Origin of the sequence: Streptomyces sp. NPDC008092 (genome assembly GCF_042957285.1) — a bacterium.
Lineage (GTDB): Bacteria > Actinomycetota > Actinomycetes > Streptomycetales > Streptomycetaceae > Streptomyces.
In genome coordinates, this window is the sequence record NZ_JBIBHY010000001.1 from 689,321 (window position 1) to 746,991 (window position 57,671).

Genomic DNA, 57,671 nt, shown 5'->3' on the forward strand with positions numbered 1-57,671 from the left:
AAGGCCGGTCCCTGGCGTTGTTCGAAGATCGCTGCGAACAGGTCGACGCCGCCGCTGGAGTACCCGCTGACGTGCACCGGGCGGAAGCCCTGGCCGACGAGGTCGTTGAACCTCTGCTGGTACTGGCTCGACGTCAGACCGTGCATTGCGTGGAACGTGGATCCGGGGGACTGCTCCCAGATTGCGGCAAAGCGTTGCGTGTCGATCGCCTCCAGCACACCCGCCACCGTGGCGTCGCGGTCCTCTTCGCTGATTTCACGGAGGCCGTCGCGTAGCTCGAATATCACGTTCGAGGCGTCGCCGTCGTCCTGGATCCGTAGCACCGTGGAGCCGAGCTCGGTTTCCACCACGGCCGCGGGGGCGGCGACCCCGCTCTGGGCGTTCGGATCGGCGGAGGAGTTGCCCCAGTGAACGCGTACTTCACCCGCGGGTGAACCGTCGGGGTCCTCCAGTCGGTAGATGACCTGCCCCCCGGCACCAGCCGCGAGTTCGTCGGTCTGGAACTCCCAGTCCCCCCTGTCGCTGATGAGTTGCGGCGGACTCGTGGTCCACTCACCGCTATCCAGGTGCATCGCGGTACGCCTGAGCTTCAGGTTCTGGTGGGCTGACCCTCTTGTCAGCGTGGCGTGGTTGTTGAGCGTGACATGCGTTGATCTGGTGGTCATCGCACTCCCCTTCCGGTGAATTGTCCGAAAAATGCCATCATCTCCACGCTACGCGTCGGTGTCTGCCTGCGCGCGGTGGCGCCAGGCGTGCTCGAACACCCTCTGCAGTCATCGCCGAACACTTCAGGCGAGGCCGGCCACCGCCTGGCGGTCCGCACCGGCCGCCATCGGTCCCGCACCGTGGCCACCGCCGCGGGGCCGGTCGACGTCGTCGTCCATGTGCGGGCGGACGGGGTGCATCGGCAGGCGGGGCTCCGGCAGGTGTACTCGTGCGTGCCGGTCCTTCCCGGGGTGTGGCTGGACGGCAACAAGGAGTTGATCGCGCTGTCGGAGGCCTGCGGGAGTCCGCCGGGCCCTGGGCCGACCTGCTGCGCGACCGTTGTCGACGCGGCATGTGCGACCCGGAGCTGGTGATCGGGTACGAGGTGATGGAGCCGTGAAAGGCGCCTGGGGAGGTGATCCCTGCCGCCCGGCATGTGAGGTGCTGGGCTCACAAGGTCCGGAATGTCTCGAACGCTCGGCCGAAGTCTGCGCTGCGGGGCGCGACATGGGCGATTCGGCCGCCGGACGATACGGGTGTGGCCGGGAGCGACCCGGCCGAGCGACCCGGGGGCGCGGGCGCGGTGATCAGCCGGTGTTGTTCCTCTCCGGCTCTGCGGCAGGTGTCCGCGTCGAGGGTGAGGTGTGCTTCGCGGAGCGACTCGCTCAGGGGCAGGGGTTACTGGACCTCGGCCGGCCGCCACCGTACGAACCGTTTCGGGGCCCACGCGTCCAGTTGGCCGGTGTGGTTTTGACTTGCAGGGAGCCGGCTGCGCCCCCCACTTGACGTGCACCTGTTGGCTGGCCGTCCTACGCTGGGAAGGGGAGTCTTTACTGGAGGCCGGGATGACCAGCGGTAAAGCCTTCACGGGTTCAGAAAGCGCGAAAAAGCCCAGAGGGAGCGTCGCTGTTTTCATACTCCTGTGGATCGCTTCGCTCATGCTCAGGCGCACGCTGACGCCAGATGAATCGAAGGGCGATCACCCCTGCGAGCCGACCCGGCGAAAGAACGTGGCTCAGCTCCCCAAAATGCCCACGGAGCTGTCCAGGACTCACAGAACAGCCTGGCGCGAGCGAGCTGCCGCACGCGTTCTCTTTCTGGAACAGCAGGCAGATCGTGAGAGGTGCCGAGCGGTCGGGGACCGGGCTGATCAATGTCAGCGAGAAAGGACACTGGAGGGGATCGCGCGGCAACTGGAGGAGGCGAGGAACGCCATCTCCGCGCGGCGCCGCCCCTTCTCCGGGGCCGCAGCACTCGAGAGGACCTGGGCCAATGTGCGCGCGACCGACGTGATGCTGCTCACGCTGTGTGCGGAAGAAGACCTGCCCGGCCGAAGTGCCGACGTACTGAGCCACGTTGAACAGCATCTTCTCCCCGCCGACCCGCTTCGGATCAAGGTGAGTGCGGTCGCGGAGCGCATGGGGACGAAAGGACCGCTGCCGGGGGACCGCGTGCTTCTCGCCCTCGCTCTGAGTGCCTCGTACGACGGGCTGGACGCCGAATTCAGCAGAGTTCGCAGCCTCAGCCTCATTCTGCGGGTGGCCACCTTCTTCGTTCTGATCGGTGTGTGCGGGCTCGCAGCCTGGGGCTGGTACTGTCCTGATTCGCTCAACATGTGCTTCCTCCCTGAGGGGAAGAAGTTCGCCGCATGCCCTTCCGGGGAGGTTCCCCTGAACCCGGAAAGCGTTCCGAGTGACTACGCCCAGCGAGTCGACGTTCTTGTCACCGAGGCAGCAGGACTGGCTGGTGCGGCTCTCATGGTCATTGCGTCCCTACGCCGGATCCAGGGGACAAGTAGTCCTTACATGCTGCCGCTTTCGGCAGCCCTGTTGAAATTCCCCACCGGGGCTCTGACCGCGTTCATAGGAGTCCTGCTCATCAGGGGTGCGTTCGTTCCGGGTCTGAGCGATCTGGATTCCAGCCCGCAAATAGTGGCCTGGGCCGTCATTTTCGGCGCTGCCCAGCAGCTCGTGACCCGCTTCGTCGACGAACGGGCCCGCGAGACGCTGTCGGACGTGGGACGCCCGTCCCCTGACCCGGAACCGGACGGCCTGAAGCCCCCGAAGCCGTGAAGCCGCCTCATTCGCCGAGATGACTGCCGATCGATCGGGCAACCTCGGCGTGGGCCAGGTACTCGACAATGCTGTGCGCCCGTTCGCGGGCGTTGACGACAGCGAGGTCGGACAGTCCGTCCGCCCAGTCGTCGCCCAGCGGGCATCCGATGGCCACCGCGTCGGTCGGGCACCAGGCGTTGAGCCAGTCCGCCACGATGTTCGGACGCTTCGGCCCGCCGACGAGCAGCCTGCTGTACACATTGTCCAGGCCGAGGGGGCTGCCGGCCGTGGTCAGATGGACGAGGTCCACTCCGGGGGACAGCCGGGTGGTGAGATCCAGGCCGACGACCGTGCCGAGGCTGTGGCTGACGAGCACCACTTCCCCGGCGTCCGGCATCGTCTCCAGTACGCAGTCCAGGACCTCGTCGCGGATGCGCCGGTCGTCGAGGTACGCGGCCACGTCACGGAAGACCAGGGCGATGGCCCAGGCATCGAGGTCGCTCCTGGCGGCCAGCCACCCCAGCTGATTGTGCAGGGCCCCGACCAGGTCGTCCAGGCCGATGCTTTCGGTGGCGAGCTGGCCCTCCTGAGGCATGGCCCACTTCGTGGCCGCCTCGCCGATGATCTCCTCGTACACCGCGCGGGCAGTGGGGCCGGCGGGCGCGACCGCCTCCGCCGCCCTGGCGGTCGGCGCCTCGGTGAGGTGGGGGACGGCCTCGTGCGCGGTCAGGGCTTGCACCAACCGGTCGCCGTAATAAGGGAACCAGACGTCCGCCGGGTCGACCGGAGGGAGCCCCGCGCGGACGAGCCCCTGGTTGAGTCCGGCCGCCCATTCGCGGCGCAGTTTCTCGGGTTCCTTGCCTTCCTGGGAGCGACCGTGCAGGAAGACCAGATGCCGTGTGCCGCCGAACGCTCCGTCCCGGGCACGCAGGCCCGCACGCACGGTGGCCTTCTCGGCGGCCGGGCGCGCCGCCGCGACGGCGGGAGCCGGGGCCGTCACCGGGCCGGCGGCGGGAGCCGGAGCCGCAACCGGGCCGGCGGCGGCCTCCGCGAGGTGCAGTCCCGACTCCGGGCCCATCGCGGCCAGCAGCTCCCGCTGCCGGGAGGCGAGGGGCACGGCGGCGAGGTGTTTCAGGATGGAGCTGACGCGTACGCCCTCGTTGGACACCCAGTCGATGGCGTCGTCGCCGTCGCCGGGCTGCCAGACCTGGCCGTCACGGCGCAGGACCCGGCCCTGCCCGTCGGTCCTGGGCACACCGCTGTGGTGGAGCGCGACGACCTCCCACTGGTCGTTGAAGACGGGAGAGCCCGAGTTGCCCGGCTCGGTGTCCGTCTTGTAGTGGAGGAAGTCGTCGAGGCGCACCTGGAGCATGTTGTCGCGGACGGCGATCTCCTTGAGCCGCCCCATCGGATGGCCGATGACATTGACCGGTTCGCCGATCACCAGTTTTCCCGGCTGCGCGCTGAGCCGGTTCCAGCCGAACGTCTCCCCTGCGGGCCGCGGGTCCGGGCCCGGGGCGACCAGCACCAGGGCGAAGTCGAGGCGTTGGTCCGTGACGAAGAACCCGGCCGGGTCGAGTTCCAACCGCGTCGCCGGCTGGGCCGTGTTGTCGACGGTGACCTGGGCGTCGAACTCCACGAAGCACTGCCGGGCGGCCTCCGCGTCGGTGAGCACGTGATGGTTGGTCATCAGCAGGTTCGGCGACACCAGGAAGCCGGTGCCGAGAGGCAGTTCACGGCCGTTCTCGCGCACCGAGATCCGGGCGACGGTGCGTGCCGCCCGGGCGCCTCGCGGCAGGAAGCTCCAAGCCTGCAGTTCCTTGGACACCCCGAGGATGCGTTCGTAGGCGGCGGTCGCGGCCAGCGGTTCTGCCCGGACGGCTTCCACCACCATGGCGGCGGGCACCGCCTGCCGGTCCAGCAGCCGGGCCGCGCGCGCCGCGAGTGCCTCCTCGGAATCCGGGAAGGCGACCCCGGCGTCCTGCTGCTCCTCGACGGCCCGCCGCTCGTCGCCGCTCTCGTCGTACCGCGTGGCGGCCGCCGTGACCTGGCGCTCCCGTTCCTCGCGGGACCTGTCCGTCGTTGCCATGTCAGGTCACCGGCATTCCGGCGGTGTGCCACGGCACGAAGGCGTTCGTCAGCCCGGCGAGAGCCGCGCGCAGTTCCGGGTGGTGGCGCAGGAGCACCGTTCTCATGCTGTTGTCGTCGATCCAGGCCATACCGGCCTTGGAGTACACCTCGGGGGTGTAGTACTCGGTGAAGAAGCGGTCGCTGTTCAGCCGGCGTGAGGCCATCAGGATGAAGATGCGGAACGCCGTGTCGCTGAAGGCGAATCCGGCCGGCAGCTTCTCCGCGTACAGCCCGACCATGAGGTCGACCTTCTCGATGTCGCCGTCGTAGAGCCACTGGATCTGTTCGGCCCACGCCCGGTTCTCCGTCAGCTCCAGGAAGTTCGCCGCCGGCTTCAGCCGCAGCAGCCGCCGGAACTCGTTGTAGCGGGGGACGCCCAGTTCCCGGGAGCGCAGGATGTCGGTGGCGGCGAGGTCCTGCAGTTGCCCGTCGGGGCGCTCGAACTCCTGCAGGAACCTGGGGAAGTTGTGCAGAGTGACCAGTCCGGGGTGGAGTGTGCCGAAGCTGTAGAGCAGATCGGCCATCGCGGTGGTCTCCAGGACCTTCAGCGCCCCGGGGCCCGCGATGTCGCGGAGGGAGCAGTGGCGCAGGCTCGTGTCGTCGGCGGCGGAGCGCAGATGCCACTCGTCGCGGATGAGTGGGTGCATGCGGTAGACGGCCACGAATTCCTCGGTGAGGGAGTACGGGACGCCGTAGTGGTCCGTTTCGCCGCCGGGGATACCGCTGACGACCTCGCTGTCGCTGATCCGGCCGAAGAGGTCGTGGACGCGCTCGCCCGCGATCCCCCACCAGTTGGCGCGCAGTGCCTTGACGGTGGTGGGGTGGCTGATCACGGCCGGTGTCCACTCCACCGTGTGGATCTTGGCGAGGAGCGCGGCGTTGACGAGCCGGGCGCGCTGGAAGAGCTCCTCGTCGTTCCAGGACGGGTAAGCGCTGTGCAGGTGATCGCAGATCGCGTTGTGCTCACGGGCGAACAGGTCGTGCATCATGGCGAGGCCCAGCCAGAAGCCGGGGACGTGCGAAGGGTCCCGGGAGGGGTCCGAAGGGACCGGGGGCTGCTCGTCGTCCCACAAACGCAGCTTGCCCCGCTCACAGGTGCGCATCAGATGCTGCTCGGTCTCGTTCGCCCCGTAGATCTGCGACGCGTCCCACCAGTGGGAGGACACGTTGACGCGGGTGTCGGGCGTCCCGGCCGGTGCCTGCGGGTCGCGGGTCGGGTCGTCCGGTGTCCGCATGATCCGCATGGGGTGTTCCGGCCACGGGTCGTCGTCCATGAGGGGTACTTCCCAGGGCCGTTCCGTGGGGCTGGTCCCGTGGCTGAACCAGTCACGGACCATGAACTGAAGCCAGGCGGCGACCAGCGAGTTGACCGATTCGGCGGGGATGAGCTCGTCGCGGGTGAGCACGGCGCGGCTGACCTCGCGCGGGTTCGGCGTGGACAGTACGTCCTCGGGTGCGGTCGGCGCGATCCGGTCCAGCGGGATGTTCCGGCCGAAGCGGGTGCCCGCCATACCCATACGAGGCTCGGCGAGGTCGTTGTGGCTGCCGTCGGCGGTCCGGTTGACCTTGTGGGTCTCGGAGGGGGGCGCGGGATCCGGCAGATTGACCGAGGGCAGCCGATCGGCGTCGTAGAGGTTCTTCTGCCGGAGCCTGACGCGCAGTCCGAGGAGCGCCAGCAGGCCCGCCACGACGGGCAGTCGGTCCCAGCCGATGCGCCGGTCCACGTATTCGGCGCCGGCGGTGACGATCCGCCAGGGCAGTGACGTACGGTATCCGGCGTCGGAACGGCCGGCGGCACCTGGTTGCTTGCTCATCGAGGTCCTCCTCGGGCGGTTGCGAGAATCGCGTCGCTCGCCTTCTCGCTGATCATGTAGATGGGGGCGGCGACGAAGAATCCGGGAATGCGGGGGAAGACCGAGGCGTCGACGATCCGTAGGCGGTCCACTCCGCGCACCCGGAACTCGCTGTCGACGACGGCCGAAGGGTCGTCCGCCCGTCCCATCCGGCAGGTGCAGGACGCGTGGTGTCCCCAGGCCTCGTCCTGCACGAAACGGCGGATGCCGTCACGTCCGGCGAACTCCTCGCCGGGCCACAACTCCTCGGAGATCACGGAGCCGGCCCTGCGGTTCATCTCGCGCACGAACTCGACTGCACCGGCCATGGCGTCGAGATCCACGGCGCCCTTGTCCGTGCCCTCGCCGAAGTAGTGGAAGTTCACCAGCGGGGTGTCACGGGGGTCGGTGGAGCGCAGCCGCACCCGGCCCCCGGTGTTGTGGGTACGGCTCTTGAGGATGGCCCAGGTGAAGCGGTCCTTGTGGAGTGTCAGGTCGTGGGAGTAGCCGGGCCGGTAGCCCCGGAAGTCGAAGGGGCCGCCGAAGATGAACAGGTCGGGTTCGTCCAGCTCCGGACGGGACATGCGGGTGATACCGACGACGGCACCGTTCGTCGTGTACAGACCTTCGCCACGCCGCCAGGCCCGGTAGCAGCGATCCGGTTCGGTCCCGGGCCGTGGCGTGTGGAAGTCGCAGTCCCCGAGGACCGGGAACTCGCGGTCCATCCGGCTGACCACGCCGACCTCGTACCGGTCCTGGAGATTCCCGCCCACGCCTTGGAGGTCGACCTTTACGGGGATGCCGTGCCGCCGCAGCTCCTCACGCGGTCCGATGCCCGAAAGCATCAGCAGCTGGGGCGTGTTGAAGGCACCCGCGGCCAGGATCACCTCGTGGGAGGCGAGGACCCTGCGCAGTCCGGGTGGCCCGGCGCCCGGCCGGCTCGCGGGGTCGGCCCGGTAGGCGTGCGCCCCGTCCAGATAGTCGACGCCGGTCGCGGTGCCGTTCCCGCCCAGTACGATCCGGGCTGCCAGCGCGTTCGTACGGACCACCAGATCGCCCGGATGGCTTCGCTGTACGCCCTGGATCCGCTCGCGTACGGCGCTGCGCCGTCCGTTCGCGGTGGAGAGGGGGATCTGCCACAGCCCCTGCAAGGCACGCGTCTGCGCCCGCCAGTCGTTGGGGTCGACGAAGGAGCCGAACCCCTCCAGCGGGGACAGCGGCCGGTCGAGGAAGTCGGCCAGCGTGTCCTCCGCCGCCGAGAGGACGACCTTCAGCAACTGCTCGTCCTGGACAACCAGTTCGGGGTCGGCGAGGGTGGTCGGCAGCCAGCCGTCGAATCCGTGGCGAGCGTCGTTGCGGTACCGGGCGCCCGTGACGGGCAGGATCTTCAGCAGCGCCGCCAGCAGCGGGTTGGCGGGCGGCTCCTTGGGCCTCGGCCGGTAGGTGCAGCGTTCCAGCCGCTCGAAGTACCCTCGCATGGCCGTGCTGTGCCACGTCACGTCGCCGGTCTCCTCCGCGATCGCGTCCCAGTCGCGGTTGTACGGATAGACGGTGATGAGCGCGTGGTGCGCGGTACAGCCGCCGACCGTCCCGGCACGCGGGTAGAGGATGCCCCGTTCGGGGACGAGTTTGCTGTCGCGCTGTTGCTGCCGATCGTCGGCGTAGTGCCGTACGAAGTAGTTCCAGCACTGGACGGGGTCCTCGGAGGCGTCCGCGTGGAAGGCGGGCACCAGGTAGTTGTCGTTCTCCGGGGCTCCGCCCGCGTCGAGCAGCAGGGTGCGCATGCCCGCGGCGGCGAGGTTGGCCGCGAGCGGTCCGCCGCCCGCCCCGGCGCCGACGACGACGTAGTCGAAACCCGTCTCGGCCGAGGCGACGGCGCCGGGCCCATTCGTCACTTTCGCCTCCCCTGCACCGGGTTGGCGAGCGAGGTGGCGGCCAGGACTGTGTTGACGGCCGAGATGAGTGTGGTCAGCGCCGCGGTACGCGGGGGAAGTCGGCCGCTCAGGCCCAGTGTGGCCGCCGTCGCGGTGTCACTGCCGTGGATCAGGACGCCGTCGCGGAGGTCCTCTCGCAACCGCTCGTCGCGGTTGGTCAGCAGATCGATGCCGAGCAGGATCGTACGGATCCCGAAGAGCCGGAAGGCGTACACGGCCGCCGGACTGGGGGGCTCACGATCGGGGTCGAGGCGCCGGATGAGCAGGCCGGGTGCGAGCAGTCCGGTGACTCCGTTGAAGAGCCGGATGCCGGCGAGTGCGTAGACCGAGACAGCGCGAGGCCCGGGTTTTTGGGTGGCCATCATGTCTCCTGACGGTGCTGTGATTCTTGCGGTGACGGGAACCACCGCCGAACCCCCGACGAGGGAGAAGACACCCCGGAAGCACTCCAATTACCACATTATGGGAATCGCGGCTCCCCTGCACCTTGAGTCCCAGGGCTTCAGCAGGGTCTCCGACGTGCATGCGTGTCCTTACGGCTCAGGTCGGCAGTCCGGTTGCGGGCCATTCGTGGGGGCGTAGCGTGGAGTTGATCTGTCCTGCTCCGACTCTGGAGGCGGCGATGTTTCTTCGATTGCTGCGGCGCCGTAGGCCGCGTCAGCTGGTTCTTCTCGGCAACGGCCGTCTGATCCGGGGTTTCAGCGGCGGACTCTACGACGGTCACGGATATCAGTCCTGACACCGTTCACGGCGAGACCCTGGAGGATGTGCGGTGGCAGAGGACACCGATGCCCTGGCAGCCATGGCAAGGATCCTGTCATCGCATTGCCGTGTCAGCCGGCTGTCCGATGGAGTGCTGATCGCCGACTGGAAACGGACGCGCTTTCTCGGGATGGCGGCGGCGGACGTCCGGAAGTTCGCCGAGGGAAACCCTGAGGAACGCGCCGAGCTCGTCACCGTTCTTGTGCGGGCCGGATGCGCCACGGGTCGCCGAAAGAAGCACGAGCACGCGGACGGCGGCGCCGTCGGGCTGTGGCTACGTGGAGTGCACCTGCTCATCCGGACCCTGGGATTCGGGCGTGTCCTGCGACTGCTGTCCTTGGCCGCCCCGGGTTACGCCCGTGCCGACCTCCCCTCCGTCCAGGAACTCGGACGCCTGAAACGAGCGGTGCAGACACACAGCCGCAGCAGCTGGTTCGTCAACGGCGACTGCAAGTCCGAGGCCGTGACCGCCTTCCTCCTGCTACGGCGGCGCGGCCTGAAGGCCGTACTCCACGTCGGTGTCCGCGAACACCCCTTCGCCCTGCACGCCTGGACGGACTCGGCCGGCGTGTGCATCCCGGACGCCGATCCGCGAGGGCACGCCTACACACCGGTGCTGTCGATCGACTGCGGGGGACGGTGACATGGATGCGCTCCGCCTCGATTGGGCCGACGGAGCACCGAGGCTCCGGACCTCCGACGCCATGAAGCGCCAGGGACTCGTGACGACAGTCTCCTCGCCCGCCGGCACCGCGGCCGTCGTCGGCTGGGTCGGCGCGGCCCGCGACCGGTCGGCGGGCGCACACGGCCTCCTCGACGCCTACGCCACGAAGGGAGCCGCCCCGCCGCTGCCGACGGGCGACTACGCGGCCGTTCTGGTCTGCCGCGACCGCATCCTTCTGTTGCGCGACGAACAGGCACGCATCCCGCTGTTCTTCCGGGCGTCGGATGGCCTCGTGCATGCCGTGAGCACCTCCGCCCGGAGTCTGGGGAACGCCACAGAGCTGGATCCCCGCTACTTCTGCCGCTACCTCACCGGGAACTCGGCGCAACCGCACACGGACCTCACGCCGTTCGCCGGGGTACACCGCGTGCTCGGCGGAGAGGTGGTGGAACTTTCCCTCACCGGGCAGTTGCGCCGTCGTACGCTGCGACCCGTGCGTCGGGCCACCGACCCGCCCGCGCCGACGGCTGACCTCCACCTGGGTGAGGCCGCGCAGGAGCTGCGCCTGGCTCTTGAGAACGCCGTCGCACGCCGTCTGGGCACGACGACGGCATGCCATGTATCCGGCGGCACCGACTCCACCAGCGTTGCGCTGCTCGCCGTGCGTCTGCTGGCCGAGAGGCGAGTCGGCCCTGGGAACCTGGTCCTGCTCGGCGGGCGTTTCTCCCGCGGAGAGCTGGCGGCGGAGCAGCCGTACCTCGACATCGCGCTGGAGGAGATCCGCCGTCACGCACCAGCGGCGTGCCCGGTCATCGTCGATGCCGACGACGTGGCCGACTTCGACGACTTCCGGCACCACGCGGGAGACGCGGACGAGCCTCATGCGCACGCGTTCCGCGCCCCGTTCTGGAGCAGACTCCACGGCGCGGCCGCGGAACTGGGCTGTGACACCCTTCTGACCGGCTGCGGGGCCGATCCCGTCGCCGACGCCAACCCGTTCCACCTGCACAGGCTCGCCCGTACGGGCCGGCTGCGGCAGATGACCCAGCAGGCACGCGCCTGGGCCGCGGGAAGCGAGCGGGGCCTGCGGGACGTCGTCCACGCCTACGTGGTCCAGCCGGCTTTTCCGCTCACCACCGAACGGATCACCGCATGGGTCCGCGGCGGGACGGTGCTGGGCGGTCTCGGCACCTTCAACCGCCCCCGATGGCTGCGGCCCGGATTCGCCCGGGCTCATGGCTACCGGGAGGCCGGTATCGCGGAGAGCCGCTTCGTGTTCGGGCGCAGGCCGGAACAGTCGCTGTACGACGCCGCCAACTACGTAGCCGCTCCCGACCTGCTGTCCTGGCATCGCGTGCGAGAGGACGGGTTCTTCCTCTCGCACCCTTTCCTCGACCGGGGGGTCGTCGCCACGATGAGCCGTCTCCCCGTCACGGCCACGTTCCGGGCGGGCCGTCCGAAGGCGGTTCTGCGTGAGGCCATGGCGGACCTGCTCCCGGCCTCGATCAGCGGCAGGGCGGTCAAGGTCCCGTTCGACGACCTCTATGCGCGCGGCCTGCGGGCACACGGCGACGAACTCATCGCCCTGTGCCGCTCCGCCGGGCATCCGCTGGTCGCGGAGATGTTCGACGTCGAGACGCTGTGTCATGCGGTACGGGAGGCTCGGCTCGGCATCGGTGACGCGTACTCCTGGGACCGGATGAACAGCTCGCTCGCGCTGGTGGCCTGGCTGGAACGTCTGCCCGTCAGCGCTGGCTCTTGATGTCCCACAGGTTCCGCACGTAAGGGCCCGTGCGGAGTTCGACGAGGCCGTACCGGCTTGTCACATCACGTTGTTCCGCAGAGCCGGCGACGCGGCCCTCCTCGCCGTGGCGCGTGATGGACGTCACCACTGTCGCGCCGTGCTCGCCGAACCTCCAGTAGACGGTCGCCCAACGCGCATCCCGCGTGTACTCGTCGACCGCGTTGTTCTCGTGCACCCTGGCACGGTAGACGAGGAAGTCGATGCCCTTTGTCCGTTGTTTCTTCACCCATTCGGGGACCTTTTTCGCGTTCCAGGAATTCGTCAGAAAATGGAGCGGTGGCTGCAGCTCGATCCGGTCCTTGCGCGCGAGGTTCGCGGTGGCGTAGAACGTCACCTGGTCGTACGGCGTGTTGATGGGCAGTTGTACCACCAACCGGGTGGCGAAGGTGTCATTCGACTCGATCCAATAACCAAAGGGCATCCACGGTTTCGCCTCCAGCAGATCGCCGGCCTCGTGGATCTCCTTGCGAGAGAGCGGGTTCATTTCCGAGGATTTGCTCCACTGGTCGGCATCGGTTCGCCACTGCTGTTGCAGCCGGTCCTTGGGGCTGAGCTGCACCCGTTGCGCCATCGCGTGGAATTCGGAGCCGAGCACATAGAAACTCCTCTCACCGCGGTTCTGGAAGGTGATGTCGACCGGTACGGCGAAGGCCTTGCGGTCATTGCTCAGCACCGCTTTCCCCATGGACAAGGTGATGACGGGCCTGGTGTCACGCTCGTTCGGCTGATAAAGGTTCTGGTAGCCGAAATTGGCGACCGCGATGACTGAGGGAACGATCACCGCGACGGCCACCCGCTTGGGAGTGGGGACCATGACCGACGTCCGCCACACCGTGAACGCAGCCGCCGCCGAACCCACCGAGAGCACGGCGAACACCGACTTGTAGTACGTGGAGTCGCCGTCCTCCCACGTAGAGGCCAGCATCATGACGTTGGCCAGCAGGGCCGTGAACGCGCCGACCAGCGCGACCAGGCCGGAATAGGGGAAGCAATGCTGGATCCAGTGGTCGGGCACGGCGGCGGCGCCCAGCAACGTGGTGAACGAGACCACGAGAAGAACGGCACCGGTGAACCGACCGGGGAAGGTCAGGGCATGAAGGACGTCCGCGAGGCCGAACCGGGCCAGCAGCACCGTCGTCGTGAGAAGGACCAGCTCGATCAGCGCCAGGGCCACCCTTGACCGCCAGGTTCTCAGCGAGGGCCGTCGCACCTTGGGGCGCAAGCCGCCATGAGGCTTGGGGGGAGTTGGCACCTGATCATCTCCTTGGGCCGCCGGTCATGCCGTTGCGCAGACGCACGTCTGCGGCGCGTCCGCAGAGGAGATCCGCCGCCGCGCCGGAGGTTTCGAGCATCATCGTCCCTGGTGAGCAAGCGTCTCTCCATCGGGACGCGCCCGGGCGTGGGCATCGGGTTTTGGACGGCTCGAAGCGCAGATGCCGTCCTGCGGCGTTGCCCGTGGCTCCGACCCTGGAGAGCTGCTGACCGGCGGCGGCCTTCTGGTCGGCGAGCTCGTGCATACGGCGGTCGACCTAGGACAGGCCTTCTCCGCGAGGTTCGCTCGGTGCGGGAGCGGCGGGCGCAGCCACACCGGGGGTGAGCTGGTCGATCACACGCGCTGTCCTCCCAGGTCCCTCGACGCCGACCTGGTCAGCACCTGTCCGGGCCAGGAGATCCACCCGCCCAAGGACTTCTGCGGGGTATGGGGCCCGATCTTCCATCGCGGCCGACTCGAAGGCAGCGCCCTCGTCCTCGTCCCGTGAGGAGCCGGCGTGTCTCACGCGCTGCAGCTTGACGAGACACGCCGGCGGGCCGCCTGGTCAGTCCCAGTGGATGTCGGCCAGGTCATCCAATGGCGTCCGCTCAGCCACCGTCTCGGGCACGAGCAGGTGGTCGCCCTTGTGAAGGGCGGTGGGGAAGCGGATATGGGCTCGTTCCTCGACCTCGTCGAGGGTGATCTGGAAGACGCGGAACTCGCCGAGGTCCAGGGTTTCGAGCTGGTCCAGGTTCTGCGTGAGCAAGAACGCCTTGGCTTTCAACTCGCCTCGCTCGACGAAGGCGATGACCTTCCAGAACTCACGGGGGATCTTCACGTCCCGGTAGACGCGGTCGTCGTCCTGGAGGACCGGCCCACCGAAGACGCTCACCTTGAGGTCGTCGACGTCGACGTCGGCGAAGACGGCATCCTCCAGCTCGCCCCACAGGCCGTTCTTGGCGCTCTGGTTGAAGTCGTCCATCTGCGGGGTGATGTTGGTGTAGAAGAACGAGTCGGTGTTCGCCTTCTGTGCCTCGGGCATGCTGCCCCAAATCAGGTCCGCGCGGCGGGCGATGTGGCCGCGGTCGAGCCGGTTGGCCTCGTACAGTTCGTTCCCGACCTGTGTGTTCGCGGGAAGTCGCGGGTCCTTGGTGAAGGGTATGCCGGACCGGCTGAGCTTCTTGAGGCTCCCGCCGTCGATGTTCCAGCCCACCCAGAAGGGGAAATGCCGCTTCTTGCTGAGGGCCAGCGAGTAGTGCGTGTACGGAATGACCTCGGAGCCACTGAGGCGTATGGTGTCCCCGCTGATCTCTGCGGTCAGCTGCGGTATGTCGATCCGCTCGCTGAGGAAGTCCGGGTTGTAGCCCTGCAGGGGCTGTACCTCCTCGGGAGAGGGCTGCTGCAGGGTGATGTCGAGCTTCTCGAAGACGGAGCTGGAGAGGCAGGCCAGCGCGTGGTCGTCGGGGTCGCCGGCGCTTTCACCGCCGAAGTGCAGGCCGGCGACGACCTTGCTCGGTCGGCCGTTCTGCTTGAACAGCCAGACCGCACCCGAGTCGCCGCCGCTGCTGATCTGCTTGTCTGCCGCCGGGTGCTCGTTGTCGGGCCCGATCTCGAAGCAGCCGATGGTTTTCTCACCGACGTCGCCACCGTAGTCGATCTTGGCCATCGTGTGGATACGGCGGACGATCCCGTGGGTGACGCCCGTGGTCCGTCCGCTCTTGACGACCTTGTCTCCCAGAGCCGGCTCACCCAACTCCTGGGGTGCCACGTCAAGTCCCAAGATCTTGGGATCGACGCTCCGACCCTCTTCGATGGTGGCCACGGCGCAGTCGCCGGCCGGGCCGAGGTGGGACCGCCTCAAGTCGCCGAGGCGGTTGCTGGAGATCTGGTTGTCGTCGAACCGGCCGGGTTGGACGACTTCCTCGCCCAGCTGACCGTCCGGGCCCTGCAGTACGTGCCAGTTGCTGAGCACGTACGGGGTGCCGTCAGCCCTGTCGAACACGATGCAGCCGATGGTGCCGGCCGTGACCGTCACACCGCCGACACTGGCCCCCGGGGCTATGGGGTTGAGACGGGTCTTTCGGGGAGGCTTCTCAGCCTCCGCCACCACCCGGAAGTGGGGCTGGTAGCTGCGTTCGATGACGTCGGTCGGCACCTCCACCCCGTCCACCGCGATCGTCTCCGGGATCCGGGTCGTGCCCAGCGCCTCGAGGGCTTCCGGCTCGGCCTTCCTGTTGACCGTGAACTGCAGTGCAATCTGTTTCCCTCGGGTGCCGTTCCTGAGCTTGTGACCGATCCCGACGGACGACACGTTGGGGTCTGCGAGCAGGTCCGGACCCCGCGTGCGGATGTACTGCTTCAGGGACTCGATCAGCTTGTCCTGGGAGGGCGCCGATTTCCTCGGCGCCGACGCAGTGCGGGTCTTGTTGTTGGTGGGCATGAAAAGGAGACGTCCCTTCGCGGAGGAGGGGGAACGGCTCGCGCAATGCACCACGGACCAGTCAGAGCAGGTGCGGTGTCGCTGCGAGCGTCCGCCGGCCACCACTCATCGAAACAGGGATGCGCGGCATATGTATTAATATAATGACCCAAAAGGGGCATGGCTTTGAGGCCCCTAGTAGGGCAGGTCCTCAAGGGATCGGGAAGTGAGTACCCCGCCTATCCGCCGGCCCGTATCGTTCGAAGGCACAGGCGCCCTGTGGGATGACCGGGCGCCATAACCTGGCTCTGACGCGCCGGCGGCGGGTTGGGTGCCTTGGGGAGCGCATGGGGATTCCGGCTCCGGGGTCTCCGCGGTGCCGAGGTCCGGCAGTGGGCTCAACCCCCTCTCCGCCTTGTAGGAAGTTCCCTCGTCGACGCGTAACGTGAAGCCCCATGAAGATCCTCATCAGCGCCGACATGGAGGGCGCCACCGGGGTGACCTGGCCCGGCGACGTGCTGCCCGGCGCGCCGCAGTGGGAGCGGTGCCGGCCGATGTTCACCTCCGACGTCAACGCCGCCGTCCTCGGCTTCTACGACGGCGGCGCCGACGAGGTCCTCATCAACGAGGCCCACTGGAGCATGCGCAACCTGCTCCTGGAGCAGCTCGACGACCGCGCCCAGATGATCACCGGCCGCCACAAGACGCTCTCCATGGTCGAGGGCGTCCAGCACGGCGACGTCGACGGCATCGCCTTCATCGGCTACCACACCGGCGCCGGCATGGAGGGCGTCCTCGCCCACACCTACCTCCCCAACTCCGTCACCGGCGTCTGGCTCAACGACGTGCGCGCCAGCGAGGGGCTGCTCAACGCGCACGTCGTCGCCGAGTACGGCGTCCCGGTCGTCCTCGTCACCGGCGACGACCTGGCCTGCGAGGACGCCCTCGGCTACGCGCCCGAGGCCCGCAAGGTCGCCGTCAAGGACCACGTCTCGCGGTATGCGGCCGTGTGCCGGACGCCCGCCCGGACCGCCGCCGACATCCGCGCCGCCGCCAAGGACGCGGTCCAGCTCGCGGTGCGGCACGAACCCGTCACCGGTGGGCCCTTCACGATCGCCCTGGAGTTCGACGCCGAGCACCTCGCCCTCGCCGCCACCGTCGTCCCCGGCGTGGACCAGGTCGGCGAGCGGAAGGTGGCGTACACCGAGGGGACCATGTACGACGGCATCCGCACCTTCAAGGCGGTCACCACGATCGTCTCGGCCGCGGTGGAGGAGCAGTATGGCTGACCAGCAGGCACTCGACGAGGTCGTCCGGTTCACCGCCGAGCTGATCCGGATCGACACCAGCAACTTCGGCGGCGGCGACTGCCGGGAGCGGCCGGCCGCCGAGTACGCGGCCGAGCGGCTCGCGGAGGCGGGCCTGGAGCCGATCCTCCTGGAACGGACCGCGGGGCGCACCAACGTCGTCGCCCGCATCGAGGGCACGGACCCGACCGCGGACGCGCTCCTGGTCCACGGTCACCTCGACGTCGTACCCGCCCAGGCCGCCGACTGGAGCGTCGACCCGTTCTCCGGGGAGGTCCGCGACGGGGTGGTGTGGGGGCGGGGCGCCGTCGACATGAAGAACATGGACGCGATGATCCTGGCCGTGGTGCGGGCCTGGGCCCGGGAGGGGGTACGGCCGCGCCGGGACGTCGTCGTCGCGTTCACCGCCGACGAGGAGGCCAGCGCCGAGGACGGCTCCGGGTTCCTCGCCGACCACCACCCCGAACTGTTCGAGGGCTGCACCGAAGGCGTCTCCGAGTCCGGCGCCTTCACCTTCCACGACGGCACCGGACGGCAGCTCTACCCCGTCGCCGCCGGGGAGCGCGGCACCGCCTGGCTCAAGCTCACCGCGCGCGGGCGGGCCGGGCACGGCTCCAAGGTCAACTCCGAGAACGCGGTCACCCGGCTCGCCGCCGCCGTCACCCGCATCGGCGAGCACCGGTGGCCGCTCCGGCTCACCCCGACGGTCTCCGCCGCCCTCACCGAACTCGCCACGCTGTACGGCATCGAGCCCGACCTGCACGATGTCGACCTGCTCCTCGACAAGCTCGGCCCGGCCGCCAAGCTGGTCGAGGCCACCGTCCGCAACAGCGCCAACCCGACCATGCTGAACGCCGGTTACAAGGTCAACGTCATCCCGGGCGAGGCCGTCGCCTTCGTCGACGGACGCTATCTGTACGGCACCGAGGACGAGTTCCGTGCCACCCTCGACCTCCTCACCGGCCCCGACGTCGACTGGGAGTTCCACCACCGCGAGGTCGCCCTCCAGGCACCGCTGGACTCACCGACGTACGCCCGGATGCGCGCCGCCGTCGAGGAGTTCGCCCCCGACGGCCACGTGGTGCCGTACTGCATGTCGGGCGGCACCGACGCCAAGCAGTTCTCCCGGCTCGGCATCACCGGCTACGGCTTCGCCCCGCTCAAGCTGCCCGAGGACCTCGACTACCAGGCCCTGTTCCACGGCGTCGACGAACGCGTCCCCGTCGAGGCCCTGCACTTCGGCGTCCAGGTCCTGGACCGCTTCCTGCGCACGGCGTAGCACGGCACAGCGCGGCGCGGCGCTGCTCGGCGCGGCTCGGCACGGACGAGGAGGAGAGAACGTGGAGACGAAGGCGTACGGCTCGTGGCCCTCACCCGTCGACGCGGCCCTGGCCGCGGCGCACGACGGCTTCGCCGAGTGGGTGGGCTTCGTCGGCGACGAGCCCTGGTGGACCGAACCCCGGCCCGCGGAGGGCGGCCGCAGGACCCTCGTCAGCGGCTCCACCGGGGAGTCCGTGCTGCCCGCACCCTGGAACGTCCGCAGCCGGGTCATCGAGTACGGCGGACACCCGTGGGCCGGTGCCGTACCCGACGGCGACGGACAGCCGCTGCTGGTCTTCGTCCACTTCGACGACCAGCGGCTGTACCTGTACCGGCCCGGCGGGACACCCCGGCCGCTGACCCCGCCCGGACCCCGCTGGGCCGAGCCGCAGTTGCTGCTCGACCGGGGTGAAGTCTGGTGCGTCCTTGAGGAGTTCACCGGAGCCGCAGCCACCGACGTCCGGCGGGTGCTCGCCGCCGTACCGCTGGACGGCTCGGCCGCCGACGACCGGGCCGCCGTACGCGAACTCACCGGCGAACGGCACCGGTTCGTCACCGGGCCGCGTCTGACGCACGACGGACGCCGGGCCGCCTGGCTCGCCTGGGACCATCCGCGGATGCCGTGGGACGGCACGGAACTGCTGGTCGGCGAGGTCGGCGCGGACGGAACCCTGCACACGGTCCGCACCGTGGCCGGCGGTCCCGGCGAAGCGGTGGCGCAGGTGGCGTGGTCCGCGGACGACCGGCTGCTGTACGCGAGCGACCGCGGCGGCTGGTGGAACCTGTACCGCGACGACATCGCCCTGTGCCCGCGCGAGGAGGAGTTCGCGGGGCCGCTCTGGCGGCTCGGCCAGAACTGGTTCGCACCGCTGGACAACGGGCTGGTCGCGGTCCTCCACGGCCGCGGGGCGATGACACTCGGGGTACTCGATCCGGAGACCGGCGAGATCGCCGACGCGGCCGGGCCGTGGACCGAGTTCTCCGCCACCCTCGCCGTGCACGGCACCCGCGTCCTCGCGGTCGGCGCCGGCCCGCGCACCGCCCACGAGGTCGTCGAACTCGACACCGCCTCCGGCCGGGCCCGGGTCGTCGGCACCCCGCACCGGGACGCGGTCGACCCCGCCTACTACCCCGACCCGCAGATCCGCACCTTCGCGGGACCCGGCGGCCGCGAGGTGCACGCCCACATCCACCCGCCCCACCACCCCGGCCACCGCGCCCCCGACGGCGAGCTGCCGCCCTACGTCGTCTGGGCGCACGGCGGCCCCACCAGCAGGACACCGCTCGTCCTCGACCTTGCGATCGCCTACTTCACCTCCCGGGGCATCGGGGTCGCCGAGGTCAACTACGGCGGGTCCACCGGATACGGGCGGGCGTACCGGGAGCGGCTGCGCGAGCAGTGGGGCGTGGTCGACGTCGAGGACTGCGCGGCCGTCGCGCTCGCCCTCGCCGAGGAGGGCACCGCCGACCGGGCCCGGCTCGCGATCCGCGGCGGCAGCGCCGGCGGCTGGACCGCCGCCGCCTCCCTGACCGGCACCGACGTCTACGCCTGCGGCACCATCGCCTACCCCGTCCTGGACCTCACCGGCTGGGGCGCGGGGGAGACCCACGACTTCGAGTCCCAGTACCTGGAATCCCTGATCGGCCCGCTCGCCGAGGTGCCCGAGCGGTACGTCGAGCGGTCGCCCGCCGAGCACGCCGACCGGCTCACCGCGCCCTTCCTGCTGCTCCAGGGCCTGGACGACGTGATCTGCCCGCCCGCGCAGTGCGAGCGCTTCCTCGCCCGGCTCGACGGGCGTCCGGTGCCGCACGCGTACCTCACCTTCGCGGGCGAGGGCCACGGCTTCCGGCGTGCGGAGACCATGGTCCGCGCGCTGGAGGCGGAGCTCGCCCTCTACGCTCAGGTGTTCGGGCTGGACGTGCCCGGAATCCCCGAGCTGGAACTGGTGAAGTGACCGAAGTGCCGGAACAGACCGAAGTGACCGAACTGAGGAGACCCGCCAGGCTCTCCGCCGGTGCCCGGGTCGCCGTCGTGGCGCCGAGCGGGCCGGTGCTGGAGGAGCGGCTCCAGGCCGGCCTCGACGTCCTGCGCGGCTGGGACCTCGACCCGGTGACCGCTCCCCACGTGCTCGCCACCGACGGCGGGCTCGGGTACCTCGCGGGCTCCGACGCCGAGCGCGCGGCCGACCTCCAGCAGGCCTGGTGCGACCCGTCCGTCTCCGCCGTGCTCTGCGCGCGCGGCGGCTACGGCGCCCAGCGCCTCGTCGACCTGCTGGACTGGGAGGCGATGCGGGCGGGCGGCCCGAAGGTGTTCGTCGGCTTCAGCGACGCGACCGTGCTGCACGAGGCGTTCGCGACCCGGCTCGGCCTCGCCACCCTGTACGGGCCGGTGGCCGCCGGCGCCGACTTCGTCAAGAGCACCGAGGCGCAGGAACACCTGCGGGCCACCCTCTTCGCCCCGGAGACGGTCCGCACCATCCCCTCCCGGGGCGCCGCGCTGGTGGGCGGCCGGGCCACGGGTGTCACCGTCGGCGGCTGCCTGCGGCTGCTCGCCACGGGCGTCGGCACCCCGCACACCCACCCCGGCTTGCGGGGCGGTCTGCTCCTGCTGGAGGACGTCGGCGAGGCACCGTACAGCCTCGACCGGAGCATCACCCAGCTGCTGCGGTCCGGTCTGCTCGACGGTGTCGCCGGGATCCTGCTCGGTTCCTGGGACCGGTGCGGGCCCTACGAGCAGGCGCGGCCGATGCTCCTCGACCGGCTCGGCGGCCTGGGCGTGCCGGTGCTGGAGGAGTTCGGCTTCGGGCACTGCGAGGCGGCCCTGACGATGCCGCTCGGAGTCGCCGCCGAGCTGGACGCGGACGCGGGCACGCTGACCCTGCGGGAGCCGGCCCTGCGCTGAGAGGCCACCCGCGCCGGAGGCGGCTCCGCGTAGGGTGTCGGGATGCCGCACACCGCTTCCCGATATCTCGCCGAGGGTCCCCGCGTGGGCATCCGTCCGTACACCTACGAGGACGGTGCCGAGTTCATCGCCCGCGCCCGGGAGAGCAAGGACCTCCACCAGCCCTGGCTGTTCCCGCCCACCACGGACGCGGCCTACGCCGGCTATGCGGGACGGCTGATCGAGGACCGCAGCAAGGCGGGTTTCCTGGTGTGCGAGAAGGCGGGGGAGCCCGAGGGCGCGATCGCCGGGTTCATCAACATCAACAACATCGTCGAGGGCGGCTTCCAGTGCGGTGCGCTCGGCTACGGCGCGTTCGCGCACGCGGCCGGGCGCGGCCTGATGCGGGAGGCGATGGGCCTGGTCGTGGACCACGCCTTCGGGCCGATGCGGCTGCACCGGCTGGAGATCAACGTACAGCCCGGCAACACCGCGTCCATCGCGCTCGCGCGCGGCGCCGGGTTCCGGCTGGAGGGCTTCTCACCGGACATGATCTACATCGACGGGGCCTGGCGGGACCACGAACGCTGGGCGATCACGGCGGAGATGCGGACCGCCCGCTGACCTCGCCCCGCCGGCCCTGCCCGGATGACCTCGGCCCGCCGCCCCTGCGCCGATGACCTCGGCCCGCCCGCCTTTGCGCAATCCTGACCGGCAGCTCCCCTGGCCAGCTCACCCGGCGGCGGGTTCCATGGTGATCGTGACGAGGATCCGACGTGAGGTACTGACCCTGCCCGCGGCGGAGTTGGGCCCGGACAACCCGCTGCCGCCGCTCCGCCCCCCGGACGAGATCCACCGCATCGACGAGCGCGACCGGGAGGACCTGCCCCGGGACATGGCCCGGCAACTCGGCCACGAACCGCTGCGCAGCCTGCTCCCGGTACGGGTCCGCGACGGCTACGGCAGAGCCCGCACGCCGCGCGGGTTCGACGCCCTGGTGATCGAGAACGACCGGCTGCGGGCCACCGTCCTGCCCGGCCTCGGCGGCCGCGTCGCCTCCCTCGTCCACCTGCCCACCGGCCGTGAACTCCTGCACCGCAACCCCGTGTTCCAGCCCGCCAACCTCGCTCTCAACGGCGCCTGGTTCGCCGGCGGCATCGAGTGGAACATCGGCGCCACCGGCCACACCACCCTCTCCTGCGCCCCGCTCCACGCGGCCCGCGTCCCCGCCCCCGACGGCGGCGAGATGCTCCGGCTGTGGGAATGGGAACGACTGCGCGACCTGCCCTTCCAGGTCGACCTGTGGCTGCCGGACGGCTCCGACTTCCTGTACGCCGGCGTCCGCGTCCGCAACCCCCACGAACACCCGGTGCCCGGCTACTGGTGGTCCAGCACGGCCGTACCGGAGGACCGCCGGATCGTCGTCCCGGCCGAGGAGGCCTGGGAGTTCGGGCCCGAGCGCCGACTGCGCCGGGTGCCCGTCCCGGCGTACGACGTCCGGCCCCCGTACCCGGCGGACTGGTTCTACGACATCCCGGACGGGCGGCGCCGCTGGATCGCCGCGCTCGACGCCGACGGGCACGGCCTGGTGCAGACCTCCACCGACGCACTGCGCGGCCGGAAACAGTTCGTGTGGGGGTCGGGGCCCGGAGGCCGGCGCTGGCAGGAGTGGCTCGGCGGACCCGGCACCGACGGCTACCGCGAGATCCAGGCCGGACTGGCCCGCACCCAGCTGGAACACGTCCGCCTCGACGCGGAGAGCGAGGTCTCCTGGCTGGAGGCCTACGGCCCGCTGCGGGCAGCGCCGCGAGACGTCGCCGGGCAACTCGAACTCGCCCTGCCGCGCGCCGCGTTCGACGCCGCCCACGCCGCCTGGAAACCGTACGCCGACACCGAACCCGGCGAACTCCTCGCCACCGGCTCCGGCTGGGGCGCCCTCGAAGTGCTGCGCGCCGACTGGAAGCTGCCCGGCACACCGTTCGCCGAGTCGACGCTGACCGGGGAACAGGCGCCCTGGCGGGAGCTGCTGCGCACCGGCACCCTGCCCGAACCCCGCCGGGTACGGCCGCCCGGACCGACGCTGGTGGCCCCGCACTGGCGGGACATGCTGGAGACGGCCCCCGCCACCCCGCACACCGAGTACCACCTCGGCGTCGCCCAGTGGCACGCCGGCGACCGTGCCCAGGCCGTCCGCAGCTGGGAGCGGGCCCTCGCCCTCGCCCCGTCGCTCTGGCCGCTGCTGCGCTGTCTCGCCGTCGCCGACCAGGAGTACGGACAGCACGAGCGGGCCGCCGAGCGGTACGCGGACGCCTTCGACGACCTGTGCCGGGAGCGCCGTGACGACGGCGAGACCTGGACGGCGGCCTGCGCGGCGCTCGGCCGGGAGGCCGTCGAGGCGCTGCTGCGGGTGCGGCGGGTCGTGGACGCCCGGGCCGTGTGGGAGGCGCTGCTGCCCGCGATCCGGGAGCGCGGCCGGTTCCGGCTCCTGGAGGCGGAGCTGCTGCTCGCGGAGGGGCGGCGGGCGGCGGCCCGGGCCGTGTTCGAGTCCGGGTTCGAGGTGGCCGACCTGCGGGAGGGCTCGGACGCGCTCGGCCGGCTGTGGGCGCGGCTCGGTGACGAGCCGCTGCCCGCCCGGTACGACTTCCGGATGCGGCCGCCGGGCCTCTGACCGGTCCCCGCCTCAGTCCCGGTGCTGGTCGACGTACTCGAAGACCGAGCCGTCCGGGTGCATCGCGAGCAGCGTGTGGCCGACGGGCGTGGCCATCGGCCCCGCGAGGACGCGGGCGCCGAGGTCGTCGAGGAGCCGGTGGGCCGCCTCGACGTCCTGCACCGCGATCGTCGCGGCCACCTTGCGCAGCACCTCCAGCTCCGACTCCGGTCCGCTCATCAGGAGGAAGGAGCCGACCGCGGCGACCTGGACACTGCCGCGTTCGAAGCGCTGGGCTCTGCCGCCGGAGAGGCGTTCGTAGAACGGGATCGCGGTATCGAGGTCGTCGACGCAGATGCGCAGGGAGGCGCCCAGAATCTCCATGGGCACGAGCCTAGTTGCCGCGGGCCGGGACGGGGCGGCCTCCGGTGATCTCCTGTTACGGCAATTCCGGTCCGGGTACCCGCGCGGTATGGAACACCTGGATCATCTCGAACATCTGGACAAGGACCTCGTCGACGAGCTGGCACAGGTCGCCCGCGAGACCGTGCGGGACGAGCTGCGCGAGCAGGGCCGCAAGCGGCGGCGGGCCGCCGTGCTGTACGGCGCGTCCGGCGCGGTCGCCCTTTACGCCGGGGCTGCCGTGGCGCTGGCCGTGGGGCTGGCCTGGGCGATCCTGCTGCCGGCGTGGGCCGCGGCGCTGGTCACCGCGGTGATCCTGGGCGCGGTCGCCGGTGCGCTGCGGGAGGCGGGGCGGCCGAAGAGGCCGCATGCGCCGCACCGGGTGGCCGGCGGGACGGCGCCAGGGGCACCGCCCGGCGGGCTGGGGCTGCCGTATCCGCCGATGCCGGCGGCTCCGCCCAGGCCGGGTGTGGATCCGGAGGCGCCTCATCACCGGGGCTGACGGGTCGCGCAGGGCCTGCCCAGCTCCCGGCCGGGGGTGCCCCCCACCGCCCCTCCCGGGCGCGCCGGAGCGGGCGGTGTCCCGACGCGCGGTGTTTCAAGGTCGAGCCTACGGTTACGTGGGTGGCCTTGGACCTCGTCGTATCCCCGGAGGCGCACCGTGAGTCGTCGGCCCCGGACTGTGATCGTCGGCGCCGGGTTCGCCGGGTACCGTGCGGCCCGCACGCCTACGCGGCCGGCCCGGGGCCGCGCAGGTATCACCCTGCGTGACCGCACCGACCACTTCCTGTATCTGCCCCTGCGGCCCCGGGGCGCCGCGGGGATCCTCGGCCCCGGCGGATCGCCCATCCGCTGTCCGGTGCCCTGCGGAGAAGGGGCGGCCGATCGTCGGTCCCTGCCGAAGGCCCCCGAATCCGTCACGGACCATCCTCCGGAAGGAGCCTCATGAACACCGCCGAACTCGTCGAACTCGCCCAGCAGTTGCGCGTGGACAGCGTGCGGGCGGCCGCCGCGGCCGAGTCCGGGCATCCGACCTCGTCGATGTCCGCCGCCGACGTGATGGCCGTCCTGCTCGCCCACCATCTGCGCTACGACTTCGAGCGGCCCGACCACCCCGGCAACGACCGCTTCGTCCTCTCCAAGGGCCACGCCTCGCCGCTGCTGTACGCCGCCTACAAGGCGGCCGGTGCCATCGACGACGCCGAACTGCTCACCTTCCGCATGCTCGGCAGCCACCTGGAGGGGCACCCGACCCCGCGCCGGCTGCCCTGGGTGGAGACCGCCACCGGCTCGCTCGGCCAGGGACTGCCGGTCGGCGTCGGCATCGCGCTGTCCGGGAAGCGGCTGGAGCACGGCCGTTACCGGGTCTGGGTGCTGTGCGGGGACAGCGAGCTGGCGGAGGGCTCCGTCTGGGAGGCCGCCGAGCACGCCGGGTACGAGCACCTCGACAACCTCACCGCGATCGTGGACGTCAACCGGCTCGGCCAGCGCGGCCCCACCCGGCACGGCCATGACCTCGACGCCTACGCCCGCCGCTTCCAGGCCTTCGGCTGGCACACCGTGCAGATCGACGGGCACGACGTGGACGCCGTCGACCGCGCCTGCGGCGAGGCCGCGGCCACCCCCGGACAGCCCACCGTGATCCTCGCCCGCACCCGCAAGGGCCGGGGTGTCGCCTCGGTCGAGGACCGCGAGGGCATGCACGGCAAGCCGCTGCCGGACGCTGCGGAGGCCGTTGCCGAACTCGGCGGGGTACGGGACCTGCACGTCCACGTGAAGGAGCCGCCGGCGGCCCGCGCACTGCACTCGGTGCCCACGGGCGCGCTCGAACTCCCGCGCTACGACAAGGGAGAAGAGGTCCCCACCCGGGACGCCTTCGGCAAGGCGCTCGTCGCGCTGGGCCACGCCCGCGCCGACGTGGTCGCGCTGGACGGCGAGGTCGGCGACTCCACCCGGACCGAGCTCTTCGGCAAGGAACACCCCGACCGCTACTTCGAGTTCTACATCGCCGAACAGCAACTCGTCGCCGGTGCCGTCGGCATGGCCACGCGCGGCTGGGTGCCGTACGCCGCGACCTTCGCCGCCTTCCTGAGCCGGGCCTACGACTTCGTGCGGATGGCCGCCGTCAGCGGCAGCGGGATCAACCTGGTCGGCTCGCACGCGGGCGTGGCCATCGGGCAGGACGGGCCCTCCCAGATGGGCCTGGAGGACCTGGCGATGTTCCGCTCGTTGTACGGCTCGACCGTGCTCTACCCGTGCGACGCCAACCAGACCGCCAGGCTCGTCGCGACCATGGCCGGGCTCGACGGCATCCGCTATCTGCGCACCTCGCGCGGGGCGAGCCCGGTGATCTACGGCCCGGACGAGGAGTTCCCGGTCGGCGGCAGCAAGGTGCTGCGCTCCTCCGAGGAGGACCGGCTGACCGTGGTCGCCGCCGGGGTCACCCTGCACGAGGCGCTGAAGGCCGCCGACGCGCTCGCCGAGGACGGCATCGCGATCCGGGTCGTCGACCTCTACTCGGTGAAGCCCGTCGACCGGCAGACGCTGTACACGGCCGCCGAGGAGACCGGCTGTCTGCTCACCGTCGAGGACCACCACGAGGAGGGCGGGCTCGGCGACGCCGTGGCCGAGGCGTTCGCGGACGGCAGGCCCGTGCCGCGGCTGGTACGGCTCGCCGTCCGCATCATGCCGGGTTCGGCCGCCCCCGACCAGCAGCTGCACGCCGCGGGGATCGACGCCGACGCGATCGCGGTGGCCGGCCGGCTGCTGGTCGAGGAGGCCGTCGTGCGATGACCCGGCACGGACTCCGCCCCGGTGCGGGAGGCCGCGAAGGAGAGAGGGAGGAGCACGAGTGAGTACGTACGTCTACGGCATCACGGCCGCCGCGCACCCTGCTCTGCCCGAGGGCATGGACGGGGTCGGCGATCCGCCGCGCCGGGTGCGGGTCCTCACGGAGGGCGGGCTGGCCGCACTGGTCAGTGAGGCCCCCGCCGGGCTCCGGCCCGGGCGCCGGGATCTGCTCGCCCACCGGAACGTGCTGGCCAGGGCCGGGGACGGCGGCTGCGTGCTGCCCATGCGGTTCGGCAGCGTCGCCCCGGACGACGACACCGTCACCGGCGTCCTCGCCGAACGCGCCGACCACTACCGGGAGCGGTTGCGCACCCTCGACGGCAAGGTCGAGTACCACGTCAGGGCCGGCCACATCGAAGAGGCCGTGCTGCACCGCGTGATGTCCGAGGACCCCGAGCTGCGCGCCCTGGCCGAGGCCGGCCGGAAGGCGGGCGGCGGCACCCACCAGAGCCGGATGCGGCTCGGCGCGATGGTGGTGGCCGCCGTACAGGCCCGGGAGGCGGAGGACGCGGCCGAGGTGCGGCAGGTGCTCGAAGCCGAGTCGGCCGCCGTCAGCGCGGAGCCCGACCCCACCGGCTGGCTGGTCAACGTGTCCTTCCTCGTGGACCGGCGCTCCGCCGGGTCCTTCCTGGCCGGAGCCGAGCGGCTGCGCAGGAGCCGCCCGCATCTCGACCTGAGCGTCAACGGACCGCTCCCGCCGTACAGTTTCGTCGAACCGGGGCCCGCCGAACCGGCGGTCTCCACGGCCGGCCGCGGACATCGCCAGCAGGAGGACAGATGACCTCACAGGGCGGACTCCGGTACGTGTACGCCGTCTGCCGTCCGTTCGCGGCAGCCCTTCAGGCCCAGCTCACCGGCGTGGCCGGGGTCCCGCCGGGGCTGCTCAGGCACCACGGGCTGGTCGCCGTCGTCAGCACGGTCCCGGAGGGCGACTTCGCCGAGGAGCCGCTGCGGGAGCACCTGGCGGACCCGGACTGGACGGCCGCGACCGCCCGTGCCCACCAGTGCGTGATCGACGCGCTCACCACGGTCACCACGCCACTGCCGCTCCGGCCGGCCACGGTCTTCCGGGACGACAGCGGCGTACGGATCATGATGGAGGCCCGGGAGGCCGAGTTCCTGCACACCCTCGACCGGCTCGACGGGCGGGTCGAGTGGGGCGTCAAGCTGTACGCCGGCCCGCCCGGGCAGCCGGCCCCCGCCGCCGAGGAATTCGCGCGTGTCCTGCACGAGCGGCTCTCCGGGCGCGCCGAGGACTGCCGGCTGCACCCTCCGCAGCCTGCGGCGCTTTCCGGAGCGTCCGGGCAGAACCTGCTGAACGCCGCCTATCTGGTGTCCCGCGCGGATTCCGAGCAATTCGTGGAACTGGTCGACCGCACGAGGGACGAGGCACCGACGACGCGGGTGGAACTCACCGGACCGTGGGCGGCGTACTCCTTCACCGAGCCGATCACCGAGCCGGCGGAAGTGCGGGAGCAGCCGTGACCGTCAGCGCATCGGGTTCGCCCTGATGCTCCCGCAGGACCGCGTGCATCAGGTTCGCTTGCGGCCGAGGATCTCGCCGTGCAGTACGGCGAACCAGCCGTCCTCCTGCTCCGCCCACTCCCGCCAGGCCGCCGCGATCTCCGCCAACCCCTCCGTGGTCGCGTGGCCACCCTCGATGGCTCGCTCCGCATAGGCGGAGGCGACCGTGCGGTCCGCCCACAGCCCGCCCCACCAGGCCCGTTCCTCGGCCGTGCTGTACGTCCAGGTGCCGGAGGTGGCCGTGATGTCCGTCAGCCCCGCCGCCAGCGCCCAGGACCTCAGCCGCCGCCCGGCGTCCGGCTCGCCCCCGTTGGCGCGGGCCACCCGCCGGTACAGGTCCGACCAGTCGTCCAGGCCGGGCACCGCCGGGTACCAGGTCATCGCCGCGTAGTCCGAGTCGCGTACGGCGATGAAGCCGTCCGGTTTGGTGACCCGGCGCATCTCGCGCAGCGCCTGCACCGGGTCGCCCACGTGCTGGAGCACCTGGTGGGCGTGGACCACGCAGAAGGTGTCGTCCGGGTACTCCAGCGCGTGCACGTCGGCGACCGCGAAGTCCACGTTCGCCAGCCCGCGCCCGGCCGCGGTCGCGCGGGCCTGCTCCAGGATGCCCGGTGCGTGGTCGACGCCGGTGACATGGCCGTCGGGGACCAGCTCGGCCAGGTCGGCGGTGATCGTGCCGGGGCCGCAGCCGATGTCCAGGATCTTCATGTGGGGCTTCAGCGAACCGAGCAGGTAGGCCGCGGAGTTGGCGGCGGTGCGCCAGGTGTGGGAGCGCAGCACCGACTCGTGGTGCCCGTGCGTGTAGACGGCGGTCTCCTGTGGCTTCGACATGGCTCAACCCCTTCGCGTCACACCGGCGGACGGGGCCGGACGGCCCCGTCCCGCGGTATCCGCAACGCTACGCCCGCATGTCGAATGATGAGACCTGCGTTTCATGATGCGGACTGACAGTCCGTCATGCCGCTGCGGCGGATCAGGGCAGCGGCCGGTACACGGTCAGTGCCTCCGGCAGCTTCTCCACCGTCATCTCCCCCGACACGTCGGTGACTTCGCCGTCGTACGCGAGCGGTGTGCCGGCCGCGACACCGGTCAGGCGCAGCCGGCTCAGCCGGGCCTTGCCGCGCGCGGCGCCGGGGTGACGCCCGCTCGGGCGGAGCCGGGAACGGGGGAGCGGAACCGGCCCCGCGAGGGCGGCGGAGAGCAGGCGGAGCGCGGGATGCCGGCCGCCGTGCACCACGCGTACGTCGAGCTGCCCGTCCGCCAGGTCGGTGCGGCGGCCCGGGGTCAGGGCCAGCCGGTGGTACAGGCAGTTGCCGACGAACAGCAACCACAACGGGTGGGTCTCGCCGCGCAGTTCGACCTGGAGCGGATGCCGGTCGGCGCGCAGCACACGCAGTACGGCCAGCACCTCGGCCGGCCAGGCGCCGATGCGGTGCGACCAGCGTTCCCGCTCCCGGACCAGCTCCGGGTAGACGCCCAGGCTCAGCGTGTTCAGGAAGACGCCCTCCCGGCCGCCGGAGGCGAAGCGGCCGACGTCCACCCGGACCGCCGAGCCCTCGCGCACCGCCCGGCCGAGGTCCCGGCCGTCCTCCACGCTCAGGTCGTGGGCGAAGTGGTTGAGGGTGCCGCCGGGCAGTACCGCGAGCGGCAGCCCGTGGCGCAGGGCGACGCCGGCCGCCGCGTTCACGGTGCCGTCGCCGCCGCACACCCCGAGCGCCCGCGCCCGCACCGCCGCCTTCGCCAACTCGGCCTGCACCTCGTCCGGTTCACACTCCACCAGCTCCGCCGCCGGCAGCTCGCGGCGCAGCACCCGGAACCGCTCGGCGCTGCCGGAGGCCCGGTTGGCCACCACCACCAGACCGTCCCCGTCGGGCAGCGCCGGGGCCTCGGCGCGCGGCCGGGGCGGCGGGCCGGTCCGCGCCCGCGTCGGCACCAGCCCCCGTACCGCCAACGCGGCGCCCACCCCCAGCGCCGCACCCGCGAGCACGTCGCTCGGGAAGTGCACGCCCGTGTAGACCCGGGACAGGGCGACGGAGAACGCCACCGGCGCCAGCACCGCGCCCCACGCCGGGGACTCCAGGGCGATCCCGGTCGCGAAGGCGGCCGCCGACGCGGCGTGCCCGGAGGGGAACGAGGTGGTGATCGGCTGCCGCTTCAGGTGCCGTACCGCGGGCACCGGGTCCAGGAGCGGGCGCGGGCGGCGCACCGAGCGCTTGCCGAGGGTGTTGATGGTCAGGGAGGCCAGGGTGAGCGAGGCCAGGCCGCGGGCGGCGGCCCGGCGGGCCCGGGGCGTGCGGGTCGCGGCCACCGCGGCGGCCGCCGCCAGCCACAGCACGCCGTGGTCGGCGGTGCGGCTCAGCCGGGGCAGCACCGGCTCGGCGAACGGCCAGTTCCGCTCGGCGGCGCTCTCGAACAGCCGGCTGTCGAGGGCGAGCAGCCGGTCGCGCAGGGGGTGCCGGCCGGGCTTCGGGACGGTGAGGTCGAGGTCTGGGCTCATGCGGGTCCGGGTACCCTGAAGTGGCACTTTCCTGCCGGCCCGCGTCGCGGTCGAGCGAGCCGAGTGAGAGGAACCCCGGATGCGCCTGCTCCTCATACGTCACGGGCAGACCCCGACCAACGTCGACTTCCTGCTCGACACCGCGGTACCCGGTCCCGGTCTGACCGCCCTCGGCGAGCAGCAGGCGGCGGCCCTCCCCGGGGCCCTCGCCGGCGAGGACATCGAGGCCCTCTACGTCTCCACCCTCACCCGCACCCAGCTCACCGCCGCCCCGCTGGCCGCCGCCCGCGGTCTCGGCCCCGTCGTCCGCGACGGCATCCGCGAGGTGTCCGCCGGCGACCTGGAACTGCTGCCCGGCCACTCCGAGCGGGGCGAGGAGTACATGCGCACGGTGTTCGCGTGGGCGGCCGGGGACACGGCGCTGCGCATGCCCGGCGGGGAGAGCGGGGACGAGGTCCTGGGCCGCTACGACGCGGTGGTCGCCGAGGCCGCGGCGACCGGCGCCGGAACGGTAGCCATGGTCAGCCACGGTGCCGCGATCCGCCTGTGGACCGCGGCCCGCGCCGACAACGTGGACGTCCCCTACGCGGCCTCCCGCCCCCTCGACAACACCGGTGTGGTGATCCTGGAGGGCTCTCCGGCCGACGGCTGGAAGGCGCTGTCGTGGGAGGGTGCGGTCGTGGAGCCGACGGGGGCGAGCGGGCCGACGGGGGAGCCGGTGGAGTAGGGCCGCCGACGTTTTCGGCCGCGGGCACGTCGTGGTTGCTCGCGCCGTTCCCCGCGCCCCTGAAGGGGCGCTCACCGCAGCGCCCCTTCTTTTGAGGGGCGCGGGGAACCGCGCGACCAGCCCCCCACCGGGCCGCGGTCGAAGACGGCGGGCAGATAACGGTTTGCCCCAGGTCGGAGGCACCCCGCACAATCCCTCACCATGGGACACCTGGAAGCCGCGCACCTTGAGTACTACCTCCCCGACGGGAGGGCGCTGCTCGGCGACGTCTCCTTCCGGGTCGGCGAAGGGGCCGCCGTCGCCCTCGTCGGACCCAACGGCGCCGGCAAGACCACCTTGCTTCGGCTGATCTCCGGCGAGCTGAAGCCGCACGGCGGCACCGTGGCCGTCAGCGGCGGCCTCGGCGTGATGCGCCAGTTCGTGGGCTCCGTACGGGACGAGACGACCGTACGGGACCTCCTCGTGTCCGTCGCACCGCCCGGCATCCGCACGGCCGCACAGGCCGTCGACAAGGCCGAGCACGGCATCATGACCGTCGACGACGAGGCGGCCCAGCTGAAGTACGCGCAGGCCCTCGCCGACTGGGCCGAGGTACGCGGCTACGAGCACGAGACGCTCTGGGACATGTGCACCATGGCCGCCCTCGGGGTGCCGTACGAGAAGGCCCAGTGGCGGCAGGTGCGCACCCTCTCCGGCGGCGAGCAGAAGCGGCTGGTGCTGGAGGCGCTGTTCCGGGGCACCGACGAGGTGCTGCTGCTCGACGAGCCGGACAACTACCTCGACGTGCCCGGCAAGCGCTGGCTGGAGCAGCAGCTGAAGGAGACCCGCAAGACGGTCCTGTTCGTCTCCCACGACCGCGAACTCCTCTCCCGCTCCGCCGAGAAGATCGTCTCCGTGGAACCCTCGCCGACCGGCGCCGACGCCTGGGTGCACGGCGGCGGCTTCGCCACCTACCACGAGGCCCGGCGTGAACGCTTCGCCCGCTTCGAGGAGTTGCGCCGCCGCTGGGACGAGAAGCACGCCCAGCTGAAGAAACTCGTGCTGAGCCTCCGTCAGGCCGCCTCCATCTCCCACGAGTTGGCGTCCCGGTACGCGGCCGCCCAGACCCGGCTGCGCAAGTTCGAGGAGGCCGGCCCGCCGCCCGAGCCACCGCGCGAGCAGGACATCAGGATGCGCATCAAGGGCGGCCGTACCGGCGTACGGGCCGTGACCTGCGCGCAGCTCGAACTCACCGGCCTGATGAAACCCTTCGACCTGGAGGTCTTCTACGGCGAACGGGTCGCCGTCCTCGGCTCCAACGGCTCCGGCAAGTCGCACTTCCTGCGGCTGCTGGCCGGCGAGGACGTGGCCCACTCGGGGGAGTGGAAGCTGGGCGCGCGGGTGGTGCCCGGGCACTTCGCGCAGACCCACGCCCACCCCGAGCTGGAGGGCCGGACCCTCCTGGACATCCTGTGGACGGAGCACTCCCAGGACCGCGGCGCGGCGATGTCCCGGCTGCGCCGCTACGAGCTCACCCAGCAGGCCGAACAGAACTTCGACAGGTTGTCCGGGGGCCAGCAGGCCCGGTTCCAGATCCTGTTGCTGGAGCTGCAGGGTGTGACGGCACTGCTTCTCGACGAGCCGACCGACAACCTCGACCTGGAGTCCGCCGAGGCACTCCAGGAGGGTCTGGAGGCCTTCGACGGCACGGTGCTCGCCGTCACCCACGACCGCTGGTTCGCCCGCTCCTTCGACCGCTACCTGGTCTTCGGCAGCGACGGCCGGGTCCGCGAGACGGCGGAGCCGGTGTGGGACGAGCGCCGGGTGGAGCGGGTGCGGTAGGGCGGTTCGGCGGAGCGGTACGACAGGGCAGCGGCGCAGGGCGGTGCCCTAGGGAGGCCCGCGCGCCCGGATGTTCGTACAGTGGAGGCAGGAATCCGGACCGCCGGGACCCACACGACGAGCGGGGTACCACCATGACCGGAGTCGACCCCAGCCGGCTGGACGAACAGCAGCTCATGAAGGAGCTGGAGACCATCCACCGGACGCGCCACGACACCCTGCTGTACGGCTCGAACGACGCGCTGCGGGCCCACAACGAGCGCATGGCCCAGCTGGAGGGCGAGTACCTGCGGCGCAACCCGCGGCGTCTCGTCGCCGCCGGCCGCACCCGGGAAGGCGCCCGCGAGCGGAACTGCGCCGAGACCGCGACACCGGGCGCCGCCGCGAACTGAGGCCGCTGAGGTCGTTGAGACACGACACCAGCACCGGCTCGTGCCCGGCGCCGGAGACCGCCTGCCACGGCTCGGTCAGCTCCACCTGCTCGACGCCCTCGGGCGCGGCCAGAAACGCGATACGCATGACGCTCATTCCCTTCGGCGGCTTCGCTGGTTCGCTGCGCCCCGGCTCACTCCCCGTCGGCCACCGGCCTCGGCCGGCACCGGCAGCCCGCCGCGGCGTACCGGATGCGGCAGCAGCGAACCCCGCTCGACCAGCGTCTCGGGAGCGTTCACGCACCGCAACACGTCGGCGGGCGGCCGTGGCGCCGGGGCTCGGGGGCGTTCCCGGCTCATGACGTCACCCGAAAGAGGGCGCGTGTCCCGCGAATGGGGTCCGGCCGCGCGCGGCGGGGCGTGGGCCGGGCTGTGATGGCTGCGGGGGTACGGGCCCCGTGCCTCCGAGTCGTCCGTGCAAGGAGCTCCTCCCATGCGCCGCACCGTTCGCACCCTGTCCGTCGCCGTCCTGGCGGGTGCCGCGTTCGGCGCCACCGGCCCGGCCGCCGCGGTCGCCGCCGGGACCAGCCCCGGCGGCGCCCGGCCGGGCGCCGCCGTCACCGTCTCCGTGACCTGCGCGAAGACCGTCGCCGGGCGGGACGGCACCCGGACCGCCGACGGGACCTGTCCGGTGGTGGCGAGCGGACAACAGGCACGGCCGTCGACCGCGCACCCGGTCGTCGCGGGGGACGACGGCGTTTCGGCTTCTGCGGGGGACGGCGGTACGGCTTCCGTGGGGGACGGCGGCACGTTCCTCCTCCAGGGCGACGGCGGGGCGATGCCGCAGGTCGGCGGTGGGGCCGTGCCGCAGACCGGCGGCGGCACGGTGCCCCCGGTGGACGGCGGGACGGTCGTCGGCGGGGACGACGGTACGGTCATCGGCGGGGACGACGGAACGGCCGTGCGCGGCGACGACGGCATGCTCGCCCGCGGCGACGAGGGCACGGCTCCTCGCGATGACGCGGGCACCGGCGTTCGTGGTGGTGACGCGGGCACCGGCGTTCGTGGTGGTGACGCGGGCACCGGTGTCCGTGGTGGTGACGTGGGCTCCGGCATTCGTGGTGACGTGGGCATCGCCGGCCGTGCGGACGACGGCTCGGCCTCCCTCGGCGATGACGGCACTGCCTTCCCCGGCGATCGCGCTGACGGTGACACGGCTTCCCGTGCTGACGCCGATGCCGCGGATCCTCGGGGCGAGGGCGGCGACGTCTCTCACGGGACGCACGGGAGCAGTGAGCGGCCCTGCGCCGGAGGGCAGCAGTCGTGCGGTGGCGGTGGCGGTGACGCCCAGGAGTGCGGCGGGGCCCGCGGCGATGACGGATCCTGCGCCGGGGCGGGCATGCAGCACGGGGTGGCGGCCGGGGACGGCGGCGCCTACAGCACGTCCGTACCGGCGCTGGTCGCGGGCGGGATGCTGATCGCGGCGGCCTGCTGCGGCGCCGCGTACCGGCTGTGGGGCGGGCGGTCGTACCGGCTGTGGGGCGGGCGGTCCGGCGCGGACGGGTGACCGGGCGGCCGCCGGGTACCCCGGAGCGCCCACTCCGGCACCGTACGCACGACGCGGACCGGACAGCACCGGACCGGACAGCACACGGCACCACGGACTGCGCGGAGGCGGACATGCGGCGGACGGATCCCGAGGGCCACGGACCGGCGGCCGGCACCTCCCCGGAGGAGAACGCCCCCGTGGCGCCCGAAGGCCACGGTCCCGTCCGCTACGGGCCGCCCCTGCCCGACGACGGGCTGCCCGTCCTGCCCGAGCTCGCCGCGGTACTGGCCGCCGCCGCGAACAGGGGAACGGAAGAGCCCGTCGGCGGCGGACCGGCGCTGCTGGACGCGGCCCGCGGCTACTGGGAACGCCGCGGGCTGCCCGTCCCGCCCGGCCGGGTGACCGCGGGACCCGGCGCCCCCGCCCTGCTGCTGGCGCTCACCGCCGTGCTCGGCGGCGACGTGCTGGTGCCGCGCCCCTGTGCCGCCTGGTGGGCGCCGTACGCCCGGCTCCTCGGCCGGCCCGTCTTCCACGTACCCACCCCGGCCGAGTCCGGCGGCGCCCCCGACCCGTACGCGCTGCTGGAGACCGTGCGCCGGGTCCGGGACGAGGGCGGCGACCCCCGGCTGCTCGTGCTCTCCGTCGCCGACGACCCCACCGCCACCGTGGCCCCGCCCGAACTGCTGCACGAGACCGTGGAGGCCGCGGCCGGCGCGGGACTGCACCTGGTCAGCGACGAGACCTGGCGCGACACGCTGCACGCCCCGGACGCCACGGTGCTGCTCAGCCCCGCCGAGATGCTCCCGGACCGGGTCACCGTCGTCACCGACCTGGCCGGTGCCCTGCTGCCGGCCGGCTGGCCCGCCGCCGTCGCCCGGTTCCCGGCGGGCGCCACCGGCACGGCCCTGCACGCGCGCGTGCTCGACATCCTGACGGCGCTGGGCGCCCGCCTCGCCGGACCGGTCGCGGTCGCCGCGGGGTACGCGCTCGACGAGCCCGAGCCCGTCACCGCACGCCGGGAGGCCACCGTACGGCTGCACGCGCGCGTGGCCGCCGCAGCGCACGCCGCGGTCGTCGCCTGCGGGGCCCTGGCCCGGCCCCCGCAGGCCGGCCGGCACCTGTACGCCGACCTGGAACCGCTGCGCGCCGCACTCGGCGGCCACGGGGTCGGCGACGCACAGGAGTTGGAGGACCTCCTCACCGCCCGGCTCGGCATGCCGGCACCCGGCGGCCACCGCTTCGGCGACGACCTCGGCGCGCTGCGCGTCCGGCTCGCCACCGGCCCGCTGCTGGGCGGCACCGCCGCGGAACGCCTGGAATGCCTCACGTCCCCCGCACCGTTGGAACTGCCACACGTGCAACGCGCGTTGATGTCCTTGGGATCGGTACTCGGCGATCTCCGCGACGACGCTCAGCGATGGGAGCCTCCTCGATGACGCAGCAGACGCATGAGCCAGGGCCCGCGACGACGACTGCCACCACGACGACTGTCTCCACGACCACTGCCACCACGACTGCCCCCACCACGACTGCCCCCACCACGACGACTGCTCTCACCACGTCTGTCATGACGACCAGAGAAGCCGACACCGCCGCCCCCGCGTTCCCGCCGCTCGCCGAACCCCGCCCGCTGGGCGAACTCCGGGTCTGGCCGCGGACCTTCCACGATCGCCTGACCGCCCCGCTGCCCGGCCTCAAGGCCATGGCCCGCTTCGCCCGCGAGGGCTCCGTCCGCCCCGGCCGCGAGGGCCTCGCCGACGTCCGCCGGCTGCCCTTCGAACCCGGCCCGCTGCCCCGCGCGGACGCGGGCACCGTCTCCGTCACCTGGGCGGGGCACGCCAGTTGGGTCGTCCGGATCGGCGGCCTGACCGTCCTCACCGACCCGGTCTGGTCCCACCGCATCCTCGGCACCCCCGCCCGCGTCACCCCGGTCGGCGTCCCCTGGGAGACCCTGCCGCGCATCGACGCGGTCGTCGTCAGCCACAACCACTACGACCACCTGGACGCCCCCACCCTGCGCCGTCTCCCGCGCGACACCCCGGTGTTCGCGCCGGCCGGGCTCGCCCGCTGGTTCCGGCGCCGCCGATTCACCACCGTGACCGAGCTGGACTGGTGGGAGGCGGCCGAACTGTCCGGGGTCCGCTTCGACTTCGTCCCCGCCCACCACTGGTCCAAGCGCACCCTCACCGACACCTGCCGCAGCCTCTGGGGCGGCTGGGTCCTCACCGCCCCCGACGGCGGCCGCGTCTACTTCGCCGGTGACACGGGCTACGGCCACTGGTTCTCCCGCATCGGCCGCCGCTACCCCGGCATCGACCTCGCCCTGATGCCCATCGGCGCCTACGACCCCCGCTGGTGGCTCAGCGACGTTCACCTCGACCCGGAGGAGGCGGTCCGGGCCACGGAGGACCTGGGCGCGAGGCGCATGGCCCCCATGCACTGGGGCACCTTCATCCTCTCGGCAGAGCCGGTCCTGGAACCGCTGACGCGGGTACGGGCGGCCTGGGAGAAGACGGGACGGGAGCGGGGGGACCTTTGGGACCTGCCGGTGGGAGGGTCGAGGGTTCTGGAACGGGCTTCATCTGAAAGCACCATCCACTAGAGCGGCCCTTTGGGGGCGCTGGGGGTGCCCCCGGCCGAAGGCTGGGGGAGGAACTGCGCGACAAGCCCCCACGCACCCGCACCCCGCTCCGCACCCGCACCCCGCTCCGCGCCCTCACCCGGCAGCCCGAACCCGCCGCCACACACTCGGCGCCACACTGATGACAACCGTCAGCCCCACCGCCGCCACCACCCCCTCCCACGGCTCCGGAAACAGCGACCCGCCCAGAATCCCGATCACCTGATACGTCACCGCCCACGCCAGACAGGCCGGCAGATTCCCCCGCGCGAACCGCCGCAACGGCCACTCCGCCAGCAGACAGGCCAGCATCACCGGGATACGCCCGGCCGGCACCAGCCGTGACAGCACCAGCACGGCGACCCCGTGCTCCGCCAGCTTCCCCTGCGCCTGCTCCAGCCGCTCCTCCGGCGCCCGCGCCCTGATCGCCTCCAGCCACCGCGACCCGTTCTTCGACCGCAGCCCCCGCCGCCCCAGCCAGTACAGCGCCGCATCCCCCAGGAAGGCCGCCAGCGACGCCGTCACGAACACCAGCGCCAGCGCGAACGGCGCCGTCTGGTGGAACGCCACCACCGCGGCCGAACTCACCAGCGCCCCCGTCGGCACCACCGGCACCAACGCCCCGATCAGCACCAGCAGGAACAGCGTCGGATACCCGATCGCCTGCTGCGTGGACTCGGTCGAGGTGGAGGTCGCCGCCGTGGAGCCGGCGGCGGCCGCCATGACCACCAGCAGTCTCACCGCGCGACCTCCAGCCGCACGCTCTCCCCGTGGCCGAGCCGGTGCACCGCCACCTGCGGCGCGTACTGGGCGGCCAGACGCACGAACTCCTCGCCCGGCGCATGGAATTCGTGCGGGCGCACCGCGTCCATGCCGATCGGCCAGTACGTCCCGTAGTGCACCGGCACCGCGCTGCGCGGCGCCAGCAGCGCCAGCGCCCGCGCCGCCCGGCCCGCGTCCAGATGCCCCTCGCCGAGGTGCGGTCCCCACCCGCCGACCGGCAGCAGGGCCACGTCCACCGGCCCGACCGCCTCGGCCATCTCGTCGAACAGCCCGGTGTCCCCGGCGAAGTACGTCCGCGCCGCGCCCTCGACGACGTATCCGAGGGCGGGGGAGCGGTGCGGTCCGACCGGCAGCCGTCGGCCGTCGTGCCGGGCGGGCACGGCCCGTACGACGAGAGGGCCGACGTGTATCTCGTCGCCGACGTCCACCTCGGTGATCCGCAGGTGACGGAGGCGGCGGAGCGCGGGTACCGCCCGTGGTGCGCCCCGGGGCACGAGCAGGCGCGTGCCCGGAGCGAGCCCGGCCAGCGAGGGTACGTGCAGGTGGTCCGCGTGCAGGTGGGAGACGAGCGCGAGGTCCGCGCGGCGGGCCTCGGGCGGCGGCGGGGCGCCCCGGCGGCGGCGCAGGTGGGCGAGCCGGCGCGCGAACAGAGGATCGGTGAGCAGGCGTGTGCCCGAATCCTCGATCGTGCAGGTGGCGTGACCCCACCAGGTGATCTCCACCGGCACCTCTTTGCCTCCTTCGCGCGACTCCCCGAAGCCTACGTGCAGGAGTAGGGTCGGCGGCGAAACCCGGAGGTGAGGGGGGACGCCATGGGACAGGTGCGGGGTGCCCCCGGTGGGCTCGCGCCGGTGCGGGTGACCGCGATCGCGAGTCTGACGCCCCTGGAGGAACTGGAGATCGACCCCTTTCTGGTCGACTCCCGCAGCCAGCACGCGATGTGCGCCCGCTGGGCCGTCGAACACGGCTACGTCATCGCCCGCGAACTCCTGGTCCGCGGCCTGCGCCCCGACCACAGCGCCCTGTGGACCGGCGTCCGGCCCGGCCTCGACGTCTTCGTCGCCCCGAGCAGACGGGTCCTGGAGAGCGCGCTGTCGTCGGTCGAGGACTTCATGGCGGAGTGCGCGAGACGCGGGGTCCGGGTGGAGACGGTGGGCCGCGCGGAACCCCGCTACGACGCCCGTATGAAGGCCATGATCCACCGGAGGCTGTCCATGCCGACGGCGGGGTACGACGGGCGGTAGGGCCGGGGCCGCCGCACAGCGCAGCTGTGCCCCGCGGGCCGCGCAGGCGCGGGTACGGCGCCGTCGGACCCACCGTGACCGACCGCTGCCGGCCCGCCCGCGTGTGACAGTGTTGGCGCGAGCAGACCCGCATCCGGCGCGGGTCGCGGACGTGAGGTCGGTGGGGCGTGCGGTGGCGGCGGGTCGTCAGTCAGGTCGGGCGGAGCGTCACGGTGTGGGCGGTCTCCACCGTCACCATGCTGGTCCTCGCCGGCATCCTGCCCGACTTCCAGCTCCAGTCCCCCGACGGTGACAGCGCCACCCGCATCGCCATGACCGCGGCCCTCGGCGCCGGCGCCTTCGGTGTCCTGTCGGCCGTCGTGTGGCCCCTCCTCGTACGGCTGCTGCTGCTCGTGCCCGCCCTCGTCCTCGGCCTGCTCGTCTTCTTCCTCAACGGCTCGCTCCTTCTCGTCGCCCTGCGCATCAACCCCTCCGGGCAGAGCGAGGCCGCGCCGGAGACCGCCGTGATCGTGGCCGCGGTGATGTCCGCCGTGGCCTCCGCCACCGGCGGCGCCCTCGCCGTCCGCGACGACGACGCCTACGGCCACCGGCTCTCCCGCCTCGCCATCCGCCGGCGCAGGTCCCACCCGCCCTGCCCGGCGACCCCCGGCACCGTCTTCCTCCAGCTCGACGGCGTCGGCCACGACGTGCTCACCGCCGCCGTCGCCAAGGGCCTGATGCCGACGGTGGCCGGATGGCTGGGAGCGGCACAGGAGCCCACCCGCCGGCCCACCCACCGCCTCACCCCGTGGCGCACCGACTGGTCGAGCCAGACCGGCGCCAGCCAGCTCGGCATCCTGCACGGCTCCAACTTCGACGTGCCCGCCTTCCGCTGGTACGAGAAGGAGCACCGCGAGGTGATGGTCTGCAACCGGCCGACCAGCGCCGCCGAACTCCAGCGCCGGGCGATCGAGCGCACCGCCGACGGCGGGCTGCTCACCCTGGACGGCGCCAGCCGCGGCAACCTCTTCAGCGGCGGCGCCGACGAACAGGCCCTCGTGCTGTCGATAGCCACCCGCCGCCGCGGCCGGGAGAACCGCTCCCGCGCCGGTTACTTCGCGTACTTCGCGGACCCGGCCAATGCCGTCCGCACCGCGCTCTCCTTCTTCGCCGAGGTCGGCCGCGAGATCGTCCAGTCCACCGTGGCCCGGCTCCGCAAGCAGCGCCCGCGCGTCGGCCGCGGCGGCCTCTACCCCTTCGTCCGCGCCTTCGCGACGGTCGTCGAACGGGACGTCGTCGTCGCCGCCGTCATGGGCGACCTGCTCGTCGGCCGCACCGCCGTCTACGCCGACCTGGTCGCCTACGACGAGGTCGCCCACCACTCCGGCCCGCACAGCAGGGACGCCGAGAAGGTCCTGCAACGCCTGGACCGCTCCCTCGCCCTGATCGAGAAGGCCGCCGAACACGCCCCACGGCAGTACCGGATCGTCGTCCTCTCCGACCACGGCCAGAGCCCTGGCGAGACCTTCCACACCCGCTACGGCCTCAGCCTCGGCGACCTGGTCCGGGCCGGCTGCGGACTGCCTGTGCCGCGCCGGGCCGAGCGCACCCACAGCGGCACGGAGGCGCGGGCCGCCGTCCGCGCGGCGCTGCGCAGGCCGGTCGAGGAGGGCGGCGAGAAGCACCGGCCCACCCGGCAGTCGGAGCCGGTCGTGCTCGCCTCCGGCAACCTCGGCCTGGTCTCCTTCCCGGACGTGCCGCACCGCATGACCAAGGAGGAGCTGGACGCCCGTCATCCCGCGCTGCTCACCACCCTCGCCAACCATCCCGGCATCGGGTTCCTGCTGGTGCGCAGCGAGGAGCACGGCGGGGTGGTGCTCGGCGCGTACGGCGCGGAGATCCCGCTCGACCGCCTCGACGGCCCTGCGGGGCCGCTGGCCGTCTTCGGGCCGGGCGCCGCGGATGCCGTTCGGCGGACGCACTCCTTTCCGCACACCGCCGACATCATGGTCAACTCCTGGTACGACCCGGAGAGCGGTGAAGTCCTCGCGTTCGAGGAGCAGATCGGGTCGCACGGGGGGTTGGGGGGTGCGCAGGGGCGGCCGTTCCTGCTGTCGCCGGTCGACCTCTCGGTGCCGATGGAGAGTGGTCAGGACCTCGTCGGGGCCGAGGCCGTGCACCGGGTGCTGCGGCGGTGGCTCCGGGAGGCGGACGGGCCGCAGGTTCCCTTGTCCGCGGAGGGGGAGAGGGCCGCGTAGTTCGTCGGCCGCGGGCCGGCGGGGGTTGTTCGCGCAGTTCCTCCCCCAGCCTTCGGCCGGGGGTACCCCCGGCGCCCCCTGAAGGGGCGCTGCAGCTTGCCTCCAGATAAATCGGCTGCGTTCCCTTCCCTCCCGGCTCACACTGTTCGGGTCGCAAACCTCTCGAACACCCCCAAGGAGCAGCCTCTTGCAGGCAGCCGTGACCGTCACGCCCTCCCGTATCCCCGAACTCCTGCTCGGACTCGCCACCGTCCGGCCCGTCTTCATCTGGGGCGCCCCCGGCATCGGGAAGTCGTCCCTGGTGCGGGCGTTCGCCGAATCGCTCGGGCTGGAATGCGTGAGCCTGCTCGGGACGCAGCTCGCGCCCGAGGACCTGATCGGGGTTCCGCAGATCCGGGACGGGCGTTCCGTCTTCTGCCCGCCGGAGTCGATCGCCCGGGACGAGCCGTACTGCCTGTTCCTGGACGAGCTGAACGCGGCCACCCCGGATGTGCAGAAGGCGTTCTACTCGCTGATCCTCGACCGGCGCATCGGGAACTACGAGCTGCCCAAGGGCTCGATCGTCATCGGCGCCGGCAACCGGGCCACCGACAACGCCCTCGCCCGGCCCGTCGCCTCCGCGCTCGTCAACCGGCTGGCCCACGTCCACCTGGAGGCCTCCGCGCACGACTGGCTCGCCTGGGCCGCGGGCAACGGCATCCACCCGTGGATCCTGGACCACCTCACCGACCGGCCCGACCACCTGTGGTCCAAGCCGCCGAAGACCGAGGAGCCGTTCTCCACCCCGCGCTCCTGGCACATGCTCTCCGACGCCCTGCACTCCTTCGGGCGCGAGCTGGACGAGGAGACGCTGAAGGTACTCGCGCACGGCACGCTGACCCCCGCCCACGCCACCGCCTTCTGCGGATACGTCAAGATCGTGCGCAGCCGGTTCGGGATCGAGGCCGTCCTGAAGGGGGACGCGGGATGGCCGAACCGGATCGAGGACCGCGACCTGCTGTACTACCTGGCCGAGTCGTTCCGGGGCCGGCTGGTCAAGGAACTCCCCGCCGACAAGGAGCACATGTCGGCGAACGGCCGGCAGACCGCGTACCGCGCCAAGTCGCTGCTCGTACAGCTCGCCGAGATCTCCGTCGAGGTCGCCCAGACCGTCATCGCCTCCGACGCCGACGGCAACCCGGTGCTGCCCGCCTGGTTCCTGATCGAGGCGGCCCGGGACATGCCCCGGCTGGTGGAGGCCCGGCGATGAGCCGAGCGGCCGCCGCGCGCAAGAAGCAGGACCCGGCCGCCGAGAACTTCGCGGCCGGTGTCGAGCTGCTCCGCGCCAACCCCGCCCTGCGGGCGGTCGAGTTCACCATCTGCCGGCACGAGAAGTGCGAACTCGCGCCCCGGGAGGGGCTGGTGCGCGCCGACTCCGACGGCGTGCTGCACGCGCACGCCACCCGGCGGGCCGAACCGGCCGAGTGGGCCTGGGCGTTGGCGCACTGCACCATTCATCTGGGCTTCGGCCACCTCCCGGCCGCCACCGGACCGCGCGCCCAGCCGGACCGCTACGACCTCGCCGCCCGCTGCACCGTCGTCAACCGCTTCCTGGAGACCTTCCCGATCGGCGAGGCCCCCGGCCACCTGCCCGCCTCCTACCCGGAGGGCGACGAGGACCGGCTCGCCGCCGGCTGGCGCCGGTCCGGTGGCATCCCGGCAGCGTACGAGCGCGGCGGGACGAACGGCGGCGAGCCCGACCAGCTCCTGCTCTCCTGGAGCAAGTGGGCCGGTCAAGTGCCCGACTGGCAGGTCGGGTTCGCGCACGCGCTGACCCGCACCATGTCCCGGGCGATGGACCTGGCCGGCGGCCGCCGCACGACCATGTCCGGCCCGCCCACCCCGCGGCGCCCCTGGGAAAAGGCGCTGAGCTGGTTCGTCTCCTCCTACCCGCTGCTCGGCGGCATCGCGGCCGGCATCAGACTGGTCGCCGACGCCGAACTGGCCCGCGCCCACGACATCGCCGTCGCCGCGGTCAATCCCGAGGCCGGCGAGATCTACGTCAACCCGCTGCGGACCATGGACGACGAGGAGTGGCGGTTCGTCCTCGCCCACGAGATGCTGCACGCCGCCCTGCGCCACGGTGACCGCCTCGGCGGCCGCGACCCCTACCTCTTCAACATCGCCTGCGACTACGTCATCAACGGCTGGCTGGTCGCGATGCGCGTCGGCACCATGCCCGAAGGGCTGCTGTACGACCCGGAGCTGAAGGACCTGTCGGCGGAGGAGGTGTACGACCGGATCGCCGGCGACCTCAGAAGGATGCGGCGCCTGGCCACCCTGCGCGGCAAGGGGCGCGGTGACGTGCTGGGCGCGCCGCTCGGGCCGCCCGGCGCGTACGTCGACCTCGACGAGTTCTACCGGCGCGGACTGTGCCAGGGGCTCGACCTGCACCGGACACAGGACCGGGGCCTGCTGCCTGGCGGCCTGGTCGAGGAGATCCGCGCACTCAGCCACCCACCGCTTCCGTGGGACGCCCGGCTCGCCCGCTGGTTCGACGAGTTCGTGCCGCGCCCGGAGGCCGTACGGTCCTACGCCCGCCCCTCGCGCCGGCAGTCGTCCACCCCGGACATCCCGCGCGCCGGCCGGTACTTCCCGCCCGAGGAGGTCGCCCGGTGCACCTTCGGGGTGGTCCTCGACACCTCCGGCTCCATGGACCGCACCCTGCTCGGCAAGGCGCTCGGCGCGATCGCCTCCTATGCCGAGGCCCGCGACGTACCGGCCGCGCGCGTCGTCTTCTGCGACGCGGCTCCGCACGACGCCGGTTATCTCCCGACCACCGAGATCGCCGGCCGGGTCCGGGTGCACGGCCGCGGCGGGACCGTCCTGCAGCCCGGCATCGACCTGCTCCAGCGCGCCGACGACTTCCCGCCCGCCGCGCCGGTCCTGGTGATCACCGACGGCTGGTGCGACGTCCTGCGGGTCCGCCGCGAGCACGCCTATCTGATCCCGGACGGACGTCGCCTGCCGTTCACCCCCCGTGGGCCGGTCTTCCGGGTGCGGTGAGCCCCGATGTGATCGGATGGGGGCGAGCGAACCGGTTCATTCGCCTTCATCGCCGAAAGGAACAACCGTGGCTACCACGCGCACCGCACACACCGTCTGGGAAGGCAGCCTGACCGAGGGGAACGGTGTCATCACCTTCGACTCCTCCGGTATCGGCGAGCAGCCCGTCACGTGGGCCTCGCGCTCCCAGGAGGCGAACGGCAGGACCAGCCCCGAGGAGCTGATCGCGGCCGCCCACTCCAGCTGCTTCTCCATGGCGCTGTCGCACGCCCTCACCGGTGCCGGCACCCCGCCCACCAAGCTGGTCACCAACGCCGACGTCACCTTCCAGCCGGGCACCGGCATCACCGGCATCCACCTGACCGTCGAGGGCACCGTCCCCGGCCTGGACCAGGACGGCTTCGTCGCCGCCGCCGAGGACGCCAAGAAGAACTGCCCGGTCAGCCAGGCCCTGACCGGCACCACCATCACCCTGGACGCCAAGCTCGCCTGAGCGCCCTGTCCGCCGCGCTGCCGCGCCCCTCTTCCCGGAGGGGCGCGGCAGCGTCGTTTACGGCGCACCCGGCATTGACAACAGCCCGCTCAAGTTTTGAGCTGGAGTCGGGGAAGCGCCCGGGCGGAAGGGGACGGACATGGCACGTGCGGTCGGTATCGACCTCGGTACGACGAACTCGGTGGTGGCCCTGCTGGAGGGCGGTGAGCCCACCGTCGTCGCCAATGCCGAGGGGGCACGCACCACCCCGTCGGTCGTGGCCTTCGCGAAGAACGGCGACGTGCTGGTCGGCGAGGTCGCCAAGCGGCAGGCGGTGACCAACGTCGACCGCACCGCGCGCTCCGTCAAGCGGCACATGGGCGACGCGGCCTGGCGGTTCCCGGAGAGCGGGAGCGTCGACGGCACCCGGTTCCGGGCCCAGGAGCTCTCGGCGCGGGTCCTGCAGAAGCTCAAGCGGGACACCGAGGCCTACCTCGGCGAGGACGTCACCGACGCGGTGATCACCGTACCCGCGTACTTCGACGACGCCCAGCGGCAGGCCACCAAGGAGGCCGGCGAGATCGCCGGCCTGAAGGTGCTGCGGATCATCAACGAGCCGACCGCCGCCGCGCTCGCCTACGGCCTGGACCGGGGCGAGGAGCAGACCGTCCTCGTCTTCGACCTCGGGGGCGGCACCTTCGACGTGTCGCTCCTGGAGATCGGCGACGGGGTGATCGAGGTCAAGGCCACCAACGGCGACACGCACCTGGGCGGCGACGACTGGGACCAGCGGGTCGTCGAGCATCTCGTGAAGCGGTTCAAGGGGCAGTACGGCGTCGACCTCGGCAACGACAAGATGGCCGTGCAGCGGCTGCGCGAGGGCGCCGAGAAGGCCAAGATCGAGCTGTCGTCGTCGACGGAGACCTCGGTCAACCTGCCGTACATCACCGCCTCCGCGGAGGGGCCGCTGCATCTGGAGGAGAAGCTGACGCGGGCCCAGTTCCAGGAGCTCACCGCCGACCTGCTGGACCGCTGCAAGAAACCCTTCCACCAGGCCGTCAAGGACGCGGGCGTGCAGGTCTCGGCGATCGACCACGTCATCCTGGTCGGCGGCTCGACCCGGATGCCCGCCGTCACCGACCTGGTCCGCGAACTCACCGGCAAGGACCCGCACAAGGGCGTCAACCCGGACGAGGTGGTCGCGGTCGGCGCCGCCCTCCAGGCGGGCGTCATCCGCGGCGACGTGAAGGACGTGCTGCTGCTCGACGTCACCCCGCTGTCCCTGGGCATCGAGACCAAGGGCGGCATCATGACCAGGCTCATCGAGCGCAACACCACGATCCCGACCCGGCGTTCGGAGATCTTCACGACCGCGGCCGACAACCAGCCCTCGGTGGGCATCCAGGTCTACCAGGGCGAACGCGAGATCGCCGCGTACAACAAGAAGCTGGGCGTCTTCGACCTCACCGGCCTGCCGCCCGCACCGCGCGGGGTGCCCCAGATCGAGGTGGCCTTCGACATCGACGCGAACGGGATCATGCACGTCTCGGCGAAGGACCTGGCGACCGGCCGCGAGCAGAAGATGACCGTGACCGGCGGCTCCGCCCTCCCCAAGGACGACATCGACCGCATGATGCGGGAGGCCGAGCAGTACGCCGAGGAGGACCGCAGGCGCCGCGAGGCCGCGGAGACCCGCAACCAGGCCGAGCAACTCGTCTACCAGACCGAGAAGTTCCTCCGGGAGAACGAGGAGCGGGTGCCGGCCGGCACGAAGGCCGACGTGGCGGCGGCGATCACCGAGCTCAAGGCGCTGCTGGAACGGGACGCCGACACCGGTGAGCTGCGGCAGGGGGTGGAGAAACTGGCGAGCGTGAGCCAGCAGATGGGGCAGGCCATGTACGCCGCTGCCGCCGGCGGCGCGGCCGGGGAACAGCAGGCGCCCGAGGCCGAGGAGGAGGGTGTGGTGGACGCCGAGATCGTGGACGACCAGCGGGGCGCGGCCGGTTGAGGCACCGCCGGGTCCCGCCGCGGTGACCGGCCGCCGTCGCGGCGGGAGGAACGGCTAGCTGCCGGGCGTGGCCGGCAGGGTGGCACAGACCGCGTCCAGGACGCACGCGTACGGGGTGCCGAATTCGGTCAGCCTGCAGCGGAGCCGCGACAGGCAGTCGCGGTGCTCGGTGAGCAGGCCGGTGTTGCCGGTACGGGCCGTGAACTCCAGGACGGCGGGGAGGAAGTCCGGCAGCTCCTCGCCGGTGAACTCCATGCCGTACGCCTTGTAGATGTCCTGGAACCGGGCCAGGGACATGTCCCGGCGCCGGGTGTCGCCGTCCCGCCACCAGCTGAGGTAGAGGCTCTGCGGGTTCTTGAAGTCGAAGACCTGCACGTAGTGCGCGGCCAGCTCCTGCGGTGGGGTCACCGTCGCATGGTCGGTGAACTCCCGCAGTTGCGGGGCGGCTTCGCGCAGCAGCGGCAGCCGGGCGACGAAGTCGTCGTCCGGGTAGGTGAGACAGAGCGCCGCCGCCTGGTAGAACACCGCGTCCGAGGGCATCAGTCCTCCTTCGCCTCGTCGGGAGTGCCGGCGGTCTGCCGTCCGCGCAGACCGTGGAGGTTCCGCACCGACACCACTGGGAGCAGTTTCCGCCCCGGGGCCCGGCCGGAGGGGCCGTCGCCGCCCATGCCGGGGCCGCCGTGGAAGTCCAGGCTGCAGCCGTCGGGCAGCGCGGACTCCTCCAGACGGCGGGCGTCACCGGCGGCCGCCGACGGGATCACGTACCGGTCCTCGTACCTGGCGACCGCCAGCAACCGGTACATCGCCTCGATCTCCTCCGGCCGCATCCCGACCGCGGAGCCGACCGCCGGGTCCGGCTCCTCACCCAGGTCGAGCGCCCGCATGTGGGAGCGCATCGCCGCGAGCTTCTCCAGACAGGCGCGGACCGGGGCGGGGTCGCCCGCGCTGAACAGCTCTGCCAGGTAGGCGAGCGGGATGCGCAGGGTGTCGATCGCGGCGAACAGGTTGCCGGCGTCCTCGCCGTCGTGACCGGTCTCGGAGAGCGCGTCCACGACGGGGGACAGCGGCGGGATGTACCAGACCATGGGCAGCGTGCGGTACTCCGGGTGCAGGGGCAACGCCACCCGGTACCTGCTGATCAGCGCGTGGACCGGGGAACGGCGGGCCGCCTCCGTCCAGTCGTCCGGGATGCCCGCCGCCGCGCAGGCCCGCAGCACGGCAGGGTCCTCCGGGTCGAGGAGGACGCCCAACTGGGCCTCGTACAGCGCCTTCTCGTCCTCGGTCTCGGCCGCCGCCCTCACCTTGTCGGCGTCGTAGAGGACCACCCCGAGGTAGCGCAGCCGGCCCACGCAGGTCTCCGAACAGACCGTCGGCAGGCCGGCCTCGATCCGCGGACGGCACAGGTCGCACTTCTCGGCCTTGCCGGTGGCGTGGTTGAAGTAGACCTTCTTGTACGGGCATCCGGTCACGCACATCCGCCGCCCCCGGCACCGGTCCTGGTCGACCAGCACGATGCCGTCCTCGGCCCGCTTGTGCATCGCCCCGGACGGACAGGAGGCCACGCACGACGGGTTGAGGCAGTGCTCGCAGATGCGGGGGAGGTAGAACATGAAGGTCTGCTCGAACTCGGACCTCACCTTGTCCGAGGCGTGTCGGCGGGTGCGCTCGACCATCGGGTCCAGGTCGCCGTGGGCGGGCGCGCCGGTCGGGCCGCCGTCCGTCCAGTGCCTGTAGTAGTCCTCGGTCTCCGGGAGCCCGCGGCCGGCGAAGATCCCGGCGGACCTGCGCAGCCGGCCGCCCGCCCTCAGCCGGAGCGCGCCGCGCCGGTTCAGCTGCCAGCCGCCGCGCCACCTCTCCTGGTCCTCGTAGCGGCGCGGATAACCCGGGCCGGGGCGGGTCTCGACGTTGTTGAACCAGACGTGCTCCGTGCCGCGCCGGTCGGTCCACGCCTCCTTGCAGGCGACCGAACAGCTGTGGCAGCCGATGCACTTGTCGAGGTTCATGACCATCGCGATCTGGGCCATCGGGCGCATCAGTGCTCGACCTCCTGGGCGCGGCGCCGGACGACCGTCACCTCGTCGCGGTGGTTGACCGTCGGGCCCGGCCGGCCGCAGGACCAGGACAGCCGGGCCTGACCGCCGACCAGGTGCGAGGGCTTGAGGACCAGCGGGGTGAGCGGGTCGTGGGCGCCGCCGCGCACGCCGGTGGTCTCCGTCCCCGGGACGGCCGCCGCGTGCTCGGTGGCGCGGTGCAGGTGGACGGTCCCGGCCGGCATCCGGTGCGAGACGGCCGCGCGGGCCACCACCACGCCGTCGCGGTCCACCGCCTCGACCGGGTCGCCGTCCCCGACCCCGATCGCGTCCGCGTCCTGCGGGGACAGCCAGATGTTCCGGCCGCCCCGGGAGAGCGCGAGCAGGAACAGGTCGTCCGGGCCGCCGGAGTGGATCGACCACATGTCGTGCGGGGTGAGACGGCGGACCGTCATCTCGCGCTGCCCGTCCGGGCCGAGGCGCGGTTCGCCGGACAGCCGGCCCATGTCCAGCGGCGGCCGGTAGACGGGCAGCGCCTCGCCGAGCTCGCGGATCCAGTCGTGGTCGAGGTAGAAGTGCCGGCGGCCGGTGGGTGTGTGCCGGGGCGTCAGCTGCTCGGCACCGAGCGCGGACGCCGTGTACCCGCGGCCGCCGGATGCAGCGCCGGATGCAGCGCCGGATGCAGCGCCGGATGCAGTGCCGGATGCAGTGCCGGACGCAGCGCCGGACGCAGTGCCGGGCGCGCTGCCGGGCCGACTGCCGGACGCGCTGCCGGTGCGCTCCGGCGAGGTGGTCGCCGGGACCGGGGCGGACCGTGGGCCGGCGGAGGTGATCCGCCTGTCCCTCGGCCGCGCGACCTCTTGACCGGGCTCAGGGGCGATGCCGTTCGCGGGCACGCCCCGTCGCTCCGCCGGTGGGCCGAGCGCCGCGAACCTGGCGCCGACCGCCGGGTAGTCCCGCTCGACCACGACCAGGTTCGGCATGGTCCGGCCGGGCACCGGCTCGCACTCCCCGCGCCTCCAGTCCCGCACCACCCCGCCGGGCTGGGCGGTCCCGCCCGGGGTGTCGTACCGCAGCGGCTCGGCCACCAGGTCCCGGCGCACCCCGAGATGGCGCACGGCCAGCTCGCTCAGCCGCTCCGCGAGCGCCTTGAAGACCTCGAAGCCGGTGCGCGCCCGCCAGGGCGGGTCCGCGGCCGGGGAGGAGGCGTGCGCGGAGGGACGCGTGTCCGTCGACGTCGGGTCGTGCTGCGTGTCCTCGGTGGCGGCCGGCAGCACCACGTCCGACAGCAGGGTCGAGGAGGTCTGCCGGGAGTCCAGGCAGAGCAGCAGGTCGAGCTTGCCCTCGGGCGCCTCGCCCCGCCAGGTCACGTCCCGGGGACGCCGGCCCGGGGCCGCCTCCTCGGCGCGCAGGGAGGGGTGCGCGCCGAGGAGGTGCTTGGTGAAGTACGTGGCACCCTGCGCCGAGGAGCCGAGGAGTTCGCTCCGCCAGAGGGTCAGGACGCGCGGCCAGTTCTCCGGCGCGTCCGGGTCCTCGCACGCGAACTTCAGGGTCCCCGCGCGGAGTCGGGCCACCGCCTTGGCCACGGGGTCGCCGGGCTCCTCGCCGAGTTCGAGCGGATTGCGGTCGAAGGCCGGGTACGACGGCATCCAGCCCGAACGGGCCGACAGCGCCAGGCAGTCGGCGCCGGTCATCCCGGCGAACCGGCCCTCGCCGAGCGGTGAGGCCAGGACGTCGGCGCCGAACCGGTCGTAGCGCCACTGGTCGGTGTGGAGGTACCAGTAGGCCGTGCCGATCATCCGGCGCGGCGGCCGCGACCGGTCGCCGCCGGTGACCGGGCGGCACGTCTCCCGGCCCGCGTAGTGCGCCCAGCCGCCGCCTTTGCGGCCCTGGCAGCCGGTGAGCTGCAGCAGCGCCAGGAAGGCACGGTGGATGGTCCCGGAGTGGAACCACTGTCCGGTGCCGGAGCCCGTCAGGATCATGCAGCGGCCCTCGGAGCGCTCGGCGGTCCGGGCGAACTCCCGGGCGATCTTCACGCATCTCGCGGCCGGGACCGAGGTGTGCCGCTCCTGCCAGGCCGGGGTGCCCGGGGCGTCGGCGTCCTCGTAGTGGGTGGGCCAGCGGCCCGGCAGCCCGTGCCGCCACACGCCGTACTGGGCGAGCAGCAGGTCGTAGACGGTCGTCACCAGCGGGCCGCCCGCGCCGCCGAGGCGGGTCGCCGGGACCCCGCGCCGCAGGACACCTCCGTGGCCCTGCCCGTGCGCGCCGCCGTCCGTGTCGAAGCGCGGGAGCAGCACCTCGACACCGGCCGAGACCGCACTGCCGTACAGGGTCGACCGGGGTTCGACGCCGCCGGGTCCGGGGTTCCGGCGGCCCGTGCCGGGGTCTGTCCGGCGGAAGCCGGGGGAGCCGTCCGGGACGACCGCGCGGCCGGAGACGGCGTCCAGGACGACGGTCCGCCACTCGGCGTCCGCGCCGCCCCGGCCGAGGTCGGCGGCGCGCAGGAACCCGCCCGGCACATACGCGCCGTCCCGGTCGGCGAGCGTCACCAGGAACGGCAGGTCGGTGAACCTCCGTGCGTGGTCCGCGAAGAACGGGGTCTCGCGGTCGACGAAGAACTCCTTGAGGACCACGTGGCCCATCGCGAGGGCCAGCGCGCCGTCGGTGCCGGGGTGCGGGTGCAGCCACTCGTCGGCGAACCTGGCGTGCGCGCTGCCCTCGTGACCGGGGGAGACGGCCACGACCTTCTGGCCGCGGTAGCGGGCCTCCGCCAGTCCGTGCGCGTCCGGGGCGCGGGGCACCGGGACGTCCGCCCCCCACACCATCAGATAGGCCGCGTCCCACCAGTCGCCCGGCTCCGGTACGTCCGTCCGGTCGTCGAGGACCTGCGGCGGGGCCACCGGCGGGTCGGCGTACCGGTCGCAGCACGACAGCACCGGGGCGCCGATCAGGGAGTGGTAGCGGGTACCTGCCGCGTGCGACACCGTCGATGGCGCGGGGACGGGGGAGAAGCCCGCGATGCGGTCCGGGCCGTACGTCCTGATCGTGTGCACCTGCGCGGCGGCGACGATCTCCACCGCCTCGTCCCAACTCGTCCTTACCAGACCGTCCTTGCCGCGTGCCCGCTGGTAACGGCGGCGGCGCGCGGGGTCGTTCTGGATGTCGGCCCAGGCCGCCACCGGGTCCGGGTGCCGCCGCTTCGCCTCCCGGTACATCTCCAGGAGCACGCCCCGGACGTACGGATGGCGGATCCGGGCCGGCGAGTAGGTGTCCCGGGAGAACGCGGCGCCGTGCGGGCGGCCGCGGGGCTCGTCCCCGGGGCGGTCGGGGCCGGCCGGCGGGTGGTCCGGCTCGCGGCCGCCGGGCAGGGCCGCGCTGTGCGGATCGGGTGCGGGCGTGCCCGGCCGGAAGAACCGGGCGGCGCTCAGCAGCGCCGCACCCGGCTCCTCCGGCGGTGTCCGCGTCTCCGTCACGTCCGCTCCCTTGCTCACCCGTCGCTTCGACGCTAGGGGCGGGCCGGGGAACGCACCTGTTCAGGGCGCCCGGACGGGTCAGACCTTGCGGGCGACACCGCCGTACACCGGCACGATGCCCTCCGCCTGGACGGCCACGTCCACCGGCTCCGGGCGCCAGCCGGAGACCGGGATCACCCCGGGGCCGAGCAGTTCGAGGCCGTCGAAGAAGCGGTAGAACTCGGGCAGCGCCCGCGGGTGGAAGGGCGTCCCGCTGCGCCGGAAGTTCGCGGCCGCCTGTTCCATCGCCTCCGGGCTGAGGTCCGGGGTGACCTGGGAGAGGATCAGATGGCTGCCCGGGGCGAGCGCCTCGACGTACCTGCGGATCAGGCCGTACACGTCGTCGCCGTCCGGGTCGGCGTCGAGGTAGTGGGTCAGCGCCACCAGCGACAGCGAGACGGGCTCCTTGAAGTCCAGGGTCTCGGCGGCCCGGGCCAGCAGGGTGTCGACGTCCCGGACGTCCGCGTGCACGTACGCGGTGCTGCCCTCCTCCGTGCCGCGCAGCAGCGCCTCCGCGTGGCGCAGCACGATCGGGTCGTTGTCCGCGTACACCACCTTCGACTCCGCCGCCACGCCCTGCGCCACCTGGTGCAGGTTCGGCTCGGTCGGGATGCCCGTGCCGATGTCCAGGAACTGGCGGGTGCCGGACTCGGCGACGGTCCGCACGGCCCGCTGCATGAACCGGCGGTTGGCACGCGCGCCGCGCAGCACCGTGCCGTCCACGGCGAGGATCCGCCGGGCCAGCTCCTCGTCCACCGGGTAGTTGTCCTTGCCGCCCAGCCACCAGTCGTACACCCGCGCCGGATGCGGCCGGCTCGTGTCGATCGAGGTCGGGGCGGGCTCGGGTGCGGTCACAGTCTGTGCTCCTAGGATCGGGGTTCGTCGCGGTGCGCCCGCTCAGATCTTGTCGCGGTACTCGCGCAGCAGTTCCTCGGTCCGCTGGGCCGAGGCCGCCCTGGCCGTCATGTGGTCCAGGACCTCCAGATGCGCCCCGACCTCGTCGCGGGAGTCCAGGTACAGGGCGCCGGTCAGGTACTCGGTGAAGACCATGTCGGGCAGCTCGGGCTCGGCGAACCGGAACAGCGTGAACGGCGCGTACGTCCCCGGGTGCGGGCCGCTCGCGAACTCCGCGACCTGGAGGGTGATCCGGTCCCGTTCGAGGTAGGCGAGGAGCTTGTCGACCTGGTCGCGCATCACCTCGCTGTCGCCGGCCGGGCGCCGCAGCACCGTCTCGTCCATGATCACCCAAAGGTGGGGCGGGTCGTCCTGCTCCAGCAGCCGCTGTCGGGTCATGCGCAGCGCCACGTGCCGCTCCACGGCGGTGGGATCGCTGTGGCCGATCGTCCCGGCCTCCATCACGGCCCGTGCGTACGCCTCGGTCTGCAACAGGCCGGGCAGGAAGTGCGGTTCGTAGGAGCGGATGACCCGGGCGGCGCCCTCCAGGCTCACGTACAGGCTGAACCAGTCAGGCAGCACGTCGTGGAACCGCTGCCACCAGCCCGGCTGGTTGGCCTCCTCGGCCAGCCGTACGAACGCGGCCTGCTCCTCCTCGGCCACCCCGTACGTCTCCAGCAGCACCTGGATGTACGGGATCTTCAGCGCGACCTCGGCCATCTCCATCCGCCGTACGGTCGCCTGGGCCACCCGCAGCACCCGCGCCGCCTCGTCCCGGCCCAGGCCGGCCGCCTCGCGCAGCTCCTGGAGCCGCTTGCCGAGTACGACCTGCCCGACTGTGGGCGCAGCACGCCGCTCACTCACGCCACGCCTCCCCTACGTGCCCAAGTACGGGGAGCAGTGTGTCACGCGATGCCGCGTCGCACACCTGGTCGAGGGAACTACTTCTGTCAACTTACCGAGGAGTGCAGGAACTTGGCGGTGGCCGGGTCCGCCGTCGGCACGCAGTGCCGGATCCGGCCGGCTCACCCGTCCCGGCGACCGCGTCCGAGGTCCCGGACACGCGACCGTGCTCACCGCCCGGAAGGCCTGTCCATGGCAGGCTGAACGCGCATACGCCACTCGCCGGTCCCCCGGGAAGGAAGCCGCACCATGGCCGTCGCACCGCTGTCGCAGCAGGAGATCGAGGACCGGCTGGCCGAGCTGCCCGGCTGGTCGCTGGACGGCGACCGGCTCGCCCGCGCCTACCGGCTCGACTCGCACTTCGCCGCCCTCGCGCTGGTGGTGCACATCGCCCACATCCAGGACGAACTCGACCACCACTCCGACCTCACCCTCGGCTACAACACCGTCACCCTGACCGTGAACACCCACAGCGTGGGCGGCGCCGTCACGGCCAAGGATTTCGAACTCGCCCACAGGGTGGAGGACATCGCCCCAGGCCACGGCGCACACTGAGCCATGTGCTCGACTACGACAAGGAAGCCGGGGCCTACGACGCGACCCGCGGCGGCGAGGCCCGCGCGGAGGCGGCCGCACACGCCGTCCTCGGCCTGATCCCCGACAGCATCGGGAACGCCGGGAACGCCGACGGCGCCGGGAACGCCGGGAACGCCGACGGCGCCGGGAAGGCGGGGAGCGCCGACAGCACGGCAGCCCCCGCCCGCCGCGATCGCCACCACCGCAGCCCGGACCGTCCCAGCTGCTCCGGTCACCCCAGCCGCCCCGGTCCCCCCGGCCGTCTCCTCGACCTCGCGTGCGGTACCGGCATCGTCACCCGTCGGCTCGCCGCCGCCCGACCCGCGCTCCAGGTCACCGGCGCGGACCGCGCCCCCGGCATGGCGCGGATGGCGGCGGCCCGGCTGCCGGGATCGGTCGTGCTCGCCGACAGCCGTCGACTGCCCTTCCCCGACGCCACGTTCGACGCCGTCACGACGGTCTGGCTGCTCCACCTCATAGCGGACGGTACCGAGGTCCGCGGGATCGTCGCCGAGTGCGCGCGGGTGCTGCGGCCCGGCGGGGTGTACGTCACCACCGTCGACAAGGCCGCCGCGCACGATGTCGGCAGCGACATCGACGCCGTGCTCGCCGCCCGCCCGCGCCGCCCGGCGTCCGACGCCTCCACGGACGTGAGCGCGTATGCGCGGGCGGGCGGCCTGCTGCCCGCCGGGGAGGCCGCCTTCACCGGCGTCGGCCAGGGGCGCAGCCCCCGGTCCACCCTGGCGGACCTGCGGCGCGGCTGGTTCACGATGCTGCCGCCCGACGACCCCCGTGCCGAGGACTTCGCCGACCGGCTGGCGGCCCTGCCCGACCAGGACCGCCGCCGCCCCGACCCCCGCTTCGCCGTACGGGCGTTCAGGAAACCGGCGTCCCGCTGAAGTCCGTCGTCCGGTCGGCCACCCGGGTCTGCCCGCGGTCGCCGTCGAACCGCCCGACGACCGGCGGGAACAGCCTCCCGCTCCGGCTGACGGAGGAACCCGTCCGGCTCCCCGGCGGGTGCCTCGCTCACGCCCCGGCCGTGGCGTGCACGTCGAGCGCGACACCGGTCTCCCGCTCGGAGACCGCCCAGAGCTTCGCGACCGCCCGGTCCATCCCGACCCTGCGCAGGACCGGCCTGCGCACCGGTGCACCGTTGTTCATGAACACAGGTCCGTAGAACTCGCCGCCCTTGGCCGCCGGGTCGGTGGCGGCGCGCAGCTGCGGCAGCGCGCCGTCGTCGGGGGACATGCCGGTGCGCCGGGCCAGGGTGTGGAAGAACCGCTGGGTGAACCCGCCGCCGGAGCCCTCCACGCTGACCGCCTGCAGGTCGGTGTCGGACAGGCCGGGGTGGGCGATCAGGCTGGCGGTGTGCGCACCCGCCCGCTCCAGTTCGCGCTGGAGGCCGAGTCCGAAGTGGAAGTTGGCGAGCTTCGCCTGGCCGTAGGCGCGCCAGGGCCCGTAGCGGCCTTCCAGGTGGGGGTTGGCCACGTTGACGGGACGGCCGATGTGATGGGCGGTGCTGGTCACGGTCACGACGCGGGACCCGGGCGTACGCAGCAGCGCGGGCAGCAGGAGCGCGGTCAGCGTCCAGTGGCCCAGGTGGTCGACGGCGAACTGCATCTCGAAGCCGTCGGCCGTGCGCGTCTCGGCGATGGCCATCACGCCCGCGTTGTTGACCAGCAGGTCGATGCTGTCGTGGGCGGCCAGGATCTGCGCGGCGGCCTCCTTCACGGACGCCTGCGAGGACAGGTCGAGGGAGACCAGTTCCAGTGAGGCGCCCGGGAGGTCCGTCCGGATCTCCTGGACCGCGGCGGCGGCCTTCTTCTGGTTGCGTACGGCCATCACGACGTGGGCGCCCTTCGACGCCAGCTTCTTGGCGGTCACCAGTCCGAGGC

Annotated in this window: 45 protein-coding genes and 1 pseudogene (1 of these 46 cut by a window edge); 27 read left to right on the forward strand and 19 right to left on the reverse strand. The window is 72.4% G+C overall.

The features are described 5' to 3' along the window. A partial coding sequence (locus tag ACFZB3_RS02800) for a hypothetical protein (RefSeq protein ID WP_391368559.1) occupies positions 1–665 on the reverse strand: 665 nt, incomplete at its 3' end. Between the two features lie 885 nt (positions 666–1,550). Here ACFZB3_RS02800 and ACFZB3_RS02805 point away from each other — a divergent pair. Then, positions 1,551–2,777: a hypothetical protein gene (locus tag ACFZB3_RS02805; protein ID WP_391368562.1), complete on the forward strand. Its 1,227-nt coding sequence runs from the start codon at positions 1,551–1,553 to the stop codon at positions 2,775–2,777. 7 nt (positions 2,778–2,784) lie between these two features. Here ACFZB3_RS02805 and ACFZB3_RS02810 read toward each other — a convergent pair whose 3' ends face one another. The 4 genes from ACFZB3_RS02810 to ACFZB3_RS02825 are packed head-to-tail and all read right to left on the reverse strand — an operon-like array spanning position 2,785 to position 9,020. After that, positions 2,785–4,848 carry a trypsin-like peptidase domain-containing protein gene (locus ACFZB3_RS02810; protein ID WP_391368564.1) on the reverse strand — a complete coding sequence of 688 codons (2,064 nt, stop codon included), beginning with the start codon at positions 4,846–4,848 and terminating at the stop codon, positions 2,785–2,787. Position 4,849: 1 nt separating this feature from the next. After that, a complete protein-coding gene (locus ACFZB3_RS02815) occupies positions 4,850–6,703 on the reverse strand; it encodes a peroxidase family protein (protein WP_391368567.1) in 1,854 nt (617 codons plus the stop codon). Next, on the reverse strand, positions 6,700–8,616 hold the full coding sequence (locus tag ACFZB3_RS02820) for a GMC oxidoreductase (RefSeq protein WP_391368570.1): 1,917 nt from the start codon (positions 8,614–8,616) through the stop codon (positions 6,700–6,702). The genes ACFZB3_RS02815 and ACFZB3_RS02820 overlap by 4 nt, the downstream gene beginning before the upstream one ends. Next, positions 8,613–9,020: a hypothetical protein gene (locus tag ACFZB3_RS02825; RefSeq protein WP_391368573.1), complete on the reverse strand. Its 408-nt coding sequence runs from the start codon at positions 9,018–9,020 to the stop codon at positions 8,613–8,615. The genes ACFZB3_RS02820 and ACFZB3_RS02825 overlap by 4 nt, the downstream gene beginning before the upstream one ends. 437 nt (positions 9,021–9,457) lie before the next feature. Here ACFZB3_RS02825 and ACFZB3_RS02830 point away from each other — a divergent pair, with 437 nt between their 5' ends. Together ACFZB3_RS02830 and ACFZB3_RS02835 are read left to right on the forward strand one after the other, a co-directional pair. Beyond that, positions 9,458–10,060, forward strand: coding sequence for a lasso peptide biosynthesis B2 protein (locus ACFZB3_RS02830; RefSeq protein WP_391368576.1), 603 nt, complete (start codon positions 9,458–9,460; stop codon positions 10,058–10,060). 79 nt (positions 10,061–10,139) lie between these two features. After that, positions 10,140–11,843 (forward strand): asparagine synthase-related protein, encoded by a 1,704-nt coding sequence (locus tag ACFZB3_RS02835; RefSeq protein WP_391368579.1) that lies wholly within the window; start codon positions 10,140–10,142, stop codon positions 11,841–11,843. On the opposite strand, the gene ACFZB3_RS02840 is transcribed toward ACFZB3_RS02835, so the two are convergent. Together ACFZB3_RS02840 and ACFZB3_RS02845 are read right to left on the reverse strand one after the other, a co-directional pair. Beyond that, positions 11,827–13,059: a hypothetical protein gene (locus ACFZB3_RS02840; RefSeq protein WP_391368582.1), complete on the reverse strand. Its 1,233-nt coding sequence runs from the start codon at positions 13,057–13,059 to the stop codon at positions 11,827–11,829. The two genes, ACFZB3_RS02835 and ACFZB3_RS02840, sit on opposite strands and share 17 nt — an antisense overlap. Positions 13,060–13,702: 643 nt before the next feature. Then, the gene (locus ACFZB3_RS02845; protein WP_391368585.1) at positions 13,703–15,577 is read right to left on the reverse strand and encodes a DNA/RNA non-specific endonuclease; all 1,875 of its coding nucleotides are present in this window, start codon (positions 15,575–15,577) and stop codon (positions 13,703–13,705) included. A gap of 434 nt (positions 15,578–16,011) precedes the next feature. On the opposite strand from ACFZB3_RS02845, the gene ACFZB3_RS02850 reads away from it, so the two are divergent. The 6 genes from ACFZB3_RS02850 to ACFZB3_RS02875 all read left to right on the forward strand — a co-directional run bounded on the left by ACFZB3_RS02850 (position 16,012) and on the right by ACFZB3_RS02875 (position 23,732). Then, a complete protein-coding gene (locus ACFZB3_RS02850) occupies positions 16,012–16,845 on the forward strand; it encodes a M55 family metallopeptidase (RefSeq protein ID WP_391368587.1) in 834 nt (277 codons plus the stop codon). Beyond that, entirely contained in the window at positions 16,838–18,142 is a 1,305-nt protein-coding gene (locus ACFZB3_RS02855; RefSeq protein WP_391368590.1) for a M20/M25/M40 family metallo-hydrolase, read from the forward strand. The genes ACFZB3_RS02850 and ACFZB3_RS02855 overlap by 8 nt, the downstream gene beginning before the upstream one ends. 61 nt (positions 18,143–18,203) lie before the next feature. Further along, positions 18,204–20,138 (forward strand): LpqB family beta-propeller domain-containing protein, encoded by a 1,935-nt coding sequence (locus ACFZB3_RS02860; protein ID WP_391368593.1) that lies wholly within the window; start codon positions 18,204–18,206, stop codon positions 20,136–20,138. Positions 20,139–20,161: 23 nt separating this feature from the next. Beyond that, positions 20,162–21,085: an LD-carboxypeptidase gene (locus ACFZB3_RS02865; protein WP_391369725.1), complete on the forward strand. Its 924-nt coding sequence runs from the start codon at positions 20,162–20,164 to the stop codon at positions 21,083–21,085. Between the two features lie 42 nt (positions 21,086–21,127). Beyond that, positions 21,128–21,688: a GNAT family N-acetyltransferase gene (locus ACFZB3_RS02870; RefSeq protein WP_391368596.1), complete on the forward strand. Its 561-nt coding sequence runs from the start codon at positions 21,128–21,130 to the stop codon at positions 21,686–21,688. 127 nt (positions 21,689–21,815) lie between these two features. Further along, positions 21,816–23,732, forward strand: coding sequence for a DUF5107 domain-containing protein (locus ACFZB3_RS02875; RefSeq protein ID WP_391368599.1), 1,917 nt, complete (start codon positions 21,816–21,818; stop codon positions 23,730–23,732). Positions 23,733–23,744: 12 nt separating this feature from the next. On the opposite strand, the gene ACFZB3_RS02880 is transcribed toward ACFZB3_RS02875, so the two are convergent. Beyond that, a complete protein-coding gene (locus tag ACFZB3_RS02880; RefSeq protein WP_391368602.1) occupies positions 23,745–24,095 on the reverse strand; it encodes a VOC family protein in 351 nt (116 codons plus the stop codon). A gap of 88 nt (positions 24,096–24,183) precedes the next feature. Between ACFZB3_RS02880 and ACFZB3_RS02885 the strand changes: the two genes are divergently transcribed. From ACFZB3_RS02885 to ACFZB3_RS02900, 4 genes are all read left to right on the forward strand, one after another. Further along, positions 24,184–24,615, forward strand: a complete 432-nt coding sequence (locus ACFZB3_RS02885; protein ID WP_391368605.1) for a phage holin family protein — start codon at positions 24,184–24,186, stop codon at positions 24,613–24,615. Between the two features lie 443 nt (positions 24,616–25,058). Further along, positions 25,059–26,906, forward strand: a complete 1,848-nt coding sequence (locus tag ACFZB3_RS02890; protein ID WP_391368608.1) for a transketolase — start codon at positions 25,059–25,061, stop codon at positions 26,904–26,906. Positions 26,907–26,964: 58 nt separating this feature from the next. Next, entirely contained in the window at positions 26,965–27,744 is a 780-nt protein-coding gene (locus ACFZB3_RS02895; protein WP_391368611.1) for a GvpL/GvpF family gas vesicle protein, read from the forward strand. Then, positions 27,741–28,448, forward strand: a complete 708-nt coding sequence (locus tag ACFZB3_RS02900; RefSeq protein ID WP_391368614.1) for a GvpL/GvpF family gas vesicle protein — start codon at positions 27,741–27,743, stop codon at positions 28,446–28,448. The genes ACFZB3_RS02895 and ACFZB3_RS02900 overlap by 4 nt, the downstream gene beginning before the upstream one ends. Before the next feature lie 48 nt (positions 28,449–28,496). Here ACFZB3_RS02900 and ACFZB3_RS02905 read toward each other — a convergent pair whose 3' ends face one another. Both ACFZB3_RS02905 and ACFZB3_RS02910 read right to left on the reverse strand, forming a co-directional pair. Continuing rightward, entirely contained in the window at positions 28,497–29,318 is an 822-nt protein-coding gene (locus ACFZB3_RS02905) for a methyltransferase domain-containing protein (RefSeq protein ID WP_391368617.1), read from the reverse strand. Between the two features lie 142 nt (positions 29,319–29,460). Continuing rightward, positions 29,461–30,984 carry a phosphatase PAP2 family protein gene (locus ACFZB3_RS02910; protein ID WP_391368620.1) on the reverse strand — a complete coding sequence of 508 codons (1,524 nt, stop codon included), beginning with the start codon at positions 30,982–30,984 and terminating at the stop codon, positions 29,461–29,463. Positions 30,985–31,063: 79 nt separating this feature from the next. Between ACFZB3_RS02910 and ACFZB3_RS02915 the strand changes: the two genes are divergently transcribed. The 3 genes from ACFZB3_RS02915 to ACFZB3_RS02925 all read left to right on the forward strand — a co-directional run bounded on the left by ACFZB3_RS02915 (position 31,064) and on the right by ACFZB3_RS02925 (position 33,924). Further along, complete coding sequence (locus tag ACFZB3_RS02915) at positions 31,064–31,711, forward strand: histidine phosphatase family protein (RefSeq protein WP_391368623.1); 648 nt, start codon at positions 31,064–31,066, stop codon at positions 31,709–31,711. Between the two features lie 201 nt (positions 31,712–31,912). Continuing rightward, on the forward strand, positions 31,913–33,532 hold the full coding sequence (locus tag ACFZB3_RS02920) for an ATP-binding cassette domain-containing protein (protein ID WP_391368626.1): 1,620 nt from the start codon (positions 31,913–31,915) through the stop codon (positions 33,530–33,532). Positions 33,533–33,666: 134 nt separating this feature from the next. Next, positions 33,667–33,924, forward strand: a complete 258-nt coding sequence (locus ACFZB3_RS02925) for a DUF6158 family protein (RefSeq protein ID WP_391368629.1) — start codon at positions 33,667–33,669, stop codon at positions 33,922–33,924. Positions 33,925–33,946: 22 nt separating this feature from the next. On the opposite strand, the pseudogene ACFZB3_RS02930 reads toward ACFZB3_RS02925, so the two are convergent. Continuing rightward, positions 33,947–34,051 (reverse strand): annotated as a pseudogene (locus ACFZB3_RS02930) (protease); the annotation flags it as partial. A 345-nt stretch (positions 34,052–34,396) separates the two neighbouring features. Here ACFZB3_RS02930 and ACFZB3_RS02935 point away from each other — a divergent pair. From ACFZB3_RS02935 to ACFZB3_RS02945, 3 genes are all read left to right on the forward strand, one after another. After that, a complete protein-coding gene (locus ACFZB3_RS02935) occupies positions 34,397–35,470 on the forward strand; it encodes a hypothetical protein (RefSeq protein ID WP_391368632.1) in 1,074 nt (357 codons plus the stop codon). A 113-nt stretch (positions 35,471–35,583) separates the two neighbouring features. Beyond that, entirely contained in the window at positions 35,584–36,888 is a 1,305-nt protein-coding gene (locus ACFZB3_RS02940) for an aminotransferase class I/II-fold pyridoxal phosphate-dependent enzyme (protein WP_391368635.1), read from the forward strand. After that, positions 36,870–38,054: an MBL fold metallo-hydrolase gene (locus ACFZB3_RS02945; protein ID WP_391368638.1), complete on the forward strand. Its 1,185-nt coding sequence runs from the start codon at positions 36,870–36,872 to the stop codon at positions 38,052–38,054. The genes ACFZB3_RS02940 and ACFZB3_RS02945 overlap by 19 nt, the downstream gene beginning before the upstream one ends. A 114-nt stretch (positions 38,055–38,168) precedes the next feature. On the opposite strand, the gene ACFZB3_RS02950 is transcribed toward ACFZB3_RS02945, so the two are convergent. Both ACFZB3_RS02950 and ACFZB3_RS02955 read right to left on the reverse strand, forming a co-directional pair. Next, positions 38,169–38,795, reverse strand: coding sequence for a VTT domain-containing protein (locus tag ACFZB3_RS02950; RefSeq protein WP_391369728.1), 627 nt, complete (start codon positions 38,793–38,795; stop codon positions 38,169–38,171). Positions 38,796–38,809: 14 nt separating this feature from the next. Next, complete coding sequence (locus ACFZB3_RS02955; protein WP_391368641.1) at positions 38,810–39,583, reverse strand: MBL fold metallo-hydrolase; 774 nt, start codon at positions 39,581–39,583, stop codon at positions 38,810–38,812. Positions 39,584–39,667: 84 nt separating this feature from the next. Here ACFZB3_RS02955 and ACFZB3_RS02960 point away from each other — a divergent pair, with 84 nt between their 5' ends. The 6 genes from ACFZB3_RS02960 (at position 39,668) to dnaK (ending at position 47,861) form a co-directional block, all read left to right on the forward strand. Continuing rightward, on the forward strand, positions 39,668–40,099 hold the full coding sequence (locus ACFZB3_RS02960; RefSeq protein WP_391368643.1) for a hypothetical protein: 432 nt from the start codon (positions 39,668–39,670) through the stop codon (positions 40,097–40,099). A 167-nt stretch (positions 40,100–40,266) separates the two neighbouring features. Beyond that, positions 40,267–42,336 carry a phage holin family protein gene (locus tag ACFZB3_RS02965; RefSeq protein WP_391368646.1) on the forward strand — a complete coding sequence of 690 codons (2,070 nt, stop codon included), beginning with the start codon at positions 40,267–40,269 and terminating at the stop codon, positions 42,334–42,336. Between the two features lie 187 nt (positions 42,337–42,523). Continuing rightward, complete coding sequence (locus tag ACFZB3_RS02970) at positions 42,524–43,585, forward strand: AAA family ATPase (protein WP_391368648.1); 1,062 nt, start codon at positions 42,524–42,526, stop codon at positions 43,583–43,585. Further along, a complete protein-coding gene (locus tag ACFZB3_RS02975) occupies positions 43,582–45,381 on the forward strand; it encodes a hypothetical protein (RefSeq protein WP_391368651.1) in 1,800 nt (599 codons plus the stop codon). The genes ACFZB3_RS02970 and ACFZB3_RS02975 overlap by 4 nt, the downstream gene beginning before the upstream one ends. A 67-nt stretch (positions 45,382–45,448) precedes the next feature. Further along, entirely contained in the window at positions 45,449–45,874 is a 426-nt protein-coding gene (locus ACFZB3_RS02980; RefSeq protein ID WP_391368654.1) for an OsmC family peroxiredoxin, read from the forward strand. A gap of 139 nt (positions 45,875–46,013) precedes the next feature. After that, on the forward strand, positions 46,014–47,861 hold the full coding sequence (dnaK, locus tag ACFZB3_RS02985; RefSeq protein WP_391368657.1) for a molecular chaperone DnaK: 1,848 nt from the start codon (positions 46,014–46,016) through the stop codon (positions 47,859–47,861). Between the two features lie 54 nt (positions 47,862–47,915). Here the strand turns inward: dnaK and narJ are convergent, their stop codons facing one another. The 5 genes from narJ to ACFZB3_RS03010 form a co-directional block, all read right to left on the reverse strand. Beyond that, positions 47,916–48,401 (reverse strand): nitrate reductase molybdenum cofactor assembly chaperone, encoded by a 486-nt coding sequence (gene narJ / locus ACFZB3_RS02990; RefSeq protein WP_391368660.1) that lies wholly within the window; start codon positions 48,399–48,401, stop codon positions 47,916–47,918. After that, positions 48,401–49,894, reverse strand: a complete 1,494-nt coding sequence (locus tag ACFZB3_RS02995) for a 4Fe-4S dicluster domain-containing protein (RefSeq protein ID WP_391368663.1) — start codon at positions 49,892–49,894, stop codon at positions 48,401–48,403. Before ACFZB3_RS02995 ends, narJ begins: the two co-directional genes overlap by 1 nt. Then, a complete protein-coding gene (locus ACFZB3_RS03000; RefSeq protein WP_391368666.1) occupies positions 49,894–53,364 on the reverse strand; it encodes a molybdopterin-dependent oxidoreductase in 3,471 nt (1,156 codons plus the stop codon). The genes ACFZB3_RS02995 and ACFZB3_RS03000 overlap by 1 nt, the downstream gene beginning before the upstream one ends. A 78-nt stretch (positions 53,365–53,442) precedes the next feature. After that, positions 53,443–54,258, reverse strand: a complete 816-nt coding sequence (locus ACFZB3_RS03005) for an SAM-dependent methyltransferase (protein ID WP_391368668.1) — start codon at positions 54,256–54,258, stop codon at positions 53,443–53,445. Between the two features lie 42 nt (positions 54,259–54,300). Beyond that, on the reverse strand, positions 54,301–55,161 hold the full coding sequence (locus ACFZB3_RS03010) for a Scr1 family TA system antitoxin-like transcriptional regulator (protein WP_391368671.1): 861 nt from the start codon (positions 55,159–55,161) through the stop codon (positions 54,301–54,303). A 288-nt stretch (positions 55,162–55,449) separates the two neighbouring features. On the opposite strand from ACFZB3_RS03010, the gene ACFZB3_RS03015 reads away from it, so the two are divergent. After that, positions 55,450–55,755: a 4a-hydroxytetrahydrobiopterin dehydratase gene (locus ACFZB3_RS03015; RefSeq protein ID WP_361295358.1), complete on the forward strand. Its 306-nt coding sequence runs from the start codon at positions 55,450–55,452 to the stop codon at positions 55,753–55,755. A gap of 5 nt (positions 55,756–55,760) precedes the next feature. Further along, positions 55,761–56,675: a methyltransferase domain-containing protein gene (locus tag ACFZB3_RS03020; protein ID WP_391368673.1), complete on the forward strand. Its 915-nt coding sequence runs from the start codon at positions 55,761–55,763 to the stop codon at positions 56,673–56,675. A gap of 127 nt (positions 56,676–56,802) precedes the next feature. On the opposite strand, the gene ACFZB3_RS03025 is transcribed toward ACFZB3_RS03020, so the two are convergent. Next, positions 56,803–57,671 carry the 3' portion of an oxidoreductase gene (locus tag ACFZB3_RS03025; RefSeq protein WP_391368676.1) on the reverse strand. It continues 70 nt past the right edge of the window, so only the last 869 of its 939 coding nucleotides appear in the window; the start codon falls outside the window, past its right edge; it ends in the stop codon at positions 56,803–56,805.

Coding starts and splice junctions, on each gene's coding strand:
- dnaK (WP_391368657.1), top strand. CDS start 46,014: ATGGCACGTGCGGTCGGTATCGACCTCGGTACGACGAACTCGGTGGTG.
- ACFZB3_RS02890 (WP_391368608.1), top strand. CDS start 25,059: ATGAACACCGCCGAACTCGTCGAACTCGCCCAGCAGTTGCGCGTGGAC.
- ACFZB3_RS02850 (WP_391368587.1), top strand. CDS start 16,012: ATGAAGATCCTCATCAGCGCCGACATGGAGGGCGCCACCGGGGTGACC.
- ACFZB3_RS02925 (WP_391368629.1), top strand. CDS start 33,667: ATGACCGGAGTCGACCCCAGCCGGCTGGACGAACAGCAGCTCATGAAG.
- ACFZB3_RS02920 (WP_391368626.1), top strand. CDS start 31,913: ATGGGACACCTGGAAGCCGCGCACCTTGAGTACTACCTCCCCGACGGG.
- ACFZB3_RS02810 (WP_391368564.1), bottom strand. CDS start 4,848: ATGGCAACGACGGACAGGTCCCGCGAGGAACGGGAGCGCCAGGTCACG.
- ACFZB3_RS02960 (WP_391368643.1), top strand. CDS start 39,668: ATGGGACAGGTGCGGGGTGCCCCCGGTGGGCTCGCGCCGGTGCGGGTG.
- ACFZB3_RS02855 (WP_391368590.1), top strand. CDS start 16,838: ATGGCTGACCAGCAGGCACTCGACGAGGTCGTCCGGTTCACCGCCGAG.
- ACFZB3_RS02885 (WP_391368605.1), top strand. CDS start 24,184: ATGGAACACCTGGATCATCTCGAACATCTGGACAAGGACCTCGTCGAC.
- ACFZB3_RS02975 (WP_391368651.1), top strand. CDS start 43,582: ATGAGCCGAGCGGCCGCCGCGCGCAAGAAGCAGGACCCGGCCGCCGAG.
- ACFZB3_RS02805 (WP_391368562.1), top strand. CDS start 1,551: ATGACCAGCGGTAAAGCCTTCACGGGTTCAGAAAGCGCGAAAAAGCCC.
- ACFZB3_RS02950 (WP_391369728.1), bottom strand. CDS start 38,795: ATGGCGGCCGCCGCCGGCTCCACGGCGGCGACCTCCACCTCGACCGAG.
- ACFZB3_RS02915 (WP_391368623.1), top strand. CDS start 31,064: ATGCGCCTGCTCCTCATACGTCACGGGCAGACCCCGACCAACGTCGAC.
- ACFZB3_RS02910 (WP_391368620.1), bottom strand. CDS start 30,984: ATGAGCCCAGACCTCGACCTCACCGTCCCGAAGCCCGGCCGGCACCCC.
- ACFZB3_RS02945 (WP_391368638.1), top strand. CDS start 36,870: ATGGGAGCCTCCTCGATGACGCAGCAGACGCATGAGCCAGGGCCCGCG.
- ACFZB3_RS02870 (WP_391368596.1), top strand. CDS start 21,128: ATGCCGCACACCGCTTCCCGATATCTCGCCGAGGGTCCCCGCGTGGGC.
- ACFZB3_RS02900 (WP_391368614.1), top strand. CDS start 27,741: ATGACCTCACAGGGCGGACTCCGGTACGTGTACGCCGTCTGCCGTCCG.
- ACFZB3_RS02845 (WP_391368585.1), bottom strand. CDS start 15,577: ATGCCCACCAACAACAAGACCCGCACTGCGTCGGCGCCGAGGAAATCG.
- ACFZB3_RS02940 (WP_391368635.1), top strand. CDS start 35,584: ATGCGGCGGACGGATCCCGAGGGCCACGGACCGGCGGCCGGCACCTCC.
- ACFZB3_RS02830 (WP_391368576.1), top strand. CDS start 9,458: ATGGCAAGGATCCTGTCATCGCATTGCCGTGTCAGCCGGCTGTCCGAT.
- ACFZB3_RS02995 (WP_391368663.1), bottom strand. CDS start 49,894: ATGCGCCCGATGGCCCAGATCGCGATGGTCATGAACCTCGACAAGTGC.
- ACFZB3_RS02875 (WP_391368599.1), top strand. CDS start 21,816: ATGGTGATCGTGACGAGGATCCGACGTGAGGTACTGACCCTGCCCGCG.
- ACFZB3_RS02935 (WP_391368632.1), top strand. CDS start 34,397: ATGCGCCGCACCGTTCGCACCCTGTCCGTCGCCGTCCTGGCGGGTGCC.
- ACFZB3_RS02880 (WP_391368602.1), bottom strand. CDS start 24,095: ATGGAGATTCTGGGCGCCTCCCTGCGCATCTGCGTCGACGACCTCGAT.
- ACFZB3_RS02905 (WP_391368617.1), bottom strand. CDS start 29,318: ATGTCGAAGCCACAGGAGACCGCCGTCTACACGCACGGGCACCACGAG.
- ACFZB3_RS02815 (WP_391368567.1), bottom strand. CDS start 6,703: ATGAGCAAGCAACCAGGTGCCGCCGGCCGTTCCGACGCCGGATACCGT.
- narJ (WP_391368660.1), bottom strand. CDS start 48,401: ATGCCCTCGGACGCGGTGTTCTACCAGGCGGCGGCGCTCTGTCTCACC.
- ACFZB3_RS02825 (WP_391368573.1), bottom strand. CDS start 9,020: ATGATGGCCACCCAAAAACCCGGGCCTCGCGCTGTCTCGGTCTACGCA.
- ACFZB3_RS03015 (WP_361295358.1), top strand. CDS start 55,450: ATGGCCGTCGCACCGCTGTCGCAGCAGGAGATCGAGGACCGGCTGGCC.